This is a genomic window from Legionella steigerwaltii, assembly GCF_001468065.1.
GTDB lineage: Bacteria > Pseudomonadota > Gammaproteobacteria > Legionellales > Legionellaceae > Legionella > Legionella steigerwaltii.
Map to the genome: position 1 here is coordinate 115,343 of NZ_LNYZ01000001.1, position 57,671 is coordinate 173,013.

Below are 57,671 nucleotides of genomic sequence, written 5' to 3' on the forward strand. Positions count from 1 at the left end.
ACCCACCATCCTAAATCAGTCATTGCTTCGCGTAAACAATCACTATCTTCGTTTTGGTCTTGAAGTGCAAAACGTAGTATGGTGATAAGCGCTTTTTCTGGTTCCTTATAAGGAATAGAAAGTTCGTTGTAATAACTTAAAGCTCCTAATGAATACTCTTTTAATTTTTCATGGTATTTTCGATCAAAAATGTCGCATAAATGTTTCTCACTTTGTTCTTCTGGGGCTGATATTTTATATTTGCCAAGACCTTGCTTGCTTTTGTAAAACTCAGACATCAACAAAGCATGCATAGTTGCAGTTGGGTGAACATCGTCCCAAAACATATGCTTATTACCCGGTGCAACTCCACCTGGTGTTATTGGAATATTGTGTTTTTTTGCGTAATCTAAGTAAGGCTCTTTTAGTGTACTTTGGTCAAAGTATTGAGAATATTTTGAATTCTTCCCATTATCATGGACATCTTTATAAATTTTACTAAAGACCTTATTGGTATCAAAGAGTTCGATAGAACACTTTCGGTATTTTCCTTTTAAGGCTTCATACTTAATTCTTAATTGGTCATTAAAGTGCTCCGTTATTTCACGAGCTTGATTCTCTTTTGGCGTGCCTTGAAAACGTGGCGTGAGAGATAAGTCAGGCAAATTACATAAAACAAAATTTCTGTAACCTTTTGTTATTAATTTTTCAATATTATCAATATTACTTTGAGCTGCTAGTGCTGCTGCCTCTTTAGTTAGTTCCGGGTTAACGGTAATTAAATCATTCGCCCCAGAAAATACAGTAATAAGTGTCTTCTTTTTTTGATCTTTAGATATCTCTTCATCCTCATTGTCTTTCAAGAATTGATTTATCTGCTTGGATAAGTTAGATACCATTAAACGTGTAAAGAAAAGCTTTATAGATGTGAATGGAGAAAGAAGAGAAAGAAACTTATCTTTCCAGCTGTAATCATAAGATGTTGCTCCGCCTTGGCTATAGTTTCTATAGAAATTCTGACCATTATATTGAGCCACACGACCATTATCGAGTGAATAATATTCCTCAACATATTTGCTATAACGCGGATCTGTGATTAATTGGTCAGCAACATCAGTAGACTCTTCAGGCGTGGCTTTAGGGAGTTCCATTTTTTTTATAGGGGCAGCACGTAGGGCGTTTGTTTTGTATCGACGTAAGATTGGATCTGTTTTCGGATTATTTTCTCGTTCAGCAGTGAATAAATGACCTTCATCTCTATCCTTAACTCGTTTCTTACGTTCTACTTCCTTTGTTTCCGCATCAACTTCTTCCTTAGTATATCTTTGTCGTCGATAAGGTGGTTGGAAAAGAATGTCATCACCGATATCGGCATTATCTAAATTATACTTTCCAAAACGATCTTTTTTTATTCTATCATCATTAAGAAATTTACTAATGAGGGTTGATTTAAGTGAGTCTGCCCAAGTATAGCCATTTGTGAATCGCTCTTTAGGTGATTGATCTAATGTTGTTATTTTTAGCCATAACTTTCTTGCCAACGGTCCGAGAAAAGAAACCTTTTCACCCATGTTTTTACCGTCAGAAAGACTATCGCCAAATATGACAAAGTGGCTTATTTCCTTTTGAGGCTCAGAGAAAACAACAGTTTTCGGTTCTTCTTTGGACTTTGCCATTTAAAATAACAACACACTGACTAAATTATTGCTATTTTATCGAAAAATTATTAAGACAATATTAATAAACTTTGCTGTTGTTTTTTAGAAAAAGCATAGCACAGCTATGCCTCTTTCTCTGGAAGAAACTGTGATAAAGCACTAGCAATAACCAAAGCAGCGGGAATAATTAATAGGGTTAATTGATAATCCGCTAAAACATGGCGATTCGTCTCCCCTTTAGAAAAATCCAACAAATAACCTACTAATGGCTGTAGCAAAGGTGCTGTGGCCATTGCTAAGGTGTTGGTGAAACCTGTGCAGGCAGAAAGTGATTCTTCTGGCGCCAGTTCATTAGCAATGGTAAAGGCAAGCATATAAGCGCCACAACATAGCCCAATTGCAAACAATAAGATCCCTGTTAAGAATATATTATATATGGGTAAGTAAAGAACAAGAATGAATAAAATGGCAGTAGATAAACATGAAATATGGATGAGTGGTTTGCGTTTCGGCAGATTAATAGACAGCCATCCGTACAGTGGACAACTTAAACCAGCTCCCAACAAGACCATTGATGTGAGAATACTGGCTGTTTCTAGAGAACATTCCAATTTTAACTGGAGAAAAGGTACTGCCCACATGGCGGCAAAAACAGTAATTACTGAAAATTCCAAGCCTACAAACAATCCATTGATCCATACTAATTTGTTTTTCAACATGAGCAGCAAATGTTTTTTGTATTGGTGATGATCCGTGATTATCGGCTTGTTGCTAGGAATGAAATTCGCACACAAAAAAGCAATTAAAAGGCCGATGACACCCGCGCCAGCAAGAAAATAATGCCAGCTAATACGGCTTATTTGTGAACCCATTCCAATCATGCTAATTACAGTCACAGTAAAGCCTAGGGTTTCTGTGAGGCCAATCATAAATGCATATTGTTTTAGGGGATAATGTTGGCGCAATATACGAGTCATGCCAACAAAAGCAAACGCAGAACCACCGCCAATAATTAGACGGCCAAGAAATAATATAAATAAGTTGTATCCGGAAGAAAATATAAAGCAGCCTAAAGCACATAATAAGGCGTTTAAAAACAATAAAGTTCGGGTATTGTACCGATCAAAAAGAAGGCCAACGGGAATTTGCATTGTGGTATAAACATAATAAAAGGCACTGCTTAATAGACCAGCAGTAAATGCAGTTAATTGTTTCTCATGCATTATCGCGCCGATAATAATTCCCGAAGAGAGTTGCAAGAAAAATTGAAATAATAAAAAGAATACACCGACCAACCAGATGATGGTTCTTTTGGGATTATATGAAGGTGTTGAGACTAATAAATTCATTAATTCAATTTCTAGAAAAAGGCGGAATATATAGCATCATGAAGAAAGTGTAAATAAAGTCTCCCCTTGAATGTAGCCTGGGTGCAGCGAAGCGTAACCCAGGGAAACGTTATAACTAATAACCCGGGTTCCGCTTCGCTGCACCCAGGCTACATGCTGAGTACACTAAAAATGGCATGAATTATTTCGAGCACGCATACATTTACGTAAACGAATTGTGCCGTTTTGTACCCAGGCTATTACAAATACAACCAGGCATTAATCGTATCTAATGGAAATGAGTGATAAGCGCACCAACGTTGAATCATACTATTATCTAATGCTGATGATATTCCATGTACTCCATAAGTCAGTTTTTCTTTCAGAAAAGTTAAGGCAACAAGATTATGGATGTAAAATTCAGGATCAATATATTTCATGGGAGTGGGGTCATTAAGTACAAAATTAACAGGCATCTTGTGATTTAAGACTTCATCATCACTAAAATGAGGGCCGAATTCATCATAAACCCCTAAATTTGCGAGTATCTTGCCGCTAAACCAGGAGTGAGGATAATCATCCATAATCGCTTTTTTCCCGGTTGCAGTGATCACCACATTTGCTTCGATTAGTGCACGTTCTAGATTACTGAAATCCTGGGGATCGATTGCATTGATACCTAAATTTTTAGCCAGATTCCTTTGTTGTTTATTCGGATCTACAATGACGACAGGAACTTTATTTTGAATACAAAAATAGGCAAGTCCACGACCAATCTTGCCAAAGCCAAAAATAACCCATGATGTTTCAGCAGGATTAATTCCTGTTAATTGAGCCAGGGCCATATGGCTGCTTTCAGCGCATCCAAAAACTGTTTCCAGTTGTTTTGTCAACGTGCGATCAATACTGATCACCGGAAAATCGAGAACTTGCTGTCTATATAATTGATCGCCTGAACCGGTTAATTCGATTGCCCCCATTCTGGGTTTACCCAGAAATTGATAAAGCTGCGCACCACAATCAAAATAAAGATCAAAAGTTTCTCCTACTAGGGAGTGTGGGTCTTCTATATAACGAATTTTTGCTTCGTTTAAACAAGATACTGCCTGAGGATGAGCATAACAAAAGTCTGAAGGATTGGTGACAGTAATATCAGCCCCTGCCTCAAGCAAGCAGGCTATTTTTAATAAAGTATTCGTGACTAAAGGAACATGATGAACTACCTTTAATCCAGCTAAAGGACGTGTGTCACGCCACTCGATGAGTTGTTCATGCATAAACGGAGCTTCGGTTTTAGGATATTTTTGAAAGAATTTTTTAAAGGCGTCCTGCATCATGTCATGGCAAACAGTAGAGAATGCTTAATCCTAGCATAATTTATTCATGCAGAATATCATTCAGAAAATGAATATGTAGCCTGGGTGCAGCGCAGCGGAACCCGGGGTTTCCTACCCACAAATCTCCCCGGGTTCCGCTGCGCTGCACCCAGGCTACATGAATTCTATAAGGACACTCCGTTTCCCTCAGTAGAGACATTATCACTACTGACCCAGCTTGCAATCCATTGTAAGAATTGAGTGAATGGATCGTGTTTTTTAGGTTGAAAAAAAGAAAGAGACTGCAAAGAACTTTGGTGCTTACGTACTTGTCCTAAATAGCTCAATTCATCCTCAAACAAGCTTTCTGTATCGGTTCGATCATCTGCATTAATTTTTTGATTGATCGAATCAATCAAATTATCCAATTGAGTTAAATCGTCCTTTGTAAAGGAATATGATTTTTGAATTTTTTTTCTGAGTGCTTCTTCAGCGTTCACCTCATCTGTGTATTTCAATTGTAATGCCATATCTTTCTTTAATTGTGTCCCATCACTATTCGCTAAAATAGCATATTCTAAAAGATACAATTCTTGTTCGGTTTGAGCCGATTGAATTAAATGTTTATAATGTTGGGCGCGAGTTTGTCCACGATAATAATCAAAAAAATAGGAAAAATAACTTAAATTTTCCTCCCGATGTTTCAGATAGTAATCTAAGGCCTCAGTACATTGTGTTTTCAAAGCATTTAAATCAGATTTTGTACTATCTGATTTAGGAGCAAGCCCTCCATTTTTTTGTGATGCCGGTATCGTTTCAACTGCATTATCTAAACTAGATCTTGCAGCATCTGTAGAAGGTAAAGTTTCTTCTTCTTTTACTGATTGAGGCGGGCTTAAATACGGCAGAATTTCCGGTAAAACAAAATTCTTAGGCAAGTCTGTTTGCACTAAAGCTTCCTGGAGAGACCGAACTGTTTCATTGAATTCTTTTTTAGTCTCCTCACTTTGTTCCGAAAGCGGTTTTTTAAATTGTCTGAGCCAGCAATAAAGTTTGAATTCCAATTGGCAAACTTCTTTAAATCGAGGGTTTTCTATTAATTTCTCTAAGAGATCATAATGGTTTTCCTCCAGATAATGGGGAGAAATATCTTGCCCAGCCATGATGAGTTTTATTTGGGCCAAATGATTCACTAGTTCAAGGTGTTCAATGGCTTTATCAAGATCAATGTTCTTCTCTTGAATCGTCTTTAGACATTCTTCGAATATCTTACTGAGTTGCTCAAGCGCTATCTTAAATGGCAAAGAATTAAAGGTATGACGGTAAATTTGATTATTTAAATCAAGTTGCTTTTGCAGCATATTAAGTTCAATTTCTTCGAGCGTTTTTTGAATATTTTCTCGATATGGAATTGCCAATTGAGCAAGAATATAAGGATTTGTGCTTTCCAGCAGTTTAAACAGCTGCGGTCGAACGTCGGTTTTATCATAATGAGCCTTGAGATTTTCCACATAAGCTTTGACGATGTCTATACCATGTTTTTGGAGAGGCTGTTGTAACTCTACATCTAAATCTTCCAATTTTTTCTTTTCAATAAGATTGGCTAAAGTAGCCCATTCTTTTTGTTTTAGCGCTTCAACCAATAATTTTTTTAGGCCGTATTTTTCTTCAAATAAGGGGAAGACACTTGCAAAAAGAACTGGATCTTTTAAAAAGTCTAGAATGCTTTTATCGGGATCACCTGGAAGGTCACTTTGAGTAAATAAGGTTTTAAATATGGCTTCATTTTTATCTTTTACGGCGCGTTTTAAAGGAGTTAAATACTGCGAACTTGAATACAAGTCTGTATTTTGGAATGCAGGATCGTTCTCCGGATTTTTAATTGAACTCAGTAGGGATGCTCTAGGATTTTGTACGTTGGCTCTTAATAACAATTGATAAAGCCTTCCGTACCCTTGAGCATAGACTTTATCAAACAGAGCAGAGGCGGTTTGATCGCCAAATAATTGCTGAATGGCATAGTGTCGTTCACTAGAGTTGAGGGTAATTTCTCGCGCAAGCAGCTGGTTGGCGATTTTTTCTTGTTTTTGTTCGCAACTAAAAAGAAATAATTCTTTAAAATCAATTCCGAAATCAAGTTTGGATTCAATAAAGGGTTCTAAAATAGAGTCATTGCCTTTTTTTATAGCATCTTTAATTAATTCTAAAAGAGGTTGTTTTAATTGAGTTTTTGGCGTTACTCTCCCTTGATTCAAAAAACGGGCGACTACGTTTTTACTGTTATTGGCCAAGGCAGAAGTAAAAATTTGTTCCGTTAATTCGGGATCAATCACAACAGTTTCTTTTTCCAGTAAAAAATCCAGCGGTATTAACATGTGATTTTGTGCCAGCAGGGGAATAAGTTTCGGATTTTCCTTTAACTTGGGAAAGAGTTGCAGCAGTAACTTGAGCCCATTTTCATGTTTATCCAGAATTAACTCATTAATGAATTCTTCAAGTTCTGCTTCTTCCCAGGTTGCTTGAATACATAATGATTTAGCCAGGTAAGAAAGTTTATTTTTGAAACAGTTTTTGACTAGTTTTTTTTGTTCTTGTGGCGCCAGTTTTTCTATTGAAAGCGTACTTGGAGGAATCTTGGACCCGACTCTATTGAGTTTCGCCAGTTTTCCTAGGTTTGTGGTTGAATTAAGGAGGTAGTCATTAAAAAGTTGAGGTTCTTGTTCGGCGCATGCTGTTATGACTGGCGCAATATTCCAATTTAAACTGTTTTCTAAAGTGAGCTGTTTGATCTTAGGGCTTGCTTTTGCAAGACTTTTTTCGATGATTGAGTAATCATCATAATCAGAACACAACGAAAACAGTGCACGTATATCCTGAGTATTACGCAGCACATTGTAATTTAACTGAACTAATGTGGATAAAATAGATAGGTCTTCTTCTTGTAATCCTTTTACATAGAGAAACTCCAAGGTTTCTGGTTCAAGATGGCTTTTCTTAGCGTTCAGTTTTTCCTGAAGAAACAGGCTCATTTCTTTATTGCCATTCAATATGGCGAGAGTAAGCGCGCTTTTAATCGTTTCCTCAGGAATATTATCTTTCCATGCATTTTTTACATGTTCATTTTTCCTCAGAAAAATCAGAGCATGGAGTAGCGTTGTTGAACCTAGGGGTGTGTTTAAATCAATTAAATGATATTTACTCTCATCAATGTTTTTCCAAAGTGTTGGCTGATTTGCTTGTTCTGCCCACGCACGTGCATATGTTTCAAAAATGGTTGTATCATTACGCTCCATGCATAAGGTAAGCAAATCCGGATCGTGAGTATCTACAACAAAACCAGTTTCAAGAAGTTTTTTCAACGTCATCGCATCAATATTTTGGGCGATCTCTTTGTTGAAAATGGAAGGGAATGATTGGGGAACAATGTTCGCTGTTGCAAGATGTGGAATTAACAGATTTAAAACATGATGTTGGTTGGTGATGGCAGCATACTGGATTTGTTTTATGATTTGTTCAGGGGACAACTTATTTAAAAACTGATTTATTTGAACAGATGGTGTTTCCTGCTTAACAAAGGTTAGGAATTGCAGGTGATTATAAGCGGTTTGACATTTAGGTTCTTGAGAAATATTTAATTGATCCAGTACCTTCAATAAATGACTGTGATCGGTTTCTTTTTTCATTGACAACGAGTATTCTGATACTGGTTTGCTAAAGACGAGGCACAGTTGATCTTTTAATTCATTTTGTTCCTCAGTTGCAGTGTATGTCTGGAGATAATGATCAAGTAATTTTTCTGCCTCTTTGTAATTCCCCACACACACAGTGAGAATAATTCCTTTCAAAATTGCTTCTTTCAGAAGGGGTGATTTAGGCTTTTTCAGTAAAAGATCATTAAACTCAGGACGAAAATACTCTTTTGATAAATTGTCGTAGTCGATTTTATTTTGATCAAATAAGTATTTGAGTGTCTCGACATCTCCTGCCATAGCAGCAAAAAAACTTGAACGTGTATCGATCTGATCTGCGAAAGCAATTTTATGTAATTCTTCATGAGAAGGGTAATGCTCAGGGATTGCATTAGGATGAACAAATGTACGAATAATGAGACCAAAAGAATTATCTTTATAATCGAAGCAATCCTTAATTTCTTTGACTAACTCATCAATTGCCTCAAACTCTTTTATTTTTCTATTGTAATTTGGATCGTAAACGACATATTTTCCATTTTCAAAAGATAATGCAATTCCATGGTTATGACTGAAAATGAGATAGGATCGATTCTCTCGGGCAATTTTCTTGAATATTTCTTCCCAGTGCGACTGCTCTGTAGTGAGTCCAAAATTAAATTCATTTTTTAATGGTTTATTTCCGATATTCAAGACTTTTTCGATATCACTTTGCTGGATTTCATAATTACTGTATTTATCAGCTTGGAATGTTTTTTCGATTTTGATAATGAAACTATCAATAGCCGGATTATCACCGATCCGATAAGTGCTAGGTAGAGCCGCTAGTTTGTCGAGTAAATCAAAAAACTGTGGTCTTTTATTTTCTAGAGTATATTTGATGTATAAAGCAGCAAGTGCGGCACAAATTCCTTTTTTATTCAGTATAAAAGCGATATTTTTCTTTTGCCTTAGGCAAACGTTAACTGCACTAATAATTTTGCCTTGGTTTGGCATAGTAAGACCCTCGTTTACTTTTAATTTTTGCGATTATAAGGGGCATTTTAATTTAATTCAATTCAGAATGAGTAAAAATTGATCATTAATGTGGGTTTAAAGTTTTTAAAGTGTGGGAAAATGTAGAAATATCAATCATTATTCTAAAATAAGTTCTTTTGCAGGGGGTCTTAAATTGTAATAGGAACTCATGCAATGACCATAGGCTCCAGTATTAGCAATTAAAAGGATGTCTCTTTCTTGAGTCATAGGTAATAAGCGATCATATCCCAATGTATCGCCTGATTCACAAATCGGGCCGACAATGTGTGACGTCCCTGATTTGTCCGAATACAACTGACTTAAGTTGACAATTTCATGATAAGCCCCATATAAAGAAGGTCTAATTAATGAATTCATTCCCGTTTCAATTCCTATAAATTGTACTTCACCTTTTTCTTTACATTGAGTGACTCTAGCCAAAATTATGCCACTTTCTGCCACAAAAAAACGTCCGGGCTCCATCCAGAATTGTAAATTAGGGAAGTTTGATTTGATTGCGAGTAATCTTGAATCAAGTTTCTCCAGATCTAAAGGCTTTTGCCCTGGTTTTTCAACGACACCTAAGCCCCCACCTAAATTAATGAATTGTGTTTGAGGAAATTGCTTAAGGAGTGATGTCAGTGTTAAAGCGGTTTGTTCCCAAAGTTCTGGAGTCAGAATCCCACTACCTGAATGGGAATGTAGACCAATAACATGGATATTATTTTCTCGGGTCAACCTCTTAAGTTGCCCTATATCATTTTGGGCAATACCAAACTTTGATTCATTGCCTCCTGTGATGACATGTTTGTGATGACCAGCGCCAACACCTGGGTCGATACGAACGATGATATTACGGTTTTTAAATAACTCAGGCCAATTCGTTAATGGGTACAGATTATCTATGGTCATGTAGCATCCTAAGTTCATCGCCGCTTCATATTCTATTCTTGGAGCAAAATTGGGGGTAAATAAAATTCGTTTTTTGTCTAGGTGAGGAAATAGATTATCTATGTGTTTTAACTCTTGAATGGAAACGCATTCAAAGCCAATGCCTTCTTTTTCCAATGTTTTTAAAATTGATGGATGAGGATTGGCTTTGATCGCGTAAAATAGGGCGTTGATTGATTGTAAGCCCAATAATTTTTGAGCTTGAGCGGTTTGTGTTGGGCTGTGGTATACATAGCAAGGTGAGTGAGTCTCTGCAAGTTTCAGTAAATGAGTGCGCTCAATTTCCCACCATGGGGTAGGTCGGGTAATTGGTTTTTCCTTTTTTTGAGGATGAAAAACTTTTTCCAGTTGAATAATAAAATTATCTAAAATTGGATTATCGCCAATGAGATAATCATTAGGTATCAAACATAATTGTTCCAATGCTTCAAAAAATTGCTCTGTTTTATTTTCTAGGGCAAAGTATTCATATAAATCGTTAAGACCGGCATAAGCAGCTGATTTATTTAATTTAAAATCCTTATTAGACTTTTGTTTGAGGCATAAAGTGAGCGCATCAAGAAGTCGGTTCTGTTGGGACATTATGAGCTCATGGTTCCATTTCGTCATATGAAATTATAATAGACGCATTGGTCAAATTCAATTCACTGTGTGTCTGGTTTCATATTACTCACTATGGTGCATTAAATTTATGCTTGCAATTTTATTGGCGCTCAAATAGTCTGTATTAAAAATAATTATCATAAGGAATTGATATGTCACAAGCTAAAATAAATATTGATAATGTTGGAAAGACTGGTGCGCTAGTCGCACTTGGAAATACCGTTTTAGCTCCACTGTATTGGGTTGATGCAAAGTTGGGTTTGACTGCAGCAATTGTAGCGACAGGAGCATTTTTATATGGTGCGCATGAGATAGGTAAAAAAAGAAGACCTCTGCAAAATGCTGGAAATAGTTTAAATACCTTTTTTGGCGGCCAAACGGGGGATAAGAGCAATGAAGTTCATAATGCTCTTGCCAACATTGCAACTGGAGGCGCTGCCATATTTGACGAAATTATGCCCAGCGATAAAAATCATCACCGTTAGTGAGTAAGTTTTCAAATAATCTATCAAGGAAGTGTAGTATGCCTAGAGATCAAGTAAATCCCGAAAAAACGCTAAAGACTGGTGCACTCATCAGTTTCGGAAATTTATTTATGTCACCTTTTTATGCCAGATTAGGTCCATTTGCTTCATTAACTCTGACAGCCGCAGCGTTATTTGGGTTGCATGAGATAGGCAGGAGCAAGCAAGCAGGGAATGGATTTTGGGGCTTTTTTTCAAACAAGACTAATCCGAGAGTTACTGATGTAGATACTGCGATGCAACATGTCGTGGAGGGTGGTGCAACGGTATTTGATCGGATTTTTCCTCCTGGTAACAGATAAAGAAAAATTGTAGCCTGGGTGTAGCGAAACGGAACCCGGGAGAAATAATGACTTTTCCAAACCCGGGTTCCGTTTCGCTACACCCAGGCTACAATTATTTACCCCAATTTATGAATTTTAACCAACATACCAATCTGAGCATTATCCAGATAATAAACAACATCCTCTTTAAGGCGTTGTTTTTGTGAGATAGTAAATGATGATTGTGGATTACTAGGGGGGGATACTTGGAGTTTTGCATCAAAAAAATAATAACTCGCTTGCTTCACATTTAAAGTCCCTTGCATTTGCCAACCATTATGCTCGACTACCGGTAAAGCGACACTACTTTGATTATTTGCTGGTTGTCTCCACGAATAATGGGCCAGGACCTGATAGTGAGATTTACGGGTGAGTAAGTAATACTCATCACGCAAACTGGAAAATGATGGAGATAACAACCGGTAAGGCTTCCCTGATTTGTCTGCATCCGGAGCCAAAGATATAGCATGTGCACCCATGGGAATAAGTGGCGCATCGATAGCTAGTCCTGTGTTTTGATTTGGATGTGCAAATATAATTAAATCAATTTGATAGGGAGATTTGGCTAAAGCCAGGCAGGAATACAGAATGCTTATTGTTACTATGATTAATCGTTCCATGGCTCATTTATTTTTATTGTTATTATTTAGAATCGTAGTATCGTAGCCTGGGTGCAGCAAAGCGGAACCCGGGGAAACAATGGTATAAAATCCCGGGTTCCGCTTTGCTGCACCCAGGCTACGATGCTCCTATATTAGTTAGCAAGTATACCCCCTCTGGAAGAATTCACTCAACAACAATTTTAGGAAACTTGTCTGCGTAATTAATTGGTTTTTTGGTCAATTCAATCGTGCTTCTCATCGCTGTTTTAATTAAGGTATCTGTTAACTCATCGCGAACTTTAGTTGCGGTAGGAGAGCCCTCATCACAGTTTTGCCTTATACGTCCATCCAAAGGAAGTTGTCCGAGCAATGTCGTATGATGCGTAGCGCAAAGTGTTTCGGCTCCACCTGTACCAAAAATTGCTTCTTGATGTCCACACTGGCTGCAAATATGGGTGGACATATTTTCTATAATACCAAGTACATCAATGCCTGTTTTAGAAAACATATTTATTGCTTTTTGTGCATCAAGTGTTGCCACATTCTGTGGGGTAGTCACTACGATGGCTGCAGTCAATGGAATTTTTTGTACTAAAGTGAGTTGGATGTCACCCGTCCCTGGTGGTAAATCTATGAATAAATAATCCAGGTTATCCCAAAGGGTAATATCTAACATTTGGATTAAGGATTTGGCAAGCATAGGGCCTCGCCAGATTATTGCTTGTTCACTGTTTGTTAGATAGCCAATCGACATACTTTCTATTCCATGTGCTTTTGCAGGAAGGTAATGTTCGCCGCTAACTTGTACCGGTTCAGTTTTACCGAGCATTAACGGCATACTTGGACCATAGATGTCTGCGTCCAAAATGCCTACTCGCGCACCTAATCGAGCTAATGCAGTTGCCAAGTTAACGGTTATAGTGGATTTCCCGACTCCTCCTTTTCCAGAGGCTACAGCAATAGTATTTTTTACGCCACGTAAGCCTTTACCAACGAGTTGCGTTCTGTGAGGCTTAATCCATTGATTGATATGAATGGCTATCTCTTGGCCGGGAAATGCTGATTGTAGCGCTGCAAGTAATAGGGGGGTGTAATTTTCTTCAAGTAATTTACACGGAAATCCCGCTGTGAGATTGACGAGCAACTGATTATCGTCTTTTTCAAGGCTACATTGTAAATTCATTTCTTTGCCTGTAAGGCCCAGAAATGGATCTTTTAGAGTATTCATCAAGTGAATTACAGTATTTTCAGTAGTCATGGATTAGCCTTGAATGAAAAAAAGGAATGATAACGCAGAGGTGGGTCTGTTTACAATTCTACTCAATCTAGCGAATTGTAAACAGGCCCTAGGATAAAAGACTCTATGTGATGAGCATTTCGGAAGGTTCATATTGCCAATAAACCCAATGATTGCTAGAGAGGTAATAAATTCCGCAATAGATAGATAGGGGAGTTTGCTTTGATAAATAAGAACCATATTCATTCAATTGTTGCCTATGCCTTGTCACCGAAGTTTCATCTTCTTTTCCAGTTTTGAAGTCGATAATCCAGCGTTTGTCTTGATCCTCAAAAGTCCGATCAATAATCCGCGTAATCGGTCTATTTTGTTGTTCTACCAATAATTCGTATTCGTTTTGTTCCTGATGATGTTTGCTCATGATCCATAATCCTGTTTGATCCTCAAACATCCGCTTGATTTGTTCTTGCATACTGAGTAATGCATCATGCTGCATTGTTTCATCGAAGCCTAACTTCCGTAATTCATAACGGGCTAAATTCCAAGGGACTTCAGTTAGAGTTTTAGGATGATTATCACAGATCCATTGCAATAATTGATGGGTTACGATACCTATGAGTCGAGGAATAGTAGTTGTTAAAGAAGAAGACATCTTGGTATTGGGTCGGAAATCAAGTGTTTCAGATGCTTTATCTTGGTAATAATCGAGGGGTAAGCGTCCGAGTTTGGGTAAAGAAAGGTTTGTTTCTTCAGTAATGGATAAGTGCTCTTCCGTAATAAATTCTACATTTTTTAGAAGATTTCGAAATGATGTTTTAGAAGATTTTTCTGAATGATCCATTAAATACAAACGCGATTTTGCACGTGTTACAGCAACATACAGTAAGCGTTGTGCTTCATAACGGTTTTTTACTTCGTCTAACTGACTTAAGTAATCATATAAAGCACAATGGTCTTGATGTGCTGCGTGTATGGGGGACATCAGCAACAAATTACCTTGTTTTTGAGTAGGTAAGTTAAGCCAGCGTATCATCGGATTATCACCACGATTGGGTTGCGAACCCAATCCAGGTAAAAATACAGTATCAAACTCTAATCCTTTAGATTTATGAATCGTCATTACGTGTAAACGTGAGGGGGTTGCTTGTTGTGAATAGAGTTTATTGAGTTCTGAGAGAAATTCATTCATATCTGGTATGCGGCCGTCTTGTTCATAACGATCAAGTAAGGTCCAGAACTGTTCCAGGTCATTGAGTTGACTGGCATTGAGAATATGATCCATATGCAATTCTTTTAAGGTTTGGATCACCCAGACTGAAAGTTGGCTTTCATACCTTTGAGTTAGCGATTTGTGCATGACTTGAATAAAATAATCAGCCCGAATTCTTCCTTCTTCACTAAGCCCTTGGATCTTGTTTAAATGGAGCAAAGCAAAGTAAATTGATTTCTTTTTATTGAATTGGGCTATGGTATGAATATCACTTAAAGACAAGCCACAATAAGGGCTACGAAGGACTGCGAGCCAGGAGAGGCGATTTGCAGGGGTCAATAAAGCTTGGGTCAATGACCACACATCACGTAAGTGGCCTAGATTGGCTAATAAAGTAATATCTGTACCTTGATAGGGGATTTGATGCTGGCGCAAAAGATGAATGATTTCACTAAGTTGTGTTCTAGAGCGTACTAATATGGCCATAGTTTGATCAGGATAAGTGTGCAGCTCATGTTGGATGATTTCTATGAGTTTTTTTGCTTCCTGCTCCCGACTGTTAAATTGCATGGCATGAACAGCACTGCATTCTTCATTCTGAATGACATTGATACTAGGATGAAATGAAACAGCCCCAGATTCTATATCAATTTGTTTAGGGAAAATGTGGGTGAACTGATTATTTACCCAATCAACAACAGTCTGTGTTGATCGAAAATTACAGCTTAACTCCAGAGGCTGGAGTGTAACAGGTCCTACGCCTTGTTCTTTAGCACGAAAAAATAATCCTACTTCTGCTTGCCTGAAACGATAGATGGATTGCATGGGATCGCCAACGATAAAAAGAGTTCTCCCATCGCCTTTCTCCCACCCAAGAACGAGTTTTGTTAAGAGTTCAAATTGAGTAATCGAAGTATCTTGAAATTCATCAACCAGAATATGTTGCAGGGTATGATCTAAATATAAAGCTAAATCAGTAGGATTTTCTTCATTACCTAGCGCATTTAATGCTTGCTGAGATATGGCAGTGAAATCAATCTCATTGTGCTCGCTAAATAAAACGTGCAAATGGCCTACAAGAAGAGGGAGCAACAAAAACAGTGCTTGCAGGACTTCCCATTGCTCAGGGTCATATTCTGGTGCAGGTAAATTGCTGACTTGAATTAATGCCTCAAGGAAATCAGGATATTCATTCAATTCGGTGAGTAATTCCTTGCTGGCATTTTTGAGCCTTTTAAATTCATCCGGAGAACAGGCTGTACTATGTAAACCAACATGATGATCAAAACTTTTACGGAAACTCACATCACCTGTAAGTAATAGTTTACTTAAGGCAGTTGCAATTTCTTGATTTGCCTGTTGGAAGTCATACCAATCCTTGAGTGGGTATCGTGGTGAACAGGGGTTGTTTTCTATAATCGCTAATTCACGAGCACATTGAGTTAACTCCTCAGCCACATTTGTGGGGAGGCTTTGCTTGAATCGCGTTAACTCGTGTTGTTCTATAAGTTGGAGTGCACGTTCAAAAGTTGATTTTTCTTGGGCTCGTGCCTGAAATAGAGGAGCTAACCACTGATCTCTTTGAGACAGCAGTGTGGTAAAGAGTTCGAGTAACCGATCTTGGCGATTATCTACATGCAGCAAGAGTGTTTTTATTGCGTTTTGGTATTCTGGTGTCGCTAAAGCAAATTGAATGCAGCGTCGTCCTGCATTTAAATAATGACTATTAACCTTTTCTGTAATTTGTGAATAAGCAATTTGTTTTTCCAACAGAGGAATTGCCTGATTTATGCCTTGGCATAAAGAGTCAATTGTAATGACTTTTAATCGATTCGGTTGTTGTAATAAATTCCATTGGAAGAGGGCATCACGCTGAAGTGCTTCACAAGCAAAAGCAAGTGTCATTTGTTGGTGTGGTGTATCGGCTTTTTTTTTATGTGTTGCCTGTTGCAAAGCAAGCACAATGCGTTCACGCATTTCACTTGCGGCTTTACGTGTGAATGTTAATGCAATAATTTGTTCTGGGGCAGTGACCGTGCTTAATAGTCTCAAATAACGCTGAGTGAGAATTTCAGTTTTACCTGAGCCTGCTGGAGCCTGTACGATAAATGATAAGGAAGGATCTGTGGCTTGGCTTCGTTGATCACTGTCGACTAGCATTGTTTTTTATCCCTGTATGTTTTTATTTTTATTAGAACGGTGGGCACTTCCTTTCTTTAGGTTGGGCCTTGGCCCAACCTAAAGAAAGGAAGATTTATTCAATAACGATTTCTTGTGCCGGTGGGCGCAAATTGTAATGAGAACTCATGCAACGACCGTAAGCTCCAGTGTTGGCGATTAATAACACATCGCCTTCTTCTGTTACCGGTAATAATCGATCATAGCCGAGCGTGTCACCTGACTCACAGATTGGACCTACGATATGGGAAAATCCTGCTTTTTCTTCATGCAATCTGCTTAAGTTCACAATTTCATGGTATGCGCCATATAAAGAAGGTCGAATTAGAGAATTCATACCGGTTTCGATGCCTACGAATTTTACCTTACCTTTTTCTTTGCATTGAGTCACTTTGGCAAGAATTACCCCACTTTCTGCCACAAAAAATCGTCCAGGCTCAAGCCAAATTTTAATGTGTGGATAACGTGATTTTACTGCCATTAACAAGGCATCCAAATTTGCAAAATCCAATGGTTGTTGTCCTGGTTTTTCTACTATGCCTAATCCGCCGCCTAGATTAATGGATTGAACATGTGGAAATTGCTCTGTTAACGATGCGAGCATTAAAGCGGTTTGTTGCCACAATTCTGGGGTAAGAATGCCACTGCCTGAATGTGCATGTAAACCTACTACCTGGATATTATATTTTTTGGTTAATGCAACAACTTGGTCCATGTCATTTTGCGTAATGCCAAATTTTGACTCATTTCCCCCTGTGGAAACATGCTTATGATGACCAGCACCCGTGCCTGGATCAATACGGATGATGACTTCACGTTTTTTAAATAATTCAGGCCAATGCTCCAAAGGATATAAGCTATCTATGGTGACATAACAACCAATATTAAGTGCATACTCATATTCAGTTTTTGGTGCAAAATTGGGGGTAAACAGAATTCGCTTGCGGTCTATGTTAGGGAAAAGCTCTAGCACTCTATCTAGTTCTTGAATCGAAACACATTCAAAACCGATGCCCTCTTTTTCCATTGTTTTTAAAATCGATGGATGGGGATTGGCTTTAATCGCATAAAACAAGGTATCAATCGATTTTAAAGCCAGTAGCTGCTTGGCTCTGGCCGCTTGGGTTTGGCTATGATAAACATAGCAAGGCGAATTGAGCGAGGCAATGGTTAATAAACGATCTCGCTCTTTTTCCCACCACGGAATACTGCGAACAGTCGGTTTTCCGAATTCTTCATGCCAGCTTTTTGAATAATAAAAAATTTGAGGGTTGTTTTCTATGAGCAAATGATGCAGCTTTTGGCATAATTGATTTGCTTGGGATTCATCAACAACAAATGTGAGGTTCAAATCATTGGATGCAAGTGACATTAAATAGACTTGTTTGGCTTCAAACACTTCTAAAGCTGGGCCAAGCTGTGGCAAAACTGTTCTAATGTGATGACCAACGAGACTTACTGCACTACAGGGTTCAATGAGTTTTGCTCGACCAAATTGATTTAATTCCGCTAATAAAGCATTAATTGCTGGTCGGTCATGTATTTTACTGTTGATATCGAGCGATAAAGTAACGTTAAACTCAGAAGAGGAGAGTAAGTCTACAGAAAAACCATGATGTTTAAAGGCGGTAAATACATCAGATAAAAATCCAACTTGTTGCCACATGTGTAAGGTATCTATAGAGATTAAGAGGATACTGTTTTTAATCTGAATGGATTTAATGAGTGGTGCTGTTTCATCAATATCTTTAGTAATGAGTGTTCCTGAATGTTCCGGCATTTGTGTAAATTTGACGGACATTGGAATATTGGCACGACGAACAGGGGGGATGCAATTGGGGTGCAATACTTTAGCGCCCATTGTCGCAATTTCCTGCGCTTCATCGTAGTTTAATTTCTTCAATAAACGTGCTTGTGGCAGTTGATGAGGATTGGCTGTATAAATTCCTGGAACATCAGTCCAAATTTCACAAGCTGCAGCTTGGAGTTTACCGGCGAGCAGGGCAGCTGAAGTATCTGAGCCTCCTCGTCCTAGCAAAACGGTTTCTCCTTGCGGATTTGCAGCAAAAAAACCTTGAGTAATGATGGCTTGGGCGCCGCTGGAGATAAATTTTTCAACTAATTCGGGAGCGTATTCACTCTCACAACGCGCTGATAAATAATTCGTAGCCCCTCCATCAGGAAAAGGTGTACTGATTAAGAGTTCACGCGCATCATACCATTTGCAATGAATTCCTTGTTTTTCGAGAAAAGCATGGCCTAGGCGAGTCATCATCAGTTCGCCCATACTCAAAATTTCCGCATGAGTTTTTGCGGGAGCTTGCTTTAATAAAGCAATACCAGTGAGCCATTGTTCTAATTGAAGCAAATCTTTGGCAATTAACTCCGGATCAACTTCAAGTTGCTCTGCAAGATTGAGATGTCCATTACGAATATCAGTCAAAATACTCTGATGTTCATTGATTAAAGCAGCCTCGATGGCTTTCTCAAGTTTGTTAGAAATTTGCGTCAGTGCAGAGCAGACAATAACCGGTTGTACTCCAGAACTTATATGCTTTTTAGTAATGGAAAAAATATTATTCCACGTGTTGCGAGTTGAAACACTGGTACCACCAAATTTAGTGACTATTTGCTGCATGATTCATTTCCGCTCAAAATTAATACACATTACCATGGAGGGGAGGAGAAGCACAAGTCTCTAGAGCACTAATTAAGAATTGCACGACGATATTATTCATTAATTAACCATGATGGATTTAATTATATCACTATGGATTAATATTCATTACTTATTGAATCTAAATAAGAAAAAGGTATTTTGAAGGTGTTTCTAATGATTTGAAAACAGGGTACACTCGCTGTTTAGCGGACGTATTTTATTCAAATTTTGGATTATGTTTTTTAAGGAGTAATAAGGAGTGAAAAATATGCACAAACCTTTAAGAACACTAGTTAACGCTGCTGTTATTAGTGTTCTAGCTGCTGGTGGAGTTCATGCAGCTGGATTCTCTCTATATGGAGAAAGCGCCGGATATACAGTGGGTAACTATGCCGCTGGTTCTGCAGCAGAAGCAGCCGACGCATCAACAGGTTGGTATAACCCTGCTGGTTTAGCTTTACTTCGTGAGCAGCAAGTAGTTTTGGGTGGTATTGGCATATTTCCTACTCTGAAAATGGATGGCTCGAGCGCATTTACTACAACTACGGGTCTTCCTCCACCTTTTCCTCCAGTTGTTCAATACGAACAAAATTTTGAAGGTGTAGATGGTAGTTATAATGCGTTTGTTCCTTCATTTCATTATGCTTTGCCTTTAGGTGAGCGTACTACGTTCGGTTTAAGTGTTACTGCTCCATTTGGATTAGCTACGGATTGGGCTCCTGATTCTCCAGTACGCTATTCAGCGACGTACACCGAAATTTTAACTACTAATATTTCGCCTGAATTAGGTACTCGACTCACGGAACATTTTGCATTAGGAGCAGGTCTTGATCTGCAATGGGCTCGTGCTAAATTCAATCAAATGATTGGTGCACCGACTCTTTTCCTGCTTCTTGATGAGGATCCTGCTTCAGTTGACACTTTAAGTTATAACAAAGCTTCATCTTGGGGCGTTGGATTTCATGTTGGGGTGATGGGAATGTTTAATGACAATCACACACGCATAGGTCTTAATTACCAATCGCGAGTGCGTCATGTTTTCTATGGACATAGCCGTTTATCTGGGATATTGGCTAATAATAATTTTGAGTTGGTTTTCCCAATATTACCGCCTTCAGCATCTCGAACAAATAATGATTTATTTAGCAACCCACAAGAATTTCCAGATGTCCTTACATTAAGTGCTTATCAAGACATCAATGAGCGGCTGGCTTTATTAGGATCGGTTGTCTGGACAGGCTGGGGTGTCTTTAACGACATCCAATTGAATAATGTTGCTGTTCCCAATATCGGGGCACCACCATTTTTTAACGTGACTCAAGCAAATATTAATACTAATGTAATACAAGACTACCATGATTCTTGGCGTGTTGCTCTTGGTGCCAATTATCGTGTGAATCCAAAATTAATGTTTCGTGTAGGTGGTGGTTATGATCAGACTCCAACACCGGATGCATTTAGAAATGTTCGTTTACCAGACGTTGATCGTTGGGCAATTGCTGTGGGTGCTCATTATCAATGGCGACCCAATGTTGGTATTGATGTAGGGTATACTCACTTGTTTGCTGGAGCTAAGCCGGATGTTGATACGCTTCAGGTGTTGTCACAAACTTCTACGTACAGTGTAGATATTAATGACGGTCATTTTGCGGCTGATCTAGTAGGTGCTCAATTGACATGGATTATTGATAAGATTCCTGAAGTGCCAACAAAATAAGCATCAAAATATATTGAATCGGTAAAAAGCCACTTAAAGTGGCTTTTTTATTTTATCTGTTTAAGCATATATGGGTTGTGGAAGGTCTTTAGCCTTGTGCTTTCTAATGTATGGATGCTTGATGAGTTTGATGGAGGAATGGAGGCGGAATTCGCCTCCTAGCGTATCTATGGAAAAATTATCTTTTCTCAATGGTCGCTTCACCCGCTCCGTTTACAGTCAGAGTATATCCGTTCTTTGATAGAGATTTTGGGGTGATATCACCAGTATCAAGATCCATATGAACCTCACCGACTTCTATGGGATTAGCAGTATTAGTGGCCATTTTAATTACTGCTGCGCATTGCTTGCCCGTTGTATGTCCATAGCAGGCTAATTTTACGAGATTCCAATAAACTTTTTGTGTTGAATTAGCTGCAGTTGGGTAAGCGGAAGGTACGCCTGCTATATAAGCGTTTGATTCTTCAGGAGTTTTGTTATGGGTAATTAAATAAGCTGGACTAGCAAAAGCTGTTATAGCACTTAAACTTAAAGCAACTGCTGAAAAACCTTTAAATATTAAATTCATTATATCTTTTTCTCCGTTTAATTATAAATGATTGGTCAGAGGTATCATCCCTCAATAAGTCTACAGAAAATGTACTGCTCTAAACCAATCGGCTTTTCTACATCTTTAAAACGCACCAAAGAGTATATAGTAAAATAGCTTAGTGTCTATCATCATTAGTCTTAGGCAATAATGACTTACCAACACTAAGATGATTTATTCTGACTTAATAAGCGTGCGATATCCTTGGCAAAGTAAGAAATAATAAAATCTGCACCTGCACGTTTTATAGCCGTTAAACTTTCTATTATGGCGTGTTCTTCATTGATGAGTTTGTTTTGAGCGGCTATTTTAATCATTGAATATTCACCACTTACCTGATAAGCACAAAGGGGCACTTCAGGAAAATGTTGTTTTAGTCTTGCGATAACATCCAGGTAAAATCCGGCAGGTTTAACCATCATCATATCAGCTCCTTCCTCAAGGTCTAACGCTGTTTCTCTTAGGGCTTCAGCACTATTAGCCGGATCCATTTGATAGGCCTTACGATTACCGAATTTTGGTGCGCCTTGTGCTGCCTCTCTAAAAGGTCCATACAAGCAAGAGCAATATTTTGCGCTGTAACTTAAGATAGGGATATGCTGATATCCTTGGGCATCCAATGCTTCGCGAATCGCACTTACCATTCCATCCGTCATGCCGCTAGGAGCTACCCAATCAGCACCAGCTTTTGCATGACTTACCGCTTGTTTTGCAAGAAAAGTCAATGTCTTATCGGTATCAATACATTCGCCATTGAGTACACCACAATGTCCATGATCAGTATATTCACAAAAACAAAGATCAGTAATAATTAAGATGTCTTTATTCACAGTACGAATTTTCTTTATCGCTTTTTGAATAATTCCTTCATGATTAAATGATTCGCTACCATATGCATCTTTATGCTTGGGAATACCAAACAGAAGGACCGCTGGTATACCCAAAGAACCAAGTAATTCAATTTCCTTTGGAATGCAATCGAGGCTTAATTGAAATTGACCAGGCATTGCACTTATTTCTTGAGGCTTATTTAGTAATTCGCTAATAAATAATGGAGCGATAAATTGCTGAGGATGCAAGCGCGTTTCTTTAACTAAAGCACGAGACATCGCACTACTTCTTAAACGAGTCAACCTTAAGGGTATATTGTAATCGGTCATGGAATTAATCCTGTTATTAGTTTTAAAAAGCTCAAATCTTAATCCGAGATATTTTAACACAATGACTGTAGCCTGGGTGCAGCGAAGCGTAACCCGGGATTAAAATTCATGCTAATAAACCCCGGGTTACGCTTCGCTGCACCCAGGCTACAAAGTTCTCAGATCTACATTTTATTGTTTTCTTTTTTTAATTTTTTTATTCGAGGTATACAAAAAATCGATTGCACTACTGGTATCGCTGTTGCTTATTTGAATACTAAAAAATCTGTTGAGTAAATATCTGAGTGTCAACATATTCGTATCTGTTTGTGAGAGGCCAATGTTATAGCTTAAATAAAGGCGTTTTGAGAGCGATTTTCCTACCACAAAGGAAGTGGTGTCACTTGAAGTATTAGTGATTTGATTGTAGTTCGTATTGGTTTGTACATTAAAATCAATGCCTGCGGTTTGTTTGAGTTGCTCCAAAAGTTGGAGACTATTTGTGGTGCTTCCCAGGTTCATAGAAGATATCGCTGCTAGAAGTAATTGTCCTCCAGCCTTATTTGCCTGGTTTGCTGGACGCCTTAGAACAAGCATGGAAAGAATATCTGCTTGTGAAAGAACAGCAGGCTCAGAAAATAATTGAATTTTAGGACGCGTTAACCGGCCGCTTACTTCTACTCCTAAAATCATGGTTTCCCCATAATTAATATTTTGAAGATTAGTGCTGTTAAAATCTAAAAGTTGGCTTGAACTTTCAAAAGTAGTAGGTGAAGTACTAATTTTTTTTGCAGCACGAACATTAATAACTGGATTAGAAATAGGTCCGCGAGTAAAAATGAGCTGGCCCTGTTGTATTGCTAAATCTTGCCCATAGGCTTTATAAGTACCGTCTCTAACTGATAATTCCCCATATGCATTGATTGAGCTCTGTTGTGATCTTTTTAGATGCAGTATTCCCTCCAAATGTCCTTTTAACCCTTTTACATTGACTGCCACTTCTTTCCCCATTTCAAGATCAATATCCATGTTGTTAATCAGGGTAAAGGAAGGTGATGGTTTTTCTTTGCGTTTATAAACCACGTCATCAGGTAAAGAAAGGCTGTTATGGAATGTGCGCGGTTTGATTTCAGCATAAGGAACTAAAACAGTACCCGAAAGAGTTTGGGTCGTTGGTGTTACATGAAGATTGAGTTTGGGTGAAATATGGATTTTGTATTCGCTTGTTTGGACTAATGGAAAATCATTTCCTTCCAGGATGAAATCACCTGTAAATCGGGAGCTTAAATTTCCTTTTCCGGTAAGTGATAAATGATGGCCCGAAGATACTGCAGAGCCTGTTGCTTCCCAAGCACGTTCTTTGCCTTGGACATTTATCTCAAGCGCATCAAGATTAAGCCCTAGTTTGGGTAAGGATAGACTGGTTTTACTGAGCAGAAGTTGGCTTTCGATTTTTCTTTTATTCACTGTACCGCTTACTTTTAATGAGGCAACTAATTGTCCTTTGAGCTTATTAATTTCCGGACTGATTTTTTGTAAAAAGTCTAAAGAGTTTATTTTCAGTGATAATTCACTACTTATTGGTTGATTACCTTTTAAGCCAGTATCAAGAGCGAATTTTGGTAGTTTAAACTCCAGGTTTAAATTTTTATATTCATCAATGGCCAAAATGCCAGAACCTTTAAGTTTGTCCGGTGAAAGGATAACTTTTAGAGAGCCGCCTTTAAATTGGAGACAAGGTATGGTGTCATTATTAGGTATCTGGTAAAAACCTGGATGTATCGTGAGCAGTAAATTTCCCTGATTTTTAGCGGTGATCTCACCTTTGGCAGATAAACTGGTGTATAAACCAGCGTGCTGAGACGGTATATTTTTAGGTTGCGTCAGATTCGCATCAAATGTCCACTCCCATGGCAAAGTCCCACGAATTTTTGCATCCATCAACCAATGATCTTCTGGTTCAGTGGTTGCTTGCGAGTGTAAATTGATTTGCATATGGGGTAAGACACCGGTAGCAGTGATCGTTCCTTTTTCACTGACCATGATTTTATTTTGTGCTATTTTCCACTGCATGCCATGCCATTTTGCAGTGACTAATTGACTCTCTCGCAAAGGATGGGGATGCCATTGGATGTCTAGTTGTTCTATGTTTAGTTTAAGCGATTTATTCTGATACTCAAGTCCACTCAAGACAAAGTGATTGAATAAGCTGCCCTCAATTTGTCGAATTTTAATAGTGCCTGGTAGGTATAAATGACCGAATTGAATAAGAGTACGTAAACCTGGTTTTGTTTCTAATAAAAATAAACCCACTCCACCCAATAAAATGAGAAATAAACAGCTAATATAAAGTATTTTAACTAAAACTCGGAGGGTCTTTACCAGGAATCGCTTCATAAGTCAGGCCCCATGCTAATCACCAAACGCGGACCATTGCTGTCACGATGCCATCGATTATTAATTGCCTGTGCTAATCCTACTTTAATTGGACCTAGAGGTGAAACCCACATTAAACCACCGCCTGCATCATAATAACTTTTAAGAGGAGTTGGATTGTAAATCGCTCCTGCATCATAAAATGCAATCAAGTACCAATTTTTTTTGGTTTCTTTTTGAATTTCAAAACCAGCATAACTTATTATTCTACTAGGACCAATTGAATTAAAACTAAATGCTTTTAAATTATCCGTTCCTCCTAAAAGTAATGCAAGTGATAAAGGCTGCTGGTTAATATTATTGATCGCAGTAAATCCTTGGATTGCATGTCCGTAAAGACGTAAACGAAGTGGTTCAATTCGCATTGCAGCTTTCAAGTCTAATGAAGCTTGGGCAAAATTTATGGTAGATAAAAGGATTTGATTTGCAGTAAGACCATTAATCGTGACGTTATATCCCGAGGGTGAAAAGAGTAAATCTTGAGTTTTGCTCCACGTAAAAGTTGCCTTAGGATAGAGTAGAAATTGTTTTGTATTTTGCTGAAATGCGTAATGAAATCCTTCATAAAGAGTATTTACGGATAAAGTACGTTGGTAATTGGTTATTCGATGTTGTTGTGCAAGTGATATAAGAAACGAGTTACTGTATCCCGCACTATAATTTAAATTCGAAAAATTGCCTGTCAGTGTATATTGATCCTGAATAGGATTTTTACCTGGAATAACATACTGGGCTTGTAATGCATTTTGCACAAAAGAACCTTGGGCCATAAGATTGAATTTATGCCCTTGGCGATTGACGGGTACTACATGCAGTGCAGCGCGACCGCGAACTCCCGTATCCGTTCCATAGCCTGCACCCAGAGTATAAGAGTATTTGGATGCAGGCTCAGTATAGATTTTTACAGGCACTGTTGGGTTTTCTGTAATTTGGGGTTTTACAAGTACAGAACTAAAATAACCGCTATTTGATAAGTCGTTATTTAACTGGAGTATTTTATCAGCTGAATAGACTTGTCCAGGATGAAATGGAACAAAACGATGCAATAACTTAGGATTGATGTACGTAGGGTTAAATTGTATTTGCCCAAAATAATATAGAGGGCCTGTGTCAAGAACTAATGTGATTTCTGCTGTATAACTGTCTTCATCAATTAAAATTTCACTTTTTTTAAAGCCTGCACGCATATAACCTTGGGTTTCCGCAGCATCAAGAAGTTTTAATTTAGTTTGCTCGTATTGTTCGGTAAAAAGTGGAGATCCTTGTACTAACGGTACATTTTTGACTGTATCGCGCAGAATAGGGTTGCGTGAACCTTCACCGATAATCTCAACTTTAATTCGCGAAATCATGATTTGTGGGCCTGGATGGATGACAACAGTCAATTGGCGTGCATTAGCTCTTTGTAGTTTGGCGTCTGCCTTAAAGTAACCAAAAGGTTGAACCGCCTGAATTACTTGATCTCTTAACTCGTCTAGGCTGAATTGAGCAAGGGGTTTTAATTTTTGTAATTCATTCAAACGCTTTTCAACATTCGCTTCGACTTTTCCAGAAACTCCATAAATTGTAATGGATACTGAATCATTGCTTTTAGCAAATAATGTAAAACAGGTAATGAGAAGTATCAGGTAGATTAGTTTTTTCATGCAGTCTCAGTGCCTTTTCCACCAAAAATGTTCCTGCTGTATCAGAAAACTCTTTAAGAATATACCACTTAATCGAGAGGAAGGGCTAGGGTAATGAAAGGATATATAATCGCCACCATTGATATTTTTAAATTAGCATGTTAAATAATTACGCATCGTAAGGATTTGATTCTTGCTACTAGACAGTTTGATATTTGTGCTTATTCAAAACTGAGTTTCATAATTACAGTGAGTTGAAAAATTTATGGGTTTTCCTATTTCGCAAAGTGAATTTGAAAAAATTTTAGATGATTTTTTACAATACAAAAAAGGGCTACCTCCAAAATCCAAATTTCCACTGGCTGCTTATTTAAAAGGAAAAGGTTATTCGGCCGTTTTACAGAATCTCAATTTCGCAGTTCCGAATAAAACAGTCAGTCTGATACAGATGCAACGAGCGGATGGTTCGTTGGCGAGCGCCACTAAGTTGCCTCGTAGAACGAACTTATTGAATGATATTGATTTTACGGGTTGTGAAATAAAAAACTGTCAGTTTGATGAATGCGATTTATCCGGATCGATTTGGGATGACCAAGACATTCGTGATTCTTCTTTTAATAATACTGTTATTAATCATGCATCATTCCATAGGGTTCGTTTTATTAATAATCATTTTACGCAGACTACCTTCGATTACAGCAGGTTAAATGATCTACTTTTTGTAGAAAATATTTTTATTCGTACTAGTTTTAATTATTTAAAGCAATTCCATAAAGTAACGTTTAAAGAGTGTCATATTCAACAAGTTCCCATGTTAGGAGGTACGAGTGCCACGGAGGTTATCATTCGTAATTCTCCTGAAAAGAAATTGTCTAAAATAAGCGGGCTGTTAGTTGATAAAAAGATTGCTATGGAGAGGGTTAAAAAAACAAATCCTAAACCTGCAATATTAGTATCTTGGAATAATGTGACTCCTTTGATGTCAGCAACAGTCGCGGAGAAAATGCTCTTAGCACATGGGATGTATCCTGTTCGCATGGATATAACGCCAAAGGTAGATGCTGAGATATTAGAGAAAGAAGTAAACACGCTAAACATATTAACCCAAAAAAGATTACAGCAATTAAAAGATGAAGTGTTAGAACACGTCAAAAAACTTGCAGCAAGAGCTCCATGTGAACAAAATATATCTTCTCTTTTTGCAGCAGAATGGAAAAAGCAAGGTATTAGCTTTCCTCTTTTGATGATCCAAATTATGCGAGAGGAAAATGCTAAAAATCCATCTGCATTTCCACAAATGGCGGCTCTTTATCAACATGCAAAAACGATTTTTGATCAGGTAGATGGTATCCTGTTAACAGGGGGGCAAGATATGGACCCTCGTTTCTATGGAGAAGAACGCCATCCTAAAACGGGTTTACCCAACTATACTGATTATCCAAAATTCAGTGATCCACGTCGTGATGTTCTTGAATTTTGTTTAGTCTATATGCAACAACGTGCATCTGCACCCAAACCGTTATGTGGTATTTGTCGTGGTTCCCAAGTGATTGCGGCCTCATATGATGCAACAATTTATCAAGAGCTTGATTCTCCAGAAAGACGTCAATATTTGGTTGAAGAGATACAGCCGAAAAGCGTGAGGGAGACTGCTCCTCTTTATTCAACAAGCAGAACCTTAGCATCAGTGATAAAAGATGAAGAAAAGCTCAATGTTCTATTTATGCATCATCAGGGATATGACTTAGGACGAGCTTATGGTGTTGAAGCCACTGCTTCAAAGAAAACCTCGGGTGGCAAAACAATTGATACAGTTGGAGAAAACCTGCAACAGAATATTACTCTGGTGCAAGCACATATCGAATATTACATGGACCAGGAAGAGGGAGGCATACGAGGATTTTCTCCATTTGCTAGTGCGGAAGCAGCAGAAAGTATATTTAAGCAATTTCAAACCAGAGTTTCGGCTTATTGTCAAAATCAGCGGTTATTAAAGTATTTAATTCCCAATATGTTTTTTACGACAAATGTCGTACTAAATGAACAGTCAAAATACACTGCTGCAATTTCAGCAAATTGTATGGCTTGAATAATGACATCGTTAGACTTAATTAGGTATCAACAGTAATGTAGATACTGTCTTTAAATGCAATCTTTTAACGAAATTTAGGTTGCTTGTGATCGTTGTAGCCTGGGTGCAGCGCAGCGAAACCCGGGTTACGGCTTTGCCTTCACCCAGGCTACAACTAATGAATCACATAATTCTTTAATTTTACCAGGGCTGCTGGTAGCGAGAATAATTTCGTTCCTAATTTAGTCCACAAAAAAAAGTAGTAAATGTAGATACTGTCTATGCATCTACTGTTTCCATCCTCTTTAACCGATAAATCAAATCAAGGGCTTCCCTTGCAGTCAACTGATCCGGATCAACTTGAGCCAGTTCATGCAAAATAGGTGATCGAGGTTGTACTTGAATGGTTGCTTGTGTTGGACTGACTGAGGGCGTATGATTTTGCATATGATTTAAGTGCGCATGAGCAATTTTTAAAACTTCAGTAGGTATCCCAGCAAGTTCTGCTACTTCAAGTCCATAACTTCGATTTGCATGACCTGGTTCTACCCGATATAAAAAGATGATACGACCCGTATCCAATGATGCTTGCAAATGAACATTCCGAATGCAGGACCATTGTTGGGGAAGATTGGTTAACTCAAAGTAGTGCGTAGAAAATAAAGTATATGCTTTAATGGTCGTAGCCAGATAAGCACAGCTGGCATAAGCCAAAGCCATCCCATCATAGGTGCTGGTACCGCGGCCAATTTCATCAATTAAAACAAGACTCTCATGGGTAGCTTGTCTTAAGATTTGTGCGGTTTCCGTCATTTCAACCATGAAAGTTGAACGTCCAGAAGCTAAATCATCACTGGCGCCAATACGGGTAAAAATTCTATCGATAGGCCCTAAAGTCGCCGATTTAGCAGGTACAAAACTGCCAATATGAGCTAGAAGTACAATTAATGCAGTTTGTCGCATGTAGGTGGATTTACCACCCATATTAGGCCCGGTAATGAGCAATATATTTTGCGATGGCTTGAGGTGTAAGTCATTCGCAATAAAACGTTCTTGCAACAAATGTTCAATTACTGGATGACGACCTGCTTCAATGGAGATTTGTGATTCAGGGACAAGGTTAGGTCGGCACCAGTTGAAACTTTGAGCTCGTTCTGCAAGAGTTGTTAATACATCCAATTGGGCCAGTGCTTGTGCTAAAAGCGTTAATTCGTTTATATTGTGCTGGATTTCCATCAATAGATTTTCGTAGAGCCATTTTTCGCGTGCCAAAGCCTTAACTTGTGCTGACAATACTTTCTCTTCGAATTGCTTTAACTCGGGTGTGATATAACGCTCCACATTTTTTAAAGTTTGTTTTCTATGGTAATGAGGAGGTGCTTTTTCCGATTGAGTTTTAGAAAGTTCGATGTAATAACCTTGTACATTATTGAAGCCAAACTTCAATGTGGATAAGCCCGTTTTTTGCTTTTCTTCTTGTTCTAAATGCACGAGTTTATCATTGGCACGTGTGCTGAGCATCCTAAGTTCATCTAGTTCTTCATCAAAACCTTGGGCGATAACCCCACCATCACGGATTAATACGGGTGGATTTTCTATAATTGCCGAAGCGAGCAACTGTTGTAGCGACGGTAACGGTTTAATGTATATTTTTAATTGTGCAGTGAGTTCGCTTTTGTGATTATCAAGTACGGAGTTCAATTCTGGAAGTAACGCTAAAGTATGGCTTAAAGCGACCAAATCACGTGGACGGGCTGATTTTAAAGCAATGCGTGAGACAATTCGTTCTACATCACATGTTTGCCTCAGCAATTCATAAATAGATATGCCTCGTTGAAAACGGATGATTTCCATTATGGCATCCTGGCGTACCTTAATTTGGTCATGTTGTTTAAGCGGTCTTCCTAACCAACGTTTGAGTAAACGACTCCCCATGGAACATGCAGTTTTATCCAATAGCGATAATAAGCTGTTTGCATGGTTGCCACTCATATTTTCAAATAATTCAAGGTGTTTTTGTGTCGAGGCATCCAGTTGCAAATAATCATGGGTATGTTCAAGCGTCATTGTTGTTAAATGAGGAAGTGCTTGTTTCTGTGTCGCCTGTAAATAGGACAATAAAGCACCTGCTGCAACAAGCGCAGTAGCATGATCTTGCTCACCAAATGCACTAAGATCATTTACTGCAAATTGCTCACATAAGAGTTTTTTTGCATTATCAAAGCGAAATTCCCAACCTGGTCTCAGTTTAATTGGGAAGTTCAGGCAGTATTCTTCCAAGGGGGATGTTTCTTGCAAAAGCAATTCGGCAGGCTGCAATCGAGTCAGTTCCGCGCTGAGCTGATTTGTTTCCGTTAATTCCAGTAAATGAAAGCGGCCACTACTGAGCTCAACCCAGGCTAGGCCAATTTTTTGTTTTTGGTGGTGAATTGCTAGTAATAAATTATCTTTTTTAGCATCTAAAAGTGCTTCATCAGTTACTGTTCCTGGGGTGATAATACGAGTTACCTGACGTTCAACGGGGCCTTTGCTGGTTGCAGGGTCTCCTATTTGTTCACAAATAGCTACTGATTCGCCTTTTTTGATCAATCTTGCCAGGTAATTTTCCACAGCATGATAAGGAACACCGGCCATGGGAATTGGTTTGTCAGCAGATTGACCACGATGGGTCAAAGTGAGATCCAATAATTGTGATGCACGTTTGGCATCATCAAAAAATAATTCGTAAAAATCGCCCATACGATAGAGCAAGAGCATATCAGGATATTCTGATTTAATGCGTAAATACTGTTGCATCATTGGTGTATGGGATGTGGTCATGAAGATTTTTGGGCTTGAGTTGAATGTGTGGCGATTTTAGCAAAATCATTTAAGGTAGAGTAGTGGCTATTTTATATTCATCAAAATGAACAGAGATGTGGTATTCTTACCCGGGTTAAAATTGCTGAGTTTAGTTACAATGAAGTTGCTAAAAGAAAATTTATTTATTATTTACCAATATTTGGTAAAGCAAACGGAGGATGCCAGTCATCAAATTACACTGTTTGGCGTAGTGATGATGATTAATTACCCACTCTTTGGCGTTTTTTGGAAACTAGAAAGTTTTCAGATGAGTGAGGAGTTTTTCTTACGACTTACTGCCGCGTTTCTCTGCGCTAGTTTGGCTGCAAATCGATTTTGGCCTCAGGCATTACTAAAATTTTTACCTGTTTTCTGGTATGTTGTTTTATTATTCTGTTTACCTTATTTTTTTTGCTATTTAACGCTCATTAATCATTGCTCAACTATATGGTTAATGAATTGTGTTTCTGCCATTTTTTTCCTTTTATTGGTCACCAGTGTTTTAGGTTCCCTCATTCTGCTTTTTCTAGGGTGTGGACTGGCTTTTTTCTCTTATTTTTTATCGCATCAAATGCTTGAATACGTCCCGGGCAGTATCTCCTTATTTAGTTTATTGATTACTTTTATTGCCGCAATAATTATAGGTACCTTATTTGCTCGAGATAGGGAAATTATTAATGCCGGACGACTTTCAGGTATGCGTATGTTAGCGAGCAGTATTGCTCATGATTTGCGTACACCACTGGCAAGTATTTATTTGCAGGCTGAATTACAGGAAATTATCCTAAAAAAAATTAAAAATTCAGAGATACGAAAAGATTTACAAGAAAGCTTAAATAAAATTACTCGTGGGATAGAAACAAGTAATCGTCTAATTAGTATGCAGTTGAGCACTATCAAACATAACAAATTCAATACAAGTAATTTTGCTATTTATTCAATCAAAAATTTAATTGAAAAATCGTTGGACGATTATCCTTTAAAGGAAACTCAAAAGTCACTCATCCACGTACATTATGAGAGCAACTTCTCAATTTGGTTAGAGGAGTTAGCATTCAAAAATCTACTCTGGAATCTACTAAAAAATAGTCTTGAATATATTGAAGAAATGGGTAAGGGAATAATTTCCATTTGGTTGGAACTTGGCGCAGAAAAGGATAATTTTAATTACCTGCATGTCAGAGACACTGCCAGGGGAATGTATTCTAAAAACTTCGAAAAAGTTTTTGACAGCTTCTATTCCGAACGCAAAGATGGAACAGGGTTGGGGCTGGCTTATTGTAAATTACTGATGCAAGATGCTGGTGGTGATATTTGTTGTAAAGGTGAGTTGAATGAGTTTGCGCATTTTATTGTGAAATTCCCTAAAATCGATTAGGGTCTATCCCATTTCGCTAGCTTAAAAGTATTGTAGTATTGTAGCCTGGGTGCAGTGCAGCGGAACCCGGGATTTAGAAGTTTATTCATGTTAAGAAAACCCGGGTTCTGCTGCGCCGCACCCAGGCTACGTGAATACATGATTTGATAAATTGCGCCACATTTGATGTTGATGTGTATAGATGAAATGAAGTGATTGAATTACTTTATCTGGGTTTTTTTCCCATATAGGTAAAATTAATTCTAATGTGGAATCAAAGTGGGTTACGTGAGCATGCACTTTAAAAAAAGTACTTGCGTGTTGAGATAAATTAATCGAGTCAGCCAATTGAACTAAATGGAGATAGTCCAGATTGTCAAGACGTTCATAGGCAGCAAAAGCAGCTATTCTTTCTTCTTCATCATGTTCTGCAAGCCATTGCAGATGAGTTTTATTGAAACCTTTTGCAAAGGGTAGGTAGTTCGTTTCATTAATGATTTCATCATGAATGTCCACACCACATTCTTTGGCAAAGCGTTCAAAGAGCATTTCATGAGAAAATCGACTCCCTATTCCCAATTCTTCATGGATATTTTCTAAAATTATTTTTTTAGTTAATTCGCTACAGGAAAAATTGGCAATGTACCACACAAAATTAATAAAATGCCCTCGTAGATGATAAAAAATTGAAGCAAAATTTTTTTTTTGAGTAGCACTCCAAGAGCATGTTTTTTCCGGATCAAACAAAGGAATGAAACTAAGCGATTGCCGATAATCCAAATCAGCCTGATGAAGAAAATGTTGAAGTGATTGAAACTCGACAATTAAGTAGTTTGACATAATGTAATTTTTACTTGAGTAATGTGTCTGTAAAGCATAGAAAACCTTAGCATAGGGACAAATCAGGAAGCAATTATTTTTGCATGATTGTCTCTTTAAACTTCAATAAATATCCCTAGCTTCAAGAATAGAAACTGGGATATTATCAATTATTTATAATGAACTGGCAAAGGAAAATGCTATGTTAACTGCAAAAGATGTTAAGACTGTTGAGGATGCAAAACAAATTATTGAAGAGCGTAATTTGACCCATGTCAAGGTTGGTTTATTTGATATGGATGGGGTGATGCTTGGAAAATATATGAGCAGAAATAAATTCTTCTCGGCTTTGGACAATGGTTTCTCTTTTTGTGATGTGATCTTAGGTTGGGACTCCAAAGATAAACTCTATGATAATGCGAAATATACGGGTTGGCATACAGGTTATCCTGATACTTCAGTACGCATTTTGCCAGAAACATGTCGAGATCTTGTTTTTGAAGAGAATCAGCTGTTATTTATGGCTGAATTTTCTGGAGAAGCAGAAAACTTATGCCCTCGAGCGTTACTTCGCCGAATTGTTAATAAAGCAGATTCAATGGGATTTGGGGCTTATGCGGCATTGGAATACGAGTTTTTCATGTTTGATGAAACGCCTGACAGTATACGCTCTAAAGGCTTTCGTGATTTAAAACCCATGACCCCTGATTTTTTTGGCTACTCGATACTTCGCAATACCGTTCATGCGGACCTATATCATCAAATCCTTAATATGAGCGAGATTATGGATTTTCCAATTGAAGGTTTGCATGCAGAAACAGGTCCAGGGGTGATTGAAGCAGCTATTGCCGTAGATAAAGCTGCTGAAGCTGGGGATAAGGCAGCTTTATTTAAAACATTTATGAAGGTTTTAGCGCAGCGAAACAATAAGATAGCAACTTTTATGGCTAAATGGTCACCCCACTATCCCGGACAAAGTGGACACATCCACCTATCCCTGCGTCATAAAAATAATAAAAGCAGTGCTTTTTATGATCCCGCGATGCAACATAACATGAGCAAAATTCAGAGACATTTCGTGGCAGGGCAACAAAAACTCATGCCCGAATTTTTAGCGATGGTTGCTCCCACAGTAAACAGTTTTTCTCGCCTCATTCCAGGTTTTTGGGCACCAACGGATGCAACATGGGGTGTAGAGAATCGTACAACGGCATTACGTGTTATCCCTGGAAGTGATAAATCGCAACGAGTCGAGTATCGTCTAGGTTCTGCGGATTCGAATCCCTATTTAGCGTTGGCTGCAGCTTTAGGCTCAGGTTTGTATGGAGTTGAGCATGAGCTGGAACCCTATCCAGAAATTAAAGGTAATTCTTATACCCAACACCATCAAGCTGAGCTTGTTCTGCCACGAACTCTTTGGGAAGCAGCCGCTCGTCTTAGAGAATCAAAGGCCGCCCGTACTTTATTTGGCGAACCATTTGTGGCGCATTTTGCTGCTTCTCGCGAATGGGAAGAACGAGAGTTTCGTCGTCATATTACAGATTGGGAATTGGATCGCTATTTGGAAATTATTTAACTTGGATTTTCTAGATCATGAACGATACATTGAAGACTTATTCGCCTATAGATAATTCACTTTATGTGGAGCGTACTTTTGCTCGTGATGATGAGATCCAATTCGCTTTGGAACGCGCATTAAGTGCAAAAAAACAGTGGGCTAATACCAGCTTGTCTGAGCGTGAGCACTATTGTATGGCCGCAGTAGATGCTTTAGTGGCCAATAAGGAAGAAATTGCTTGGGAAATTTGTTGGCAAATGGGAAGGCCAATTCGTTATGCTCCAGGAGAGATTGATGGCTTCGAGGAGCGTGCTCGTTATATGATTGCTGAAGCAAGTACTGCACTTGCGCCGATTATGTTGCCTGAAAAAACGGGCTTTATTCGTTACATCAAACGAGAGCCATTAGGACTCACATTTGTAATAGCTCCTTGGAATTATCCTTACCTTACCGCAGTGAATGCGATTATCCCAGCCATTATGGCTGGAAATGTTGTCTTACTAAAGCATTCGGCACAAACACCTCTTGTTGCTGAACGATTCGCTCAAGCATTTAGAGAAGCAAATCTTCCTGAAGGGGTTTTCCAGTATTTGCATCTGACTCATGCAGATACGGAGAAGATTTTACGTCACCCAGCAATAAATAATATTGCTTTTACAGGTTCTGTTGCTGGTGGTGGGATGGTGGAACGAGTAACCGCAGGTCGTTTTTTAAGTATCGGTTTGGAACTTGGAGGAAAAGATCCGGGTTATGTCCGTTTTGATGCAGATATTGATAAAGCGGTAGAAACGCTTATGGATGGAGCTTTCTTTAATTCAGGCCAATCGTGTTGTGGCATTGAGCGTATTTATGTTCACAAAGATGTGTATGAGCAATTTGTTAAGAAAGCAGTGATGTTTGTGATGCAATATAAACTCGGACGTCCTGATGATCCGGATACCACCTTAGGGCCACTCGTACGATCTTCTGCTGCGGAATTTGTTCGTGCCCAGATTCGAGAAGCATTAGCGCAAGGTGCTGTTGCACATATTGATAGTCAAAAGTTTGTTATGGACCAACCTGGGTCTGCCTACATGGCTCCTCAGATTTTAACGGAAGTAAACCATAAAATGCGGATCATGACGGAAGAAACGTTCGGACCCGTAGTGGGTATCATGCCTGTTGACAGCGATGATGAGGCTATTGCATTAATGAATGACAGTGACTACGGTTTAACGGCAGCTGTTTTTACTCGAGATATAGAGCAGGGGATTGTCATTGGTGAACAACTCCACACTGGAACATTTTTTATCAATCGTTGTGACTATCTCGATCCTGCCTTAGCCTGGACTGGAGTCAAAAACTCAGGGCGTGGATGTACGCTTTCTTCTATAGGATATGAGGCTTTGACCAGGCCTAAGTCTTTTCATTTAAAAACAAACGATTAGGGTCAGACCCCAGAAAGGGAGCTATAAATGAGTACATTATCACTGAAGGCTAACTGGAATTATCCCACGTCGATAAAGGTAGGGGCGGGGCGTGCACGTGAACTTGTCGAAGCGTGCCACACACTGGGGGTGAAATCCCCACTGTTAGTCACAGACAGCTACCTTGCGAAATTACCCATGGTTGAAACAGCATTAGCGGATTGCCGTGATGCGGGTTTGCATGGTGCTTTGTTCACCGATGTAAAAGCGAACCCAACAGGTGAAAATGTATCAGCTGGTGTAGATGTTTATCGAAGTGGTCAACATGATGGAATTATTGCTTTTGGAGGCGGATCTGCTTTAGACGCGGCGAAAGCAATTGCATTAATGGTTGGACAAAATCGTCCCCTATGGGATTTTGAAGACATAGGCGATAATTGGCGACGTGTGAATGCTGCAGGTATAGCGCCTGTTATCGTCTTGCCAAGCACTGCGGGTACTGGTTCGGAAGTTGGGCGTGCTTCTGTGATAACCGATACGCAACACCAACGGAAAAAGATTATTTTTCATCCTAAGATGTTACCTTCCATCGTTATTTTAGACCCAGAGTTAACGGTCGCTTTACCACCGAAGATTACGGCAGCAACAGGTATGGATGCATTATCTCATTGTCTGGAGGCTTACTCAGCTCCCAATTACCATCCAATGGCGGAAGGGATCGCTCTGGAAGGGATGCGTTTAATAAAAGAACATTTGCCACGAGTAATGCACAATGGCAATGATTTGGATTCCAGAACACAAATGCTTGTTGCTTCGATGATGGGGGCAACAGCATTCCAGCGCGGGTTAGGTGCAATGCACGCGCTCGCTCATCCTTTAGGTGCGATATATGACGCGCATCATGGTAGATTAAATGCAATTTTGATGCCGTATGTATTGCAAGCCAATCGCTCTGAGATTGAACAAAAAATTATGCGTTTAGCGGTTTTCTTAGAGATCGATAATGGATTTGATGGATTTCTGGAATGGATATTACAACTTCGTCGAGAGTTAGGTATCGAGCACAGCTTAATTGAAATTGGCATTGATGCGCGTGATGTGGGCCGTATTGCGACAATGGCGACGGAAGATCCTTCAGCGCAAAGTAATCCAATTCTTTTCGATGAGTTACAATATAAAAACATTCTTACGGCAGCTATCCATGGGGATCCACATCCTTTGTAAATAGCAGCGATTAGATTGGTAGAAGCTCATTAAGGAACATCATGAATATCGGAATTTTGCAATGTGATCAAGTAGAACCAGACTTGATTATGACATATGGCACTTATTCAGAAATGTATATCAAGCTACTGCGGCAAGCAGAACCGAATTTGACATTTACTGTTTATGATGTTCGTCTTGATGAATTACCAAACCATATCGATGCCTCAGATGCTTATGTTATTACCGGTAGTCGCCATGGTGTTAATGATGGTTTTCTTTGGATTACTGCGCTTGAAGAATTTGTGCGGCGTCTTCATGAGGCAAGAAAAAAAGTGATAGGGATTTGTTTTGGTCATCAGCTTATTGCGAAAGCATTAGGGGGTAAGGTTATTAAATCACCTAAGGGCTGGGGGGTAGGAATGTCAATAAATAAAATTACCCAACATAAATCGTGGATGTCCCCATCTCTGAGTCAGCTCAATCTAATCGTTAGTCACCAGGATCAAGTTGTAGTTCTTCCTTCAGAGGTAGAGGTTTTGGCTACAAGTGATTTTTGTCCATTTTATATGCTGCAGTTTCGTCACAATCTATTCACTGTACAAGGTCATCCTGAGTTCAGCAAAAGTTATTCCCAGGCATTGATGGAAATCCGGAAAAACAGACTTGGTAAGGAATTAACAGATAGTGGATTAAAATCACTGCAGCTACCATGTGATGATGCGATATTTGCCCAGTGGATTGTTAATTTTTTGAGCTTTTAAAATAAGATAAGGCCACAGTTTTCGGCTTTTTTGTTGAAATATCAACAGGTCATGGTTGAATTTAAATTTATTTGCTAGAATCTAAAGGGATTTAAAAAAAATATTAAATTTATAGGGAGAATGAAATGAATCGTTTCGCTTTAATTGCAGCAACTGGTTTTTTAGCACTCGCTTTAACTGCATGCGGTCAGCAAGGTAACAAGCAACCTGCTGCAGGAACTGAAACTAATACTACTACAACAACACAACCAGCGCAAAATCAACCCGCTGGTGGAAATCAAACTCAACACTAAGTCTTTAACCTGGGTGACGGCGTAAGCCATAACCCAGGATAATTCTGGCCTATTTATGAGTTCTTTTGACGATCTTATCAAAGAAATTGCTACTATTTTAAAGAAAAAGAACTGGCAATTAGTCACTGCTGAATCATGTACTGGCGGACTTGTTGCCAGTTATCTTACGGAAATTCCTGGAAGTTCAGTTTGGTTTGAACGCGGATTTGTTACTTACAGCAATTTGGCTAAAGAGGAGTTGTTGTCTGTTCCTAAACAATTAATTGAGAAATATGGTGCAGTGAGTGAGCCTGTTGCTGAAGCTATGGCGACTGGCGCTTTACAACACAGTACAGGACATGTTGCTGTATCAGTTACTGGTATTGCTGGCCCAGATGGAGGTAGTCTTGAGAAACCTGTGGGTACTGTGTGTTTTGGTTGGGCAGCTAAAGGCATGAATCCTAAAATAGTAAAAAAACAATTGACTGGAAACCGACAAGATATACGCCTTGCCGCATGCCAAGTAGCGCTATCAGGCATTCTTTCTTATATCAAAGATTGATTAATAGAGAGTTGATACTTCAAAAAGTCATTTTGCTCTATATTTCTGTGATTCCCGCATAGGCGGTGATCCATCCTAAAGTAAGGAATTAATTAATGGATAGATTCCCGCTTGCGGTTAAATCCTCAACCTCCGGAGGCGTTCTTCATTTTAAATTCGTGTTCAATACGATCTGTAATACTAATTTTTGATTTCTCTACTTTAGGAAAAAAAATATGCTTTGCAGCAATAGAAATATTAACCGCAGTACGTGCTGCATATAACGAAGTAGCCACTGCATCAGAAATTAGTGACGCTTTTTCATTTTTAGTTTGCATTATTGTTTACCTTTTAAAATTTAGTATAAATATTGTACCATATGGTTAATTTTTTTAGTCAATCATTATAGGTCTGATTAGTAAGAAATGCTCACTTGCTAAACGAGAGGAACTCAAGGCGGATAATGTTTTCTGGGGTGATCAAAAACATGATTTTTTACTCAACTTTGCTTTACTCAGGTTTGAGTGAAAAAACCCATTTAATCCTGTGAATCAATTTGCTGCTTATTCCTATCTGTGTGATAATTTTACCCTTGCATAACTACCTGGAAAATATTATGGAAGAAAATAAACAAAAAGCATTATCAGCAGCTCTCTCGCAAATTGAACGCCAATTTGGTAAAGGATCAGTGATGCGCATGGGGGACAGTACTGTATCCCGAGATATAGAAGCCATTTCAACAGGGTCTTTAGGATTAGACATTGCCTTGGGAATTGGTGGTTTACCCAAAGGACGTATTGTTGAAATTTATGGACCAGAGTCATCTGGTAAAACAACGTTAACATTACAAGTTATTGCCGAGTGTCAAAAAATGGGTGGCACGGCCGCATTTATTGATGCAGAACATGCTTTAGATCCAAGCTATGCGCAAAAACTGGGTGTTAATGTGGATGAGTTACTGGTTTCTCAGCCAGATACTGGAGAACAAGCTCTGGAAATTACCGACATGTTGGTCCGCTCTGCGGCAGTGGACGTGATTATTGTCGACTCGGTTGCTGCATTGACTCCCAAAGCGGAAATTGAGGGGGAAATGGGGGATTCACATGTTGGTTTACAAGCTCGACTCATGTCACAAGCTTTACGTAAATTGACTGCTAATATTAAACGCTCCAATACTCTAGTCATTTTTATTAACCAGATTCGTATGAAAATCGGTGTAATGTTTGGTAGCCCTGAAACAACTACTGGCGGTAATGCATTAAAATTCTATGCCTCTGTTCGCTTAGACATTCGCCGTATTGGATCAATTAAGAAAGGTGAAGAAATCTTAGGCAGTGAAACACGAGTTAAAGTAGTGAAGAATAAAGTGGCGCCACCATTCAAGATGACAGAGTTTGATATTCTCTATAATGAAGGTATTTCTCGTGAAAGTGAAATTATCAATTTGGGTGTTCAACTCAATCTGATTGAAAAATCGGGCGCTTGGTACAGTTATAAAGGGGAGAAGATTGGCCAGGGTAAAGATAATGTTCGCTTGTACCTGAAAGAGAACCCTCAAGTTGCAGCAGCTCTTGAGCAGCTAATTCGTACTGAGCTTTTAGAGAAAAAGCTACCTATGCTTGCGTCAGCTAGTGCGGAAGAATTTGAGACTGTTGATGACTAAAGCATTTGATAGTGCTGTGCGCCTGTTGTCCAGGCGCGAGCACAGTGCACTAGAGCTTTACGATAAATTAAAACAAAAAGGATATAGTGCGATCGAAGTAAACAATGCATTAGATGAATGCCGACGTTTGGATTTACAAAATGATCAACGTTTTGTAGAAACATACAGTCGTTCACGAATACGACAGGGCTATGGACCTTTAAAAATAAGTCAGGAATTAAGTAGTAAAGGAATTGATAAGGAGTTAATTCAACAATTCTTGCAACAAGAAAAAGATAATTGGTTGGCTTATGCTTTGGATGTTTGGCATAAAAAAAGTAAAGGACAACTTGATCTAACTTTTGACGAGTTGCAAAAACAACAGCGTTTTTTGCTCTATCGTGGATTTGGAATGGATACCATTGTGCAAGTGAAAAAAGAATTGAAAAGATAAAAATGAAATCGTAGTCTTTGGTGCCTTGTAGCCTGGGTGCAGCGCAGCGGAACCCGGGGTTGAGAAATTTTATTCAAAACCAGAAAACCCGGGCTCCGCTGCGCTGCACCCAGGCTACAATTAAAAATTAAAATTAACTCAAATTGGTGTTGATTCGAAATGAAAAGTTCTGAAATTAGAAAAGCATTTTTTGATTATTTCACACAAAGTGGCCATCAACTCGTGGAATCCAGCTCTTTAATTCCTGCTAATGATCCTACTTTATTATTTACCAATGCAGGTATGGTGCAATTTAAGGATTTATTTTTAGGACTTGAAACGCGTTCTTATCACCGGGCAGTCACCGCACAACGTTGTGTGCGTGCAGGTGGGAAGCACAATGATTTGGAAAATGTGGGTTATACAGCAAGACACCATACGTTTTTTGAAATGTTGGGTAATTTTAGTTTCGGTGATTATTTCAAACGAGAAGCCATAAAATTTGCTTGGGAATTTTTAACTCAGGTTCTGCGTTTGCCTGAAGAGCGTTTATGGGTGACTGTTTACAAAGAAGATCAGGAAGCAGAAGATATTTGGCTGAAAGAAATGAAGGTTTCAGCTGTACGTTTTTCACGCTGCGGTGAAAAAGATAATTTTTGGTCTATGGGTGATACCGGTCCTTGTGGTCCTTGCACTGAAATTTTTTATGATCATGGTCCAGAAATTCCAGGTGGTCCTCCAGGAAGTCCTGATGAAGATGGGGACCGATATATAGAAATTTGGAACCTGGTATTCATGCAGTTTAATCGAGATAAGGATGGAAATCTGCATCCTCTACCTAAACCTTCCGTAGACACAGGTATGGGACTGGAGCGACTTGCTGCAGTAGTACAAGGAGTACACAGTAATTATGAAACGGACATTTTCCAATATTTAATTCAATCGACTGCAAAACTTGGTGATGTTACCGATTTAAACCATACCTCCTTAAAAGTAATTGCCGACCATATTCGTTCTTGTGCATTCCTAGTTGCTGATGGAGTGATTCCTGGTAATGAAGGACGAGGGTATGTACTTAGGAGAATTATTAGAAGGGCGATAAGACATGGTAACAAGTTAGGCTTACCAACCCCATTTTTTTCAAAGTTAGTAGAGCCTTTAATTAAAGTCATGGGTGATGCTTATCCTGAATTGATAAAATATAAGAGCCATATAGAAAAAATACTTAATCAAGAAGAGAATCAATTTGCTCGTACGCTTGATCAGGGTTTACGTTTATTGCAAGAACAAATGCATTCTCTTGGCGGCCACGAAATCTCCGGGGAAATCGCATTTAAGCTGTATGATACATATGGTTTTCCTGTTGATTTAACCGCTGATATCGCCAGAGAACAAGGCCTTTATGTGGATATGGATGGCTTTAATCAGTTAATGCAACAACAACGAGAACAATCTCAGGCAGCCAGTCAATTCAGCGTCGATTACAGTAACAATGCTCAATTGGATTACCAATCTGATTTTCATGGGTATGAAAAAAAGGAAATGGAATCAAAAATTGTCGCCTTGCTTCAGGAAGGAAAAGAAGTAAAAACCTTAAACAAAGGTATGAAAGGGGCCATAGTCCTCGATCATACACCGTTTTATGCAGAAAGCGGGGGACAAGTAGGCGATAAGGGCGTTTTAACAGGAACAGACTTTCATTTTCGTGTCGATGACACACAAAAGAAAGGTCAAGCCATAGTGCATTATGGAGAAGTAGTTCAAGGCACTGGGACTTTAGATCAGTTGGTTAAAGCGCAAATTGATAATGAACGCCGAGAGGCAATTCGTATAAATCATACTGCAACTCACTTGTTGCACGCAGCGCTTAAAACAGTAGTCGGACCTCAAGTCCAGCAAAAAGGCTCATTGGTTGATGCAGAGCGTGCGCGTTTTGACTTTTCTCATTTTGAACCATTAACCGCAGAACAAATACAAGAAATTGAACTATTAGTTAATGATCAAATTCGTGCGAATCATGAAGTTGAAACCCGGATTATGGATATTGAATCGGCTAAAAAAAGCGGTGCTGTTGCTCTTTTTGGTGAAAAATATACCGATGAAGTGCGTGTATTATCTATGGGCGAGTTCTCTAAAGAACTTTGTGGTGGAACACATGCACGAAGGACTGGTGATATCGGGCTGTTTAAAATCGTCTCAGAATATGGGATTGCCAGTGGGGTAAGACGTATTGAGATGGTAACAGGTCGCTATGCATTAGACTGGGTTAATGAACAACAATTTTTGTTGAGCGAATCAGCATCTTTATTAAAAACTGCAACAAATAATTTGCCGGATAAAATCGCACAGCTCCTTACTGAAAGTAAGGGTTTGGAAAAGGAAATTGCCAAACTACAAAGTGAGAAAGCACAAAAATCCGGAGCGGATCTGGCAAATGAGGTGGAAAAAATCAATGGAATTAGTTTGCTTGTGAAGCAATTGGATGGAGCAGACAGTCAAACTATGCGTACTACCTTGGATCAATTGAAATCGAGACTCGATTCGGCTGTGATTGTTTTATTTACACTTGATCAAAATAAAATGAATGTGATTGCTGGGGTGAGTAAAAATATTTTAGGTAAAGCACCTACTGCAGCCACGTTGGTAAAACATCTCTGTGGAAAAGGTGGGGGTCGAGATGATATGGCTCAGGGAGGCGGCGCTGTTCCAGATGATTTGGAGAAAAAAATCGAAGAAATTAGAGAAATGGTCCGTCATTCATAAATCGATCTGAGGTAGTCTGGAACCCTCCAGATTACCTTTGTAAAGTGATCATGCATAAGGAGATGACATGAGTTTTTTACAAGAGTTTAAACAATTTGCTATCAAAGGAAATGCAATTGATCTTGCAGTTGCAGTGGTTATTGGTGCTGCATTCGGTAAAATCATTAGTTCATTAGTTAGTGGTATTGTCATGCCTTTAATTGGTCTAATATTAGGCGGAATTAATATCGCAAATAAAACGTTTACAGTCGGTGCTGCGGTGGTGAAGTGGGGCGAATTTCTCCAGGCAGTGATTGATTTTGCTATCATTTCTTTTTCAATTTTTGTAGCAATTAAAGGGATTTCTTTATTAAGGAAAAAAGAAGAAAAAAAAGAAACACCACCAACAAGAGAAGAAGCTTTATTGGCAGAAATTCGTGATCTATTGAAAGGAAAAACAGGCACACATAGCGAATAATGTTATTTCGTAGCCTGGGTGCAGCGCAGCGAAACCCGGGATTGTACAACTCAAACCCAGAAACCCGGGTTTCGCTGCGCTGCACCCAGGCTACGAATTTCATCATCTTCTTATTACTATTAAAAAACCTAAGTCTTTGTAAATCTGCTATAATTTTAAAAAAACCATCTTAATAAGGATAGTCATGAACGGGTTGCTGAATTTGATTGCCATAATTGTTGTTTTTGGGGTAGTGATGTGGCTAATTGACACTTTTATTCCTATGCCACCCGCAATTAAAAGTCTGTTAAATGTACTGGTTCTCATTATTTTAGTTATCTATATCTTACAATTTTTTGGATTGATAAAAACAATTTTACCTATGATTAAAATCTTGAAGTGAATTCAGTAATATTTGACCGTTTAGGCTGATCTAAAAGAGTTAATGCCTGATAGCTTAAGGAATTATCTAAGTGGGAGCCGAAAAGAGTTGTATGAGTTATGCGGGTAGCTAAAAATGAGTTAACAGAAGAGACCAATGATCTAATAAGGCTCTTTGAAAACTCAAAAAAACACCATCAAATCTTGCCCATTTTCTTATAAAGAAAAAATGGCAATCGAGTGATGATTGCCATAATAATTCGCCAAAAATAAGGATAATAAAACATCCTTTTTCTGCGCATTAACCCGTTCCAACACGCTTTTGCACAAGAGTCTGGTGGTGCTGCATAAAAAATTCCAGGCATGCCATAAGTTTGTTTGGTATCAATAAAGCCTAAGCGGGCAATAGTGATATGTTGATTGCTGCTGGCAGTCTGTTGTAAACCCTGGAGGTAAATTTCAATACTTGCTTTACTTGCTCCATAAAGACTGTTTTTGGCACGTCCTCTACACGCTGCAACGGAACTTAGAAACAGTAAATTATATTCTTTTTGTTGGCGATTTAAGAAGGAGTGGATAATTATGGTAGTGGTTAGAATATTGAGTTGGATAAGATGGGTAATTGTTTCAATATTCAGATGTTCGTTATTGGTGAAATCACTGTGGGCAATGAACAAATCCAATTCACGATCTTCTGTTTTAAGCACATTAAGTAGCTCATCCACTTGTTCAACCAGATCCACAATGAGCACATCACAATGTGTTTTGTATCTAAGCGTGATGTCATTGGCAATCATATGGAGTTGATCGTGTTGGCGTCCTACCAAAAGTAAGTGGTGCTTTGATTGAGCAACAATATGAGCAAATTTTTCTGCAATAATGGAGGTTGCACCAAGTATCACCCAAGTTCTTTGCGTCATTTTTTTATCCCTAATCGTTTTGCCAGATCAGAGTGCATTGTACATCCATAGTGCTCAAGGGTTTGAGAAAAATGTTTATGATTCTCATACATACTATGAAATTGCTCTTCATTCAAAAGCAAATCTTTAGCTAAATAAACTCGACCATTCAGTTCAGTGATTAATTGATTCATTGCAGATATTGCTTGTTTCGCCTGAGGATTACATACAAAATCAACTGCTAAGGTAAATCCTGGTTTACAAAAGGAAAGTAATCCTTCCCCTGGTTGGGTGAATAACTTGAGGACGGCAAGAGTGGGTGTTGCCTTATTAATCCGCATCAACTGTATCAACTGATCTAAAGTAGATGTAACTTGTTCTGCACTAAATACTGCTTGAAATTGAATCAATCCTTTAGGGCCATAAAGCCTGTTCCAGTGCATGAGCTTATCAAGCGGATTATTAAATTGCTCAAGCTCTAGTTTTTCTGTTCCTTTTTTACGGTTAAAAAAATACTGATTAAATAGTTTCATATTCCATGATTTTATTAAGGAGAAGGGAATTTTAGGTACGGTATGGATTGTTCGTTTTTTAGTGTCAATTGGTTCACAATGATCCGCTATAGAAAGAATGGCTCGCGGAGCAGGATTAAGGAGATCAAGCCAAGATACTTGATAATCATGATGAATACCCTCGGCGACCATATATTCAGTTAGTGCTTGGATTGATTCAAATTGTTTGTGTTCTGCCTGAACAAAACGAGACGCTTTTTTAAGACGAAGTGTAGCACGAGTAATAATACCTGTAAGGCCTAAGCCAGCGATTGTGGTATGAAATAAGTCACTGTTTTTTTTACGGCTGCAATGGAATTTTTTACTGCCGATCAACAAATCAAATTCGATGAGATGATGGCCAAAACTACCGGCTTGATGATTGTTTTTTCCATGCACATCGTGAGCAATTGCACCTGCCACTGTAGCGTGGACACTGCCCGGAAGAACAGGAGGAATGAAATCAGGATGCACTAAAAATAGATCTTTAAGCGATAAGCCACCCTGACAGAGTACAATCCCAGTATCATGATTAAAATCGATAAAATGATCCAGACGAGCACTATCGATAATAAAACCATCCGTATTAAAACAACTGTCATTGTAACTTATGCCTGAACCGCGTACGAGTATATTTTGTTGAGGGTTATGAGCAAGATAATCAACAAGTTGTGCTTCATTATCTGGACGTAAACACGAGGATTGACTCAAGTCGGCACGGCTAAAATTAGTGAGAGTTCTTATTTTGCTGTGCATTGCTTCGCCATTCAATTATTTTCAATATTAAGACTATAATTCATTTAGAAACATATTTAAAAGGAATTATGATGAAAACTTTTTTAAGCTTTTTGAGTTTCTTCTTTTCTCTTTCAGTTTTTGCAGCCGATATTCCCCAAGATAATTTAGGTGCGCAAAAGTATGACAAATCACAATGTCTTAATAATACAACCCAAGATTGTATTAATTCACAATGCTTGAACTCCGATCAAATTGACTGCCAGGATAATTGTCGAAGAATGGCGCAGGCGAAATGCCAGCTTGAGACGAATGAGTAAAAGGACCTACTTTTTTCTTTATTAATTTGAATATATTGTCAAATGATTGGCATATGATTTTTTGACTGTCAAATCAAATGGCTCGCTGTTTATTAATTCATTTTGTAGTTGTAGCCTGGGTGCAGCGAAGCGGAACCCGGGTTTTTGATGAATCATTCCCGGGTTCCGCTTCGCTGCACCCAGGCTACTCTAAATCATTTTTATAAATGGCATATAGTTTGCATAATGTGTTACTCGAAAGAAAAATCATGGTGCTTGCTTGAGTTTAATGAGTGAATTCAAGTTTAAAATTAGTATGGATTGCTTATATGTCTGATAAAAACGTTTTATCACAAGAAGAAATAGATGCGCTACTGAAAACTGTAGGTGAAACTCCTGAGGAAGTACACCAGGACTCAGAAGACACTACAGCAGCCCATGAAAAATCCGACCATAAAAAATCAAAAGCTAATAAAAAGAAGGTAACGGAAGCGGTATTTGAGACCGTAGAAATAAAAGAAGAAACTGATGTAACAACACTGAATTTTGCTGCTCAGGAACGTATCGTCAAAGGTAAGTTACCTGTATTAGATAGAATTTATGATCGCGCTGTGCGCTTATTTGCGTCGGATGTCTATAATGTTACGGGTAAGGATTTCGAGATTAAACAAGATCCACTGCTCATTATAAAACATCGCGATTTTATGGAGAGCTTACCCAACCCAAGTTTAATGTGTATTTTTAAATTCAAACCACTAAGAGGTAAGGGCATTATTCTTTTTGATAGTACTTTTGTCTATGATCTGGTCGACTATTATTTTGGTGGCAGCTCCCAATTTTTTGCCCAAAAAGATAGAACTGATTTTACTGCGACTGAGTTGCGTGTCATGGATGTAATTACCAAGAAACTTATTGCCAATCTGACTCAAGCTTGGAAGCCAATTATTCAGCTTGATATTAGCAAATTTAATGACGAAACAAACCCACAATTAGTCAATATAGCAGAACCTGAAGAAATGCTGTTAGTAGCACGTTTTTCGATGGATTTTGGCAAAGAAATGGGAACGTTTTATTTCATTTTACCTTATTCCATGGTTGAACCAATTAAAGAGCAATTGGAGCTTGGCGCCTCTCGACCCGATGATGAAATTGATCCCAACTGGGTTAAATCACTGAAAGAAGAATTAATGAATGTCGAAGTAACTGTGAGTTCTGCAATGGCTGAAACAACAAGTACTCTGGGTGCTGTGATGTCATGGCAAATAGGTGATTTTATACCTATGGAAATGAAAGAAGAGGTTACTTTAGATATTGAAGGGGTTCCAGGTTTTACGGCAACTCAAGGTACTGCAAATGACAAACGCGCAGTAAAAATAATAAAAAATATTAGTTATTAGGAGATAAGGAATGTCTCAAGAGGCAATTGAACAACCTAAACCAACAAATAATCTACCCCAAGAAGCAGACAGCGATAAAATGGATTTGATTTTAGATATACCGGTCTCCGTAACGGTAGAAATTGGCCGTACTAAAATGACCATTCGCAATCTGCTCCAATTAAACCAAGGAGGTATTGTTGCTCTGGATCGTTTAGCAGGTGATCCGCTTGATGTTTTAGTCAATGGTACTTTAGTTGCACACGGGGAGGTTGTTGTAGTTAACGATAAATTTGGTGTGCGACTAACCGACATTGTTCCTCAAGCAGAACGAATTAAGCGATTAAGATAATGCAAAGCGCACTTAGCCAGGGCGAACTCATACGTGTTGTGATGGGCTTATTGTTGGTTTTATTGCTCATCATTGTACTGTCATGGGTAGTGAAGCGATTACATGGTATGCAAATGGGTTCGGCAAAAGGATTTCAATCTGTAGCCAGTATGATTTTGGGACCTAAGGAAAAAATCACACTATTAAAAGTGGGAACTCGTTATTTATTGATTGGTTCGGGCGCTGGAAATGTCACCTTGCTTCATGATTTTGGCGAACAGTTGCCTTCTGGCTTTGATATTACAAATAAACCTTCATTTGCAGATCTGCTTAAATCGGTTGTGAAATCATAAGATGAAAATAATGAATTTACATGTACAGAAATGGTTATCCTCCTATGTGGGAATGACAAAGTTCCTTAACTTAATGGCAGTGGGAAGGAGTGTCTTTAATTCCCGGGTTTCGCTTCGCTGCACCCAGGCTACTTTGATTCTTATCTTATTTTGTTTTATTCCTCTGGATTTGCATGCAGCACCTTTATCCTTACCTGCCATGACGGTACAACCTGGTGCAAATGGAGAACAGACCTACAGTGTTAACCTCCAAATTTTGATTTTTATGACCTTGTTAACTGTTTTGCCTGGAATGTTGATGGCAATGACAGCATTTACAAGAATAATTATCGTGCTTTCCATTTTACGTCAGGCTATAGGGATGGCACAAACTCCAACCAACCAAATTTTAATTGGCATCGCTCTGTTTATGACTTATTTTGTGATGTCCCCAGTATTTAATAAAATCAATGAAACCGCAGTACAACCTTATCTTGCAGAGACCATAAAATTTCCCCAGGCCTTAGCCAATGCACAAGTGCCTTTACGCGAATTTATGCTAAATCAAACACGCAAAAATGATTTATCCATGTTTGAAAAATTTGCTCAAAAAAATCCGGCTACCCTCAATGAAGTACCAATGAGTGTAGTGATTCCCGCGTTCATTACTAGCGAATTAAAAACAGCATTTCAGATTGGCTTTATTTTATTTTTGCCTTTTTTAATTATTGATATGGTGGTATCCAGTGTTCTGATGGCTATGGGTATGATGATGTTATCGCCTTTAATTATTTCATTACCCTTTAAGATCATGCTTTTTGTTATGGTTGATGGCTGGACACTTGTTTTAGGATCACTGGCATCAAGTTTTGCCATGAGTTAAATGCAGCATGCAGTGAATTAACAGGAAACAGGGTTACTAAAAGGGAAATAATATGACGCCAGAGTCAGTAGTTTCTATATTCAGCGAAGGTGTGTATTTAATGTTGTTATTGATCACAGTTCTCATTCTTCCTGGTTTGATTGTTGGTGTTATTGTTTCCATGTTTCAAGCGGCAACACAAATTAATGAAACGAGTTTAAGTTTTATACCCAAATTATTTGTTACTTTTTTGATGCTCGTATTTGCTGGTCCTTGGTTATTGAAGACAATGGTGAATTACACCGATTCGTTAATTACCAATATTCCTTATTTAATAGGCTAACTCGAAATGAAGCTGGATTATCCAACAATAATAGGCATGATAAGCCAGGTTATTTGGCCAATGGGACGTATTGGTGGGTTATTGCTTACAATACCTGTATTTTCCTCTGTTTTATTACCGGCACGCATTAAAATTATTTTGCTTTTCGTTTTAAGTTGGGTTTGTGCTTTTATGGTTCCTAAAGAACTTTCTTTCCTGAATTTCAAAGGAGTTTTTTTAGCATATATCATTCAGGAAATGCTCTTTGGGTTGTTAATGGGATTTGTCTTACAACTCGTTTTTCAGGTTTTTGTTTTGGGCGGGCAAATTATTGCAATGCAAGCTGGTCTTAGTTTTGCGGTGATGATGGATCCTGCAAGCAGAGCCAGTGTTCCATTGGTCAGCCAGCTTTATTCAATGATGATGACTTTAATTTTTTTGGCGCTTAATGGACATTTGACTGTTTTTGAAACTTTATTAGAGAGTTTCAGAATAATGCCTGTAGGAGAGCTTTCAGTGACTCAATCTATGGTATGGAATGTCATTTTATTTTCGGGCTGGATGTTTAAACAAGCATTATTGATTTCAATCCCCGCTTTATTGTCTTTACTTATTGTGAGTCTAGCATTCGGAATTATGTCTAGGGCAGCACCACAATTAAATATTTTTTCTTTGGGATTTCCTATAACGTTAATCATGGGAATGGTTGTGATTAAGGTGGGTTTGCCGAGTGTTGCTGCACAAATGGCAGATCTTATCAAAGATGGAATGCGTTTTATGATAGGGATGCTGCGCTGATGGCGGATCAAGAACAAGCACAAGAAAAAACCGAACAGCCCTCGGCCAAACGGCTCAAAGAAGCGCGAAAAAAAGGTCAGGTGGCTCGCTCAAGAGATTTCAACACCACCGTAATTTTGCTTTTTACTGCGGTGGGATTTCTTATTTTTGGAAAGCAATTAGCGCATCAGATGGCAACTATGATGCGCCATGCTTTTGAGTTTGATACACGAGTTATTATCACTTCAACAACGAGTTTTGAACGTTTGTTTTTTCTAGCTAAGATGGGATTTTGGTCTTTAATGCCCTTATTGGTTGTTATCTTTTTTATTTCTTTGGCAGCCCCTTTACTTATGGGGGGCTGGGTGTTTAGCGGACAAGTTTTACAGCCTAAATTTTCACGACTCAATTTATTTCAAGGGCTTAAGCGTATGATCTCGGTAAAAAGTTTTGCCGAAATGTTCAAATCGTTTTTTAAGTTCCTCTTAGTTGCAATTGTAGCTGTTGTTGTACTTAAATCACAAGTGCTTGCATTGTTGGCTTTGGCCCATGTTCCCATAGAAACAGCAATTGGTAGTGGTGCTTTGATCGTAGTGAAGTCTTTTGTATTGATTGCAGCCAGTTTGATTTTGATTGCTGCTTTTGATGTACCTTTTCAATTGTATGAACATCAAAAAAATATGAAGATGACAATGCAAGAATTGAGGGACGAATATAAAGAAACAGAAGGTAAGCCCGAAGTAAAAAGTGCTATTCGTCGCGCGCAACAAGAAATTTCAAGACGACGAATGATGAATGAAATATCCAAGGCAAATGTGGTGTTGACGAATCCTACTCATTATGCTGTAGCAATTAGTTATAAAGAAAAGAGTCATAAAGCACCAATAGTAGTAGCGAAAGGTAAAGATTTGGTCGCTTTCCAAATAAGCAAAGTTGCAAAGTCACATCAAATTCCTATTATTTCGGTGCCACCCTTGGCACGGGCCCTCTATTTTTCTACCAAATTAAATGCGGAAATACCAAGAGGGCTTTATATTGCTGTAGCCCAGGTTTTAGCCTATGTGTTTCAACTGCGTGATAAGGAACGTTATGATTATAAACCTGTTGTATTACAGGATGTTCCTATTCCACCAGAATTAGTACGCGAAGCAGAGGAGGATGCCCATGAATAAAGCATTGCACTATATTCAATATTGGATGCGTCAAGGTTTAGGTACACCTTTAGTGCTCATCATGATGCTTGGCATGATGATGTTGCCTTTGCCCCCTTTTTTATTGGATGTTTTATTTACCTTTAATATCGCTCTATCACTTGTAGTGCTGTTAGCTGTGATATACAGCGAAAGGCCTCTGGATTTTGCCGTATTTCCAACTGTTATATTGCTCGCAACCTTATTGCGATTGTCTTTAAATGTAGCCTCAACTCGCGTGGTTTTGTTAAACGGCTATAAAGGAACTGATGCTGCTGGGCATGTGATTCAATCATTTGGTGAAGTAGTTATTGGTGGAAACTATGCTGTAGGTTTAGTCGTATTTATTATTTTAGTCGTTATAAATTTTGTTGTAGTAACTAAGGGTGCGGGCCGTGTATCTGAGGTTAGTGCGCGTTTTACTTTGGATTCTTTACCTGGCAAACAAATGGCTATCGATGCCGATCTGAATGCGGGTTTAATTAACCAAGAGCAGGCGATAAAGCGTCGATTAGAGGTCGCTCAGGAAGCAGATTTTTACGGTTCTATGGATGGTGCCAGCAAATTCGTCCGCGGCGATGCAATCGCTGGAATTTTGATTTTGGTAGTTAACATTATTGGTGGGTTAATTATCGGTGTTTTTCAGCATGGAATGAATGTTTCTGATGCACTACATAATTATATTCTATTAACTATTGGTGATGGCTTGGTAGCCCAAGTACCTTCTTTAGTTTTATCAACTGCTGCAGCCATCATTGTTACTCGAGTTTCTAGTGCGCAAAATATGGGGCATGCAGTTGTTTCCCAATTGCTGGCTAATCCGCGTTCATTAATTATTGCTGCGGCAATTATCGGATTGATTGGTATTATTCCCGGAATGCCCCATGTTGCATTTATTTTACTTGCTGCAGGTTTGTCGGGAATTGCTTATTTGTTTCAACAACAAGAAAAAGTTAAGCGTAAAGAGGAGCTCTCTCAGGAAAATGAATCTATTGCAATGCAAGCTCCAAATATTTCATCAGAACTCTCATGGGATGATGTAAATCCTGTTGACGTGATTAGTCTTGAAGTAGGATATCGCCTGATTCCTTTAGTTGATCAGTCACAAGGCGGAGTGTTGCTTTCTCGCATAAAAGGGGTGCGCAAGAAGATATCTCAAGAGCTTGGTTTTTTAATTCCATCGGTGCATGTACGGGACAATTTAGATTTAAAGCCTAACCATTACCGAATTAGTTTGGCAGGAGTTGTCATGGGAGAGGCTGCGATTCATCTTGATCGTTGCTTGGCTATAAACCCTGGACAAATTTTTGGCGAAATTGAAGGAATTAAAACACATGATCCGGCATTTGGTATGGAAGCGGTTTGGATTAATGAAAGTCAAAAAGAACAAGCACATACATTGGGCTATACCGTAGTTGATACCTCAACAGTTGTCGCTACTCACCTAAGTCAAATATTAGAGCAAAACAGTCAGCAGTTATTAGGTTATGAAGAAACACAACAGCTCTTAGATAAGCTTGCAATAAACTCACCTAAATTAGTGAAAGAGCTGATCCCAGATGGTCTTACATTAGGAATGGTAAGTAAAGTATTACAAGGATTACTAGTAGAACATATTCCGCTCACTGACATTCGAACGATTGTCGAAACTTTGGCGGAGTTAGCGCCAAAATCTAAAGATACAGAGTATTTAATCAGTCAAGTACGTATTGCCTTATCACGATTAATTACTCAAAAAATCAGTGGAATTCACGAGGAATTGCCAATTATTACATTAAAACCCGAGTTGGAACAATTATTGCAAAACATAATTCAGAGTAGTGGATCTGGAGGCGTAAATTTTGAGCCAGGAATGGCAGATAAAATACAGCATTCTTTAACACAACTAGCAATGCAACAGCAGGCAAAGCAGGAGAGCTCAGTATTGGTTGTACAACCGGGAATACGAGCAGTGTTGGCACGATTTGTGCGTAATATCTCTCATGACTTTCATGTTTTGTCGTATCAGGAAATTCCTGATAATAAACAAATAAGAATAGTAGGCACAGTAGGATAGAAATGGAGTACTGGGTCTGTAATAACAGAACAGTAGCTTAGGTGTAGAAAAAAGAACTTAGAGCATAAATTTCTCAGTTTTCCTACAATCAGGCTACAATTTCTATAGAGGCATTGCGTGAGTAGTGACAAATTTCTTCATAAGCAGGAGGCTTTATGAAATTAAAACGTTTTGTTGCGGCCGATACACGCAGCGCTATGAAACAAATTAAAGAGACACTTGGTGCAGATGCCGTCATCTTGTCCAGCCACCATGTAGATGGTGGAGTGGAAGTAGTTGCAGCAATTGATTTTGATGAAACAATTCTCTCAACTTCTGCAGCGGTAGCTTGTGCTGAGCCACCGAGTCAGATTAATAAATTTCAAATGCAAACCCCTCTTGATGATATGCGCCAAGAAATTCAAACGCTAAGAGGCATGCTTGAAGCACAATTAAGAGGAAATGTTGGTGTCCATGAGCCTTTGCATACAATTTTGCTCCAGAAACTTCTGTATTTGGGGGTAAGTCACACGACAGCCGCGACTTGGGCATGTTCTGTGCGACCCGATTTGAATCAACAAAGAGGTTGGGAAGCAGTATTGAATCTAATTTCCGAGCAATTAACTATTCATGATACCCATAGGATAGAAGAAGGCGGGGTTTATGCTTTTGTTGGACCAACAGGTGTCGGAAAAACGACGACATTAGCCAAAATTGCGGCGAGATTTACCTTGAGATTTGGGGCTGATAAGTTAGGTCTCGTCACTATGGACACTTATCGAATTGCTGCCCAAGAACAGCTGATGATGTATGGAAAAATTTTGGGGGTTAAGGTCTGTGTTGCTCAGGATGAAGTTTCCTTGGCGCGAGTATTACGGCAATTAAGCGATAAGAAATTAATTTTAATTGATACCGCGGGAATGAATCCGGCCGATGAACGAGTTGTAAAACAAATGCATGTATTGGGCACTTATTTACAATCGATTTCCAAGGTTTTGGTTTTACCTGCAACTAGCCACTATCAAGTATTAGTTGATGCAATAAGGCGTTATGAAGCAAATCAAGTCGATCAGTGTATTTTAACCAAACTGGATGAGTCATTAGCTGTAGGTGGTGCACTTAGTGCACTTACTGAGTCAGGTTTGGGGGTGAGCTATCTCACACACGGACAACGTGTACCTGAAGACATTAAAATGGCAACACGACACCAGCTTATTGAGCTGCTTATAGATCAGGAAATACAACTGTTCCAGACAGACAAGGTTGGGAAAGCGCATCAAAGTGCTGGGAGAGAATATCATGTCTAAAGTAAAGCAAAATATACGCGATCAGGCCTCAGGCCTGAGGAAGCTGTCACGTGCGAAACCGATTAAAGTCATTGCAGTCTCTGCTGGGAAGGGAGGTGTAGGCAAGAGTAATGTTTCGGTCAATTTGGCTGTTGGTTTGGCTCAGCTTAACAAAAGAGTCATGTTACTCGACGCCGATTTAGGTTTGGCAAATATCGATATTATGTTGGGTTTGCATACTAAATTTAATTTATCCCATGTAATTCAGGGAATCTGTCATTTAAGTGACATTATTTTACCTGGACCTAATGGTATTAGTGTTATTCCTGCGGCCTCAGGAACTGAATTTATGACTCAACTTTCCCCACCAGAGCTTGCTGGAATTATCGATGCATTTAATGAGCTTACGGATGATTTAGATTACATGATTATCGATACAGCGGCTGGAATTTCAGACACGGTTCTAAGTTTTACTCGCTCATCGCAAGAATTAATTGTTGTTGTATGTGATGAACCCACTTCATTAACTGATGCATATGCTTTAATTAAAGTAATGAGTAAACGTTATGAATGGACGCGTTTTCATATTCTGGCCAATATGGTGAGAAATGAGAGAGATGGGCGCGAATTATTTAACAAATTATTCAAAGTTTCCGAGCAATTTCTTGAGGTTCAGCTAGACTATTTAGGAGCAGTACCTTTTGATGAACACATACACAGGGCAGTAAAAATGCAAAAACCTGTATTAATTGCTTATCCTGATTCTGCTGCTTCTTTGGCACTTAGACAGCTAGCAGATGAAGTATCTGAGTGGCCCCCCAGCTCTTTATTGGGTGGTAATACCAGTTTCTTTTTAGAGCGTTTGGTTGCAGGTGAATTTTAAGGAGAATATTGTGGATGCTTTGGCTGCCTATAGCAAAGTTAATCAGCAAATCCAAGAAACATTGGTAAAAACCCATGCCTTGTTGGTTAAACGCATCGCACATCATTTATTGGGGCGTTTGCCACAAAGTGTGCAGTTGGATGATTTAATCCAAGCAGGAATGCTTGGATTGCTGGAAGCGACTAAACATTATGATTCTTCCAAAGGTGCCTCATTTGAAACCTATGCAGGAATTAGGATTAGAGGGTACATGCTTGATGAAGTAAGACGTAATGATTGGGTACCTCGTTCGGTATACCGTAATTCAAGAATGATTTCTGAAGCAGTAAAATATCTTGAGCATCGATTAGGAAGAGAGGCTAAGGACTCAGAAATTGCAGCTGAACTTGATATTTCACTTGATGAGTACCATGAAATGTTACAAGACTCAGTGAGTAGTCATTTATATGGCTTTGAAGATTTGGGTGTTACGGATGATGTTTTGCAGGTTGAAGATGGGTACGCTGAGCCTCATGCCAATGTATTT

Annotated in this window: 45 protein-coding genes and 1 pseudogene (2 of these 46 running past the window's edge); 28 read left to right on the top strand and 18 right to left on the bottom strand. The window is 38.7% G+C overall.

Going from position 1 to position 57,671, the window contains the following annotated elements; genetic code table 11:
• From Lstg_RS00510 to lysA, 5 genes and pseudogenes are all read right to left on the bottom strand, one after another.
• A protein-coding gene (locus tag Lstg_RS00510) for an SGNH/GDSL hydrolase family protein (RefSeq protein ID WP_058475711.1) crosses the window boundary here: on the bottom strand, positions 1-1,655 show its 5' portion. The gene continues 331 nt to the left of window position 1, outside the view; only the first 1,655 of its 1,986 coding nucleotides appear in the window; its start codon is at positions 1,653-1,655; its stop codon lies off the left edge, out of view.
• A 104-nt stretch (positions 1,656-1,759) separates the two neighbouring features.
• Positions 1,760-2,986, bottom strand: a complete 1,227-nt coding sequence (locus Lstg_RS00515) for an MFS transporter (RefSeq protein WP_082650768.1) — start codon at positions 2,984-2,986, stop codon at positions 1,760-1,762.
• Positions 2,987-3,225: 239 nt separating this feature from the next.
• Positions 3,226-4,299, bottom strand: coding sequence for an NAD-binding protein (locus tag Lstg_RS00520; RefSeq protein ID WP_058475967.1), 1,074 nt, complete (start codon positions 4,297-4,299; stop codon positions 3,226-3,228).
• A 167-nt stretch (positions 4,300-4,466) separates the two neighbouring features.
• The gene (locus Lstg_RS00525) at positions 4,467-8,966 is read right to left on the bottom strand and encodes a hypothetical protein (protein ID WP_058475712.1); all 4,500 of its coding nucleotides are present in this window, start codon (positions 8,964-8,966) and stop codon (positions 4,467-4,469) included.
• 138 nt (positions 8,967-9,104) lie between these two features.
• Positions 9,105-10,358 (bottom strand): annotated as a pseudogene (gene lysA, locus Lstg_RS00530) (diaminopimelate decarboxylase); the annotation flags it as partial.
• A 335-nt stretch (positions 10,359-10,693) separates the two neighbouring features.
• Between lysA and Lstg_RS00535 the strand changes: the two are divergent.
• Positions 10,694-11,026: a hypothetical protein gene (locus Lstg_RS00535; protein WP_058475713.1), complete on the top strand. Its 333-nt coding sequence runs from the start codon at positions 10,694-10,696 to the stop codon at positions 11,024-11,026.
• A gap of 38 nt (positions 11,027-11,064) precedes the next feature.
• Positions 11,065-11,367 (top strand): hypothetical protein, encoded by a 303-nt coding sequence (locus Lstg_RS00540; RefSeq protein ID WP_058475714.1) that lies wholly within the window; start codon positions 11,065-11,067, stop codon positions 11,365-11,367.
• A gap of 98 nt (positions 11,368-11,465) precedes the next feature.
• On the opposite strand, the gene Lstg_RS00545 is transcribed toward Lstg_RS00540, so the two are convergent.
• The 4 genes from Lstg_RS00545 to Lstg_RS00560 all read right to left on the bottom strand — a co-directional run bounded on the left by Lstg_RS00545 (position 11,466) and on the right by Lstg_RS00560 (position 19,253).
• On the bottom strand, positions 11,466-12,008 hold the full coding sequence (locus Lstg_RS00545; protein WP_058475715.1) for a CsiV family protein: 543 nt from the start codon (positions 12,006-12,008) through the stop codon (positions 11,466-11,468).
• Positions 12,009-12,174: 166 nt separating this feature from the next.
• Positions 12,175-13,248: an iron-sulfur cluster carrier protein ApbC gene (apbC, locus tag Lstg_RS00550; protein ID WP_058475716.1), complete on the bottom strand. Its 1,074-nt coding sequence runs from the start codon at positions 13,246-13,248 to the stop codon at positions 12,175-12,177.
• Between the two features lie 103 nt (positions 13,249-13,351).
• Positions 13,352-16,597, bottom strand: a complete 3,246-nt coding sequence (locus tag Lstg_RS00555) for a UvrD-helicase domain-containing protein (protein WP_058475717.1) — start codon at positions 16,595-16,597, stop codon at positions 13,352-13,354.
• Positions 16,598-16,691: 94 nt separating this feature from the next.
• A complete protein-coding gene (locus tag Lstg_RS00560; protein WP_058475718.1) occupies positions 16,692-19,253 on the bottom strand; it encodes a bifunctional aspartate kinase/diaminopimelate decarboxylase in 2,562 nt (853 codons plus the stop codon).
• A 280-nt stretch (positions 19,254-19,533) separates the two neighbouring features.
• Between Lstg_RS00560 and Lstg_RS00565 the strand changes: the two genes are divergently transcribed.
• Positions 19,534-20,991, top strand: a complete 1,458-nt coding sequence (locus Lstg_RS00565) for an OmpP1/FadL family transporter (protein WP_058475719.1) — start codon at positions 19,534-19,536, stop codon at positions 20,989-20,991.
• A gap of 178 nt (positions 20,992-21,169) precedes the next feature.
• On the opposite strand, the gene Lstg_RS00570 is transcribed toward Lstg_RS00565, so the two are convergent.
• From Lstg_RS00570 to Lstg_RS00585, 4 genes are all read right to left on the bottom strand, one after another.
• Complete coding sequence (locus Lstg_RS00570; protein ID WP_058475720.1) at positions 21,170-21,559, bottom strand: hypothetical protein; 390 nt, start codon at positions 21,557-21,559, stop codon at positions 21,170-21,172.
• Positions 21,560-21,744: 185 nt separating this feature from the next.
• Positions 21,745-22,740, bottom strand: a complete 996-nt coding sequence (hemB, locus tag Lstg_RS00575) for a porphobilinogen synthase (RefSeq protein WP_058475721.1) — start codon at positions 22,738-22,740, stop codon at positions 21,745-21,747.
• 171 nt (positions 22,741-22,911) lie between these two features.
• Positions 22,912-25,116 (bottom strand): translocation/assembly module TamB domain-containing protein, encoded by a 2,205-nt coding sequence (locus tag Lstg_RS00580; protein ID WP_058475722.1) that lies wholly within the window; start codon positions 25,114-25,116, stop codon positions 22,912-22,914.
• On the bottom strand, positions 25,113-26,801 hold the full coding sequence (locus Lstg_RS00585; RefSeq protein WP_058475723.1) for an autotransporter assembly complex protein TamA: 1,689 nt from the start codon (positions 26,799-26,801) through the stop codon (positions 25,113-25,115). Before Lstg_RS00585 ends, Lstg_RS00580 begins: the two co-directional genes overlap by 4 nt.
• A 244-nt stretch (positions 26,802-27,045) precedes the next feature.
• Here Lstg_RS00585 and Lstg_RS00590 point away from each other — a divergent pair, with 244 nt between their 5' ends.
• Complete coding sequence (locus Lstg_RS00590) at positions 27,046-28,869, top strand: gamma-glutamyl-gamma-aminobutyrate hydrolase family protein (RefSeq protein ID WP_058475724.1); 1,824 nt, start codon at positions 27,046-27,048, stop codon at positions 28,867-28,869.
• 261 nt (positions 28,870-29,130) lie between these two features.
• On the opposite strand, the gene mutS is transcribed toward Lstg_RS00590, so the two are convergent.
• Positions 29,131-31,671, bottom strand: coding sequence for a DNA mismatch repair protein MutS (gene mutS / locus Lstg_RS00595; RefSeq protein ID WP_058475725.1), 2,541 nt, complete (start codon positions 31,669-31,671; stop codon positions 29,131-29,133).
• Between the two features lie 139 nt (positions 31,672-31,810).
• Here mutS and Lstg_RS00600 point away from each other — a divergent pair, with 139 nt between their 5' ends.
• The gene (locus Lstg_RS00600; RefSeq protein ID WP_058475968.1) at positions 31,811-33,070 is read left to right on the top strand and encodes a sensor histidine kinase; all 1,260 of its coding nucleotides are present in this window, start codon (positions 31,811-31,813) and stop codon (positions 33,068-33,070) included.
• A gap of 126 nt (positions 33,071-33,196) precedes the next feature.
• Here Lstg_RS00600 and Lstg_RS00605 read toward each other — a convergent pair whose 3' ends face one another.
• On the bottom strand, positions 33,197-33,889 hold the full coding sequence (locus Lstg_RS00605) for an iron-containing redox enzyme family protein (RefSeq protein ID WP_058475726.1): 693 nt from the start codon (positions 33,887-33,889) through the stop codon (positions 33,197-33,199).
• Between the two features lie 181 nt (positions 33,890-34,070).
• On the opposite strand from Lstg_RS00605, the gene Lstg_RS00610 reads away from it, so the two are divergent.
• The 6 genes from Lstg_RS00610 to Lstg_RS00630 all read left to right on the top strand — a co-directional run bounded on the left by Lstg_RS00610 (position 34,071) and on the right by Lstg_RS00630 (position 39,633).
• A complete protein-coding gene (locus tag Lstg_RS00610; protein ID WP_058475727.1) occupies positions 34,071-35,444 on the top strand; it encodes a glutamine synthetase family protein in 1,374 nt (457 codons plus the stop codon).
• A gap of 17 nt (positions 35,445-35,461) precedes the next feature.
• Positions 35,462-36,853: an aldehyde dehydrogenase family protein gene (locus Lstg_RS00615; protein ID WP_058475728.1), complete on the top strand. Its 1,392-nt coding sequence runs from the start codon at positions 35,462-35,464 to the stop codon at positions 36,851-36,853.
• A 27-nt stretch (positions 36,854-36,880) separates the two neighbouring features.
• A complete protein-coding gene (locus tag Lstg_RS00620) occupies positions 36,881-38,056 on the top strand; it encodes an iron-containing alcohol dehydrogenase (protein WP_058475729.1) in 1,176 nt (391 codons plus the stop codon).
• Positions 38,057-38,097: 41 nt separating this feature from the next.
• Positions 38,098-38,799, top strand: a complete 702-nt coding sequence (locus Lstg_RS00625; RefSeq protein WP_058475730.1) for a glutamine amidotransferase-related protein — start codon at positions 38,098-38,100, stop codon at positions 38,797-38,799.
• Between the two features lie 125 nt (positions 38,800-38,924).
• Positions 38,925-39,092, top strand: a complete 168-nt coding sequence (locus Lstg_RS17845) for a hypothetical protein (protein WP_165481735.1) — start codon at positions 38,925-38,927, stop codon at positions 39,090-39,092.
• A gap of 55 nt (positions 39,093-39,147) precedes the next feature.
• Complete coding sequence (locus Lstg_RS00630; RefSeq protein ID WP_058475731.1) at positions 39,148-39,633, top strand: CinA family protein; 486 nt, start codon at positions 39,148-39,150, stop codon at positions 39,631-39,633.
• A 125-nt stretch (positions 39,634-39,758) separates the two neighbouring features.
• Here Lstg_RS00630 and Lstg_RS00635 read toward each other — a convergent pair whose 3' ends face one another.
• Positions 39,759-39,950: a hypothetical protein gene (locus Lstg_RS00635; protein WP_058475732.1), complete on the bottom strand. Its 192-nt coding sequence runs from the start codon at positions 39,948-39,950 to the stop codon at positions 39,759-39,761.
• A gap of 278 nt (positions 39,951-40,228) precedes the next feature.
• Between Lstg_RS00635 and recA the strand changes: the two genes are divergently transcribed.
• The 5 genes from recA (at position 40,229) to Lstg_RS00660 (ending at position 45,289) form a co-directional block, all read left to right on the top strand.
• On the top strand, positions 40,229-41,275 hold the full coding sequence (gene recA, locus Lstg_RS00640; protein WP_058475733.1) for a recombinase RecA: 1,047 nt from the start codon (positions 40,229-40,231) through the stop codon (positions 41,273-41,275).
• Complete coding sequence (gene recX, locus Lstg_RS00645) at positions 41,268-41,708, top strand: recombination regulator RecX (protein WP_058475734.1); 441 nt, start codon at positions 41,268-41,270, stop codon at positions 41,706-41,708. Before recA ends, recX begins: the two co-directional genes overlap by 8 nt.
• 159 nt (positions 41,709-41,867) lie before the next feature.
• Positions 41,868-44,450: an alanine--tRNA ligase gene (gene alaS, locus Lstg_RS00650; protein ID WP_058475735.1), complete on the top strand. Its 2,583-nt coding sequence runs from the start codon at positions 41,868-41,870 to the stop codon at positions 44,448-44,450.
• 67 nt (positions 44,451-44,517) lie between these two features.
• On the top strand, positions 44,518-44,907 hold the full coding sequence (mscL, locus tag Lstg_RS00655) for a large-conductance mechanosensitive channel protein MscL (protein WP_058475736.1): 390 nt from the start codon (positions 44,518-44,520) through the stop codon (positions 44,905-44,907).
• Between the two features lie 184 nt (positions 44,908-45,091).
• Entirely contained in the window at positions 45,092-45,289 is a 198-nt protein-coding gene (locus Lstg_RS00660) for a Thivi_2564 family membrane protein (RefSeq protein WP_058475737.1), read from the top strand.
• 175 nt (positions 45,290-45,464) lie between these two features.
• Here the strand turns inward: Lstg_RS00660 and Lstg_RS00665 are convergent, their stop codons facing one another.
• Positions 45,465-46,187, bottom strand: coding sequence for an SDR family NAD(P)-dependent oxidoreductase (locus tag Lstg_RS00665; protein WP_058475738.1), 723 nt, complete (start codon positions 46,185-46,187; stop codon positions 45,465-45,467).
• Positions 46,184-47,473, bottom strand: a complete 1,290-nt coding sequence (locus tag Lstg_RS00670) for an FAD-binding oxidoreductase (protein WP_058475739.1) — start codon at positions 47,471-47,473, stop codon at positions 46,184-46,186. Before Lstg_RS00670 ends, Lstg_RS00665 begins: the two co-directional genes overlap by 4 nt.
• 68 nt (positions 47,474-47,541) lie before the next feature.
• On the opposite strand from Lstg_RS00670, the gene Lstg_RS00675 reads away from it, so the two are divergent.
• The 12 genes from Lstg_RS00675 to Lstg_RS00730 form a co-directional block, all read left to right on the top strand.
• A complete protein-coding gene (locus tag Lstg_RS00675; protein ID WP_238585339.1) occupies positions 47,542-47,772 on the top strand; it encodes a hypothetical protein in 231 nt (76 codons plus the stop codon).
• 308 nt (positions 47,773-48,080) lie between these two features.
• The gene (fliM, locus tag Lstg_RS00680; RefSeq protein ID WP_058475741.1) at positions 48,081-49,148 is read left to right on the top strand and encodes a flagellar motor switch protein FliM; all 1,068 of its coding nucleotides are present in this window, start codon (positions 48,081-48,083) and stop codon (positions 49,146-49,148) included.
• Between the two features lie 10 nt (positions 49,149-49,158).
• Positions 49,159-49,479, top strand: coding sequence for a flagellar motor switch protein FliN (gene fliN, locus Lstg_RS00685; RefSeq protein WP_082650770.1), 321 nt, complete (start codon positions 49,159-49,161; stop codon positions 49,477-49,479).
• On the top strand, positions 49,479-49,811 hold the full coding sequence (fliO, locus tag Lstg_RS00690) for a flagellar biosynthetic protein FliO (protein ID WP_058475742.1): 333 nt from the start codon (positions 49,479-49,481) through the stop codon (positions 49,809-49,811). Before fliN ends, fliO begins: the two co-directional genes overlap by 1 nt.
• A gap of 73 nt (positions 49,812-49,884) precedes the next feature.
• Positions 49,885-50,673 (top strand): flagellar type III secretion system pore protein FliP, encoded by a 789-nt coding sequence (gene fliP, locus Lstg_RS00695; RefSeq protein WP_058475969.1) that lies wholly within the window; start codon positions 49,885-49,887, stop codon positions 50,671-50,673.
• A gap of 52 nt (positions 50,674-50,725) precedes the next feature.
• The gene (gene fliQ, locus Lstg_RS00700) at positions 50,726-50,995 is read left to right on the top strand and encodes a flagellar biosynthesis protein FliQ (RefSeq protein ID WP_058475743.1); all 270 of its coding nucleotides are present in this window, start codon (positions 50,726-50,728) and stop codon (positions 50,993-50,995) included.
• A gap of 6 nt (positions 50,996-51,001) precedes the next feature.
• Positions 51,002-51,772, top strand: coding sequence for a flagellar biosynthetic protein FliR (gene fliR / locus Lstg_RS00705; protein WP_058475744.1), 771 nt, complete (start codon positions 51,002-51,004; stop codon positions 51,770-51,772).
• The gene (gene flhB / locus Lstg_RS00710) at positions 51,772-52,923 is read left to right on the top strand and encodes a flagellar biosynthesis protein FlhB (RefSeq protein WP_058475745.1); all 1,152 of its coding nucleotides are present in this window, start codon (positions 51,772-51,774) and stop codon (positions 52,921-52,923) included. The genes fliR and flhB overlap by 1 nt, the downstream gene beginning before the upstream one ends.
• A complete protein-coding gene (gene flhA / locus Lstg_RS00715) occupies positions 52,916-54,997 on the top strand; it encodes a flagellar biosynthesis protein FlhA (protein ID WP_058475746.1) in 2,082 nt (693 codons plus the stop codon). Before flhB ends, flhA begins: the two co-directional genes overlap by 8 nt.
• Before the next feature lie 155 nt (positions 54,998-55,152).
• Positions 55,153-56,283 carry a flagellar biosynthesis GTPase FlhF gene (gene flhF, locus Lstg_RS00720; RefSeq protein WP_058475747.1) on the top strand — a complete coding sequence of 377 codons (1,131 nt, stop codon included), beginning with the start codon at positions 55,153-55,155 and terminating at the stop codon, positions 56,281-56,283.
• A complete protein-coding gene (locus Lstg_RS00725) occupies positions 56,276-57,145 on the top strand; it encodes a MinD/ParA family protein (protein ID WP_058475748.1) in 870 nt (289 codons plus the stop codon). The genes flhF and Lstg_RS00725 overlap by 8 nt, the downstream gene beginning before the upstream one ends.
• 10 nt (positions 57,146-57,155) lie before the next feature.
• Positions 57,156-57,671, top strand: partial view of an RNA polymerase sigma factor FliA gene (locus Lstg_RS00730; protein ID WP_058475749.1) — the 5' portion only. The gene runs 195 nt beyond the window's last position; only the first 516 of its 711 coding nucleotides appear in the window; its start codon is at positions 57,156-57,158; its stop codon lies beyond the right edge, outside the window.

What these genes read in the sequence shown, in the direction of transcription:
- Lstg_RS00515 (WP_082650768.1), bottom strand. Translation starts at nt 2,986, where the DNA reads ATGAATTTATTAGTCTCAACACCTTCATATAATCCCAAAAGAACCATC.
- Lstg_RS00520 (WP_058475967.1), bottom strand. Translation starts at nt 4,299, where the DNA reads ATGCAGGACGCCTTTAAAAAATTCTTTCAAAAATATCCTAAAACCGAA.
- Lstg_RS00525 (WP_058475712.1), bottom strand. Translation starts at nt 8,966, where the DNA reads ATGCCAAACCAAGGCAAAATTATTAGTGCAGTTAACGTTTGCCTAAGG.
- Lstg_RS00535 (WP_058475713.1), top strand. Translation starts at nt 10,694, where the DNA reads ATGTCACAAGCTAAAATAAATATTGATAATGTTGGAAAGACTGGTGCG.
- Lstg_RS00540 (WP_058475714.1), top strand. Translation starts at nt 11,065, where the DNA reads ATGCCTAGAGATCAAGTAAATCCCGAAAAAACGCTAAAGACTGGTGCA.
- Lstg_RS00545 (WP_058475715.1), bottom strand. Translation starts at nt 12,008, where the DNA reads ATGGAACGATTAATCATAGTAACAATAAGCATTCTGTATTCCTGCCTG.
- apbC (WP_058475716.1), bottom strand. Translation starts at nt 13,248, where the DNA reads ATGACTACTGAAAATACTGTAATTCACTTGATGAATACTCTAAAAGAT.
- Lstg_RS00555 (WP_058475717.1), bottom strand. Translation starts at nt 16,597, where the DNA reads ATGCTAGTCGACAGTGATCAACGAAGCCAAGCCACAGATCCTTCCTTA.
- Lstg_RS00560 (WP_058475718.1), bottom strand. Translation starts at nt 19,253, where the DNA reads ATGCAGCAAATAGTCACTAAATTTGGTGGTACCAGTGTTTCAACTCGC.
- Lstg_RS00570 (WP_058475720.1), bottom strand. Translation starts at nt 21,559, where the DNA reads ATGAATTTAATATTTAAAGGTTTTTCAGCAGTTGCTTTAAGTTTAAGT.
- hemB (WP_058475721.1), bottom strand. Translation starts at nt 22,740, where the DNA reads ATGACCGATTACAATATACCCTTAAGGTTGACTCGTTTAAGAAGTAGT.
- Lstg_RS00580 (WP_058475722.1), bottom strand. Translation starts at nt 25,116, where the DNA reads ATGAAGCGATTCCTGGTAAAGACCCTCCGAGTTTTAGTTAAAATACTT.
- Lstg_RS00585 (WP_058475723.1), bottom strand. Translation starts at nt 26,801, where the DNA reads ATGAAAAAACTAATCTACCTGATACTTCTCATTACCTGTTTTACATTA.
- Lstg_RS00590 (WP_058475724.1), top strand. Translation starts at nt 27,046, where the DNA reads ATGGGTTTTCCTATTTCGCAAAGTGAATTTGAAAAAATTTTAGATGAT.
- mutS (WP_058475725.1), bottom strand. Translation starts at nt 31,671, where the DNA reads ATGACCACATCCCATACACCAATGATGCAACAGTATTTACGCATTAAA.
- Lstg_RS00600 (WP_058475968.1), top strand. Translation starts at nt 31,811, where the DNA reads ATGAAGTTGCTAAAAGAAAATTTATTTATTATTTACCAATATTTGGTA.
- Lstg_RS00605 (WP_058475726.1), bottom strand. Translation starts at nt 33,889, where the DNA reads ATGTCAAACTACTTAATTGTCGAGTTTCAATCACTTCAACATTTTCTT.
- Lstg_RS00610 (WP_058475727.1), top strand. Translation starts at nt 34,071, where the DNA reads ATGTTAACTGCAAAAGATGTTAAGACTGTTGAGGATGCAAAACAAATT.
- Lstg_RS00615 (WP_058475728.1), top strand. Translation starts at nt 35,462, where the DNA reads ATGAACGATACATTGAAGACTTATTCGCCTATAGATAATTCACTTTAT.
- Lstg_RS00620 (WP_058475729.1), top strand. Translation starts at nt 36,881, where the DNA reads ATGAGTACATTATCACTGAAGGCTAACTGGAATTATCCCACGTCGATA.
- Lstg_RS00625 (WP_058475730.1), top strand. Translation starts at nt 38,098, where the DNA reads ATGAATATCGGAATTTTGCAATGTGATCAAGTAGAACCAGACTTGATT.
- Lstg_RS17845 (WP_165481735.1), top strand. Translation starts at nt 38,925, where the DNA reads ATGAATCGTTTCGCTTTAATTGCAGCAACTGGTTTTTTAGCACTCGCT.
- Lstg_RS00630 (WP_058475731.1), top strand. Translation starts at nt 39,148, where the DNA reads ATGAGTTCTTTTGACGATCTTATCAAAGAAATTGCTACTATTTTAAAG.
- Lstg_RS00635 (WP_058475732.1), bottom strand. Translation starts at nt 39,950, where the DNA reads ATGCAAACTAAAAATGAAAAAGCGTCACTAATTTCTGATGCAGTGGCT.
- recA (WP_058475733.1), top strand. Translation starts at nt 40,229, where the DNA reads ATGGAAGAAAATAAACAAAAAGCATTATCAGCAGCTCTCTCGCAAATT.
- recX (WP_058475734.1), top strand. Translation starts at nt 41,268, where the DNA reads ATGACTAAAGCATTTGATAGTGCTGTGCGCCTGTTGTCCAGGCGCGAG.
- alaS (WP_058475735.1), top strand. Translation starts at nt 41,868, where the DNA reads ATGAAAAGTTCTGAAATTAGAAAAGCATTTTTTGATTATTTCACACAA.
- mscL (WP_058475736.1), top strand. Translation starts at nt 44,518, where the DNA reads ATGAGTTTTTTACAAGAGTTTAAACAATTTGCTATCAAAGGAAATGCA.
- Lstg_RS00660 (WP_058475737.1), top strand. Translation starts at nt 45,092, where the DNA reads ATGAACGGGTTGCTGAATTTGATTGCCATAATTGTTGTTTTTGGGGTA.
- Lstg_RS00665 (WP_058475738.1), bottom strand. Translation starts at nt 46,187, where the DNA reads ATGACGCAAAGAACTTGGGTGATACTTGGTGCAACCTCCATTATTGCA.
- Lstg_RS00670 (WP_058475739.1), bottom strand. Translation starts at nt 47,473, where the DNA reads ATGCACAGCAAAATAAGAACTCTCACTAATTTTAGCCGTGCCGACTTG.
- Lstg_RS00675 (WP_238585339.1), top strand. Translation starts at nt 47,542, where the DNA reads ATGATGAAAACTTTTTTAAGCTTTTTGAGTTTCTTCTTTTCTCTTTCA.
- fliM (WP_058475741.1), top strand. Translation starts at nt 48,081, where the DNA reads ATGTCTGATAAAAACGTTTTATCACAAGAAGAAATAGATGCGCTACTG.
- fliN (WP_082650770.1), top strand. Translation starts at nt 49,159, where the DNA reads ATGTCTCAAGAGGCAATTGAACAACCTAAACCAACAAATAATCTACCC.
- fliO (WP_058475742.1), top strand. Translation starts at nt 49,479, where the DNA reads ATGCAAAGCGCACTTAGCCAGGGCGAACTCATACGTGTTGTGATGGGC.
- fliP (WP_058475969.1), top strand. Translation starts at nt 49,885, where the DNA reads ATGGCAGTGGGAAGGAGTGTCTTTAATTCCCGGGTTTCGCTTCGCTGC.
- fliQ (WP_058475743.1), top strand. Translation starts at nt 50,726, where the DNA reads ATGACGCCAGAGTCAGTAGTTTCTATATTCAGCGAAGGTGTGTATTTA.
- fliR (WP_058475744.1), top strand. Translation starts at nt 51,002, where the DNA reads ATGAAGCTGGATTATCCAACAATAATAGGCATGATAAGCCAGGTTATT.
- flhB (WP_058475745.1), top strand. Translation starts at nt 51,772, where the DNA reads ATGGCGGATCAAGAACAAGCACAAGAAAAAACCGAACAGCCCTCGGCC.
- flhA (WP_058475746.1), top strand. Translation starts at nt 52,916, where the DNA reads ATGAATAAAGCATTGCACTATATTCAATATTGGATGCGTCAAGGTTTA.
- flhF (WP_058475747.1), top strand. Translation starts at nt 55,153, where the DNA reads ATGAAATTAAAACGTTTTGTTGCGGCCGATACACGCAGCGCTATGAAA.
- Lstg_RS00725 (WP_058475748.1), top strand. Translation starts at nt 56,276, where the DNA reads ATGTCTAAAGTAAAGCAAAATATACGCGATCAGGCCTCAGGCCTGAGG.